The sequence below is a fragment of the Sphingomonas oligophenolica genome, from assembly GCF_039522915.1.
Lineage (GTDB): Bacteria > Pseudomonadota > Alphaproteobacteria > Sphingomonadales > Sphingomonadaceae > Sphingomonas > Sphingomonas oligophenolica.
The window spans coordinates 1-57,671 of record NZ_BAAAEH010000037.1 but is presented as its reverse complement, the minus strand read 5'-3'; the positions used below and the strand labels follow the sequence as shown (position 1 = coordinate 57,671).

The following is a 57,671-nucleotide window of genomic DNA, read 5'->3' as shown; positions in this document are numbered from 1 at the left end:
GCGCATTTCTCGTACTTGCCGACGCCGTAATCGTCCCAGTTCGTGCCTTCCATCAGCTCCTTGAAGCTCTGCACATAGCCTTCGCCGACCAGGTAACAGGGCTTCTGCCAGCCGAAGACGGTGCGCAGCGGCATCGACCAGGGCGTGCACTCATAGGTCTGGTTGCCGGCGAGGAAGTCGAGGAACAGGGGCGAGTTGGTGAAGGTCCATTTCTTGCCGCCATCGCCCTTCGAGAAGACATCGCGGAAGAACTGCTTGGTGCGGGTGCGGTTGAGGAAATGCTCCTGGTCGGCCGCGCGCTCATAGGCATAGCCGGGCGAGATGGTGATCTCGACGCCGCGCTTCTCCATCTCGTCGAAGAATGCGGCAAGCCGATCGGGTGAGGCGCCGTCGAACACGGTGCAATTGACCTGGACGCGGAAGCCCTTGGCCTTGGCCAGCTCGATCGCCTCGATCGCGACCTCATAGGTGCCGTCCTGATCAACCGCATGGTCGTGCATGCCCTTGTCGCCATCGAGATGGATCGACCAGGTGAAGAAGGGCGAGGGCTTGTAGTCGTCGATCTTCTTCTTGAGCAGCAGCGCGTTGGTGCACAGGATCACGAACTTCTTCTTCGCGATATAGCCCTGCACGATCTTCGGCATGTCGCGGTGGAGCAAAGGCTCGCCGCCCGCGATCGAGACGGCGGGGGCGCCGCAATCGTCGATTGCCTCCATGCACTGCTCGAAGCTCAGCCGCTGGTTGAGGATCGCATCGGGATAGTCGATCTTGCCGCAGCCCGGACAGGCGAGATTGCAGCGCAGCAGCGGCTCGAGCATCAGCACCAGCGGATAGCGGCCGCCCTTGATGTGCTGGCTCAGCGTGTAGGCGCCGATGCGGGCGATCTGGGAAAGGGGGAGAGTCATGGACTTGGTCCTAATTGGCGATCGCGGCCGCGCCGCGAGGCGGTACGTTTCTCAGCTCCGCCGGCAGGCTGAACTCGATATTTTCCTCCACCCCGTCAAGCTGCGATACCTCGATCGACCTGAGCCTGCCAAGCGCCGCGATCACATCCTCGACCAGTTCGTCGGGGGCCGAGGCGCCGGCGGTGATGCCAACCGTCGAGACGCCATCGAGCCAGGCCGGGTCAACCCCGCTGCCGTCGGCGACGAGATAGCTCGGCACGCCCATCTCGACGCCGATTTCGCGGAGCCGATTGGAATTGGAGCTGTTCTCGGCACCGACCACGATCAGCAGCTCGCTGACCCGGGCGAGATCGCGCACCGCGGTCTGGCGGTTCTGTGTGGCGTAGCAGATCTCGGAAACGTCGGGGCCCTGCACATCGCTGAAGCGGGCGCCCAGCGCCGCGATCACGCTGCGGGTATCGTCGACGCTGAGCGTGGTCTGGGTGACATAGGCGACCGGCGTATCGGTCGCGAGGGGAAGCGCCTCGACCTCGGCCGCGGTCGAGACGAGATGGATCGGCGCGTCGATCTGCCCCATCGTGCCGACCACCTCGGCATGGCCGGCATGACCGATCAGGATCAGCGTGCGGCCGGCCCTGGCATAGCGACGCCCCTGGACATGAACCTTGGTGACCAGCGGGCAGGTGGCGTCGAGCACCGGCAGGTCGCGGAGCCGGGCATCCTCCTGAACCGACCGCGCGACGCCGTGGGCGCTGAAGATGGTCGGCGAACCGGCCGGAATTTCGGACAGATCCTCGACGAAGATTGCGCCCTTGGCCTTGAGCTTGTCGACGACATGGCGGTTATGGACGATCTCGTGCCTGACGTAGACTGGCGCTCCATGCAGATCGAGCGCCCGCTCGACGATGTCGATAGCCCTGACCACGCCAGCGCAGAAACCGCGGGGTTTGGCCAATATTATGCGCAACACAGCATTATTCACGGCGGTCATCAACCTGTGCCCAGCCCCTGTTCCGGTTATGCAGCCGCCCCCACGGATCAGCGATATGGTTCGCCGCTTCAGTCCCAGATAGCGACGAATGCCGCGATGCAAAAGGCAGAAATTGAACCATTCGTCCTGCTAACGTTCAGCTTTGCCCGGGCAAGGGTGGATTTTGAGTCGTCGCGCCGATAGATGCGCGACGGGGCAGCAGTGGAGCCAGTTGAAATGCGCAGCATCATCCCCGCCCTATTCCCGGCGGCCCTTGTCGTCACCCTCGCCGCTCCGGCGGCGCCCGCCTTCGCCCAGGCGAACGATGCGGCGCGCGCGCCTGTCCAGGCGTTGAGCGACGGGCTGATCACCATCATGAAGGGCGGCAAGGCGATGGGCGTGCGCGGCCGGGCGTCGGCGATCGGGCCGGTCGTGGATCGCGTCTATGACGTGCCGCTGATGACCCGGCTGACCGTCGGCGCCGCCTGGACCACGATTGCACCGGCCGATCAGGCCGCGCTCGTCGCCGCCTTCCGGCGCATGGTCGTCGGGCAATATGCCGTCAACTTCGATTCCTATGCCGGTCAGAAGTTCATCGTCGATCCGAAGGTGGAGACCCGCGGAACCGATAGCCTCGTCCGGACCACGCTGGTGCAGCCCGGCCAGGAGTCGATTCCGATCGCCTATCGCCTGCGCAGCGGCGGCGGCGGGTGGCGGATCGTCGACGTTTTCTATCGCAATTCGATCAGCCAGCTCGCGACGCGCCGCTCGGATTTTTCGCGCGTGCTGGCGACCGGCGGCGCAAAGGCCCTGATCAGTCATCTCGACGCGCTCGCGACCAAGAGCGGCAATTGAGCCTCAGCCTGGTTCTGCCAACGGTCGCGTTGCTGGGCACGGCGCCGGAAAGGCCCGTGGCTATCACGATGCCTGCGCCGGTGGTGCAAACCCAGGCTTCTACGCCAAAACCCATCTCCGCTCCGGTACGGGAAGAGCCGCAGGTCGTTGCGCCGTCACCGCCTGCCGTGGAGCAGCCCGATACCGGGGTTGCCGCGCCTGCGATAACGCTGGCGCCGCTGACTGATCCGGCCGCGACACCGGTGGTCGCGGCAGAATCCGTTCCCGCCGCCCATGCGGGACATGCGCCGGGCGACCCGCTCGAAGGCTTCAATCGCGTCATGTTCGCTATCCACCAGAGGGTCGATCGGGCGGTGTTCCGGCCGGTCGCCCTGGGCTATCGCCATACGGTCCCGCGGCCGGTGCGATCGGGCCTGCGCAATTTCTTCCACAATCTCGGCGAGCCGCTCGTCTTCCTGAACGATCTGCTTCAGCTCAAGCCCGGGCGCGCAGCGCGAACGATGACGCGCTTCCTGATCAACTCGACGATCGGCATCGGTGGCCTGGTGGATGTGGCGAAGCAGCCGAATTTCGGCTTGCCCCATCATGCCAACGGCTTCGGCGACACGCTCGGCTATTATGGCGTCGGACCCGGGCCCTATATCTTCCTGCCGCTGGTCGGGCCGACCACGCTCCGGGATTTCATCGGCGGGCAGGGCGAAGGCTTCGTCATCCCGGCGGCGGTGGGCAACCCGTTCGACCGGTGGGAATATCAGATGCCCAAGGCAGTGATCACCGGCCTCGACATACGCGCTGAATCGGATGACGATTTCAAGGCGCTGCTCGAGAGCGCGGTCGATCCCTATGCCACGCTGCGTTCAGTCTATCTGCAGGACCGCGCGGGCGAAATCGAGGGCCTGCACAGTGGGCGCAGGAGGGCAAGCTCGGCGGCGAACCCGCTTGACGATCCATTGAGCGATCCGGCCGGTGCGAAGACGAGTCCACTCGACGATCCGCTGACTGATCCAGCGACAGCCCCGGCGCCCACAGGTGACAAGGGCACGACACCGACGGAGACGTCAACGCCCGTGCCGGCGCATCCGTAGAGCGCCGTACGGGAAATCCGGATCACCGGATTTCGGGAATTGGGCTCAGCTTGCTTATGCCTGGCCCTGAGTGGATCCGACCGCGCGCCCGGCCGCGACCCCGACTCCCGCTGTTCCCCGCTGTTCCTCGCGATTTTTTATTTTCGCCGCTGTTATGTTGGAGTTTCCGTTCAATTTCCACGTTTATTATCAACATCTTGCCGGGCACCCCGCTGTTATTCAGGAACAGCGGGATAACAGCGGGGGAACAGCGACGATAACAGCGACGATAACAGCGGCGGAACAGCGGGGAACAGCGGAGGAACAGCGGGCCGGTGGGAATGGCGGCCCGCCCGTTGAATAAACGGTCATGTCAAAGAGCAGGAGGAACCGAGACGGCATCCCGCCCGCTCGCGCATCTTCCACACCCTCCCCCGGGATTGAATCGAACCGAGCCGTTCCTGCCGGAGCAGGGTTCACGCACGCTCTAGGCGGCGAGCGGATCCTCGCTTTTGTCGGCCCGCGGCGGGCCGAGCAAGGCGGGCTCGAACACCAACGCGCAGACCAGCGTCCAGGCAAGCGAGATCATCAGGATCTTGCCCATGCTCGCCGTGCCGGGATGGTCCGACAGCCACAGGCTGCCGAACGCGGTACCCGTCGCCAGCGCGCTGAACAGAACGGCGCGCGCCAGGCTCGACTGGAGCAGGTCAGTCGCGCCGCCGCGCCACGCCATCACGAAATAGATGTGGAACGCGACGCCGACCCCGAACAGCAGGGGAAAGGCGATGATATTGGCGAAGTTGATCGGCTGGCCGATGATGACGCAGGTCGCGAGCGTCAGGAAGATCGACAGCACCACCGGCGCGAGCGTGAACGCCACTTCGCGCACATCGCGCAGTACGAGGAAAAGCAGCAGGCTGACGAGCAGGAAGGCGATCACGCCGGCCTGAACGAAGGCCCCGGCAACGGTCGAGGCCGCAGCCTGGGTCGCCACCGGCAGGCCTGAAATCGCCGGTGTCACCGTCGCCACTGCGGCCCGGAATCGCTTCATCACCTCATTGTCGTTGCCGTCGCCCTTCGGGAAGATCTGGAGCCGGGCTCGGCCATCAGGCGCCACCCAGTCCCGAAGCAGGTCAGGCGGCAGCGTCTCGCGCGTCACCGGCTCGGCCTGAAGCGTGGCGCGCACCTGATCGAGCATGACGGTCAGTGGCTGGGAGAGCATTGCATTCACCGCCGCGCGCTGCGCCGGTGTGGACCCGGCGAGATTGTCGAACGCGACGGCAAGCCGCCGGGCATCGGTTGCGCCCTTGCCTGTACTGGAGCCCGCGACGGTTTTCAGGCGGCCGGCAACCCCATGCAGCGAGGCCACCAATTCCGTGTCGCTCGGCGCGGGCGCCACATCGAGCGGATTGATCGTTACATCGAGGAGGAGCGACGCATCCTGGATGAGGGCGAGCTTCGCCGGTTGGTCGTCCGGTACAAAGGTATCGACCGTCGCGATCGAGCCTACTTCGGGCAGCGCGAGGAGCCGATCGACCAATGTACGTGCCGCATCGGGGCTCGCCGCGAGCGCATCGATCGTGTTCGGTGTGCGGTCCGGATCGCGGGTCAGGTCCGCCAGTGTCTGCATCGACGGCGCGTGCGGGTCGCGCAGATGAAGCGGGTTGAAGTCGAACACGACGAGCGGCAGCAGCGCGATGCTCACCGCCATCGATGCGCCGAACGCCCAGAGCACGTGTTTGCGGTTGGCTTCGAGGAAGCGGTCGGCGGGCTCGAACTCGGCAAAGCCGACCTCGCGTCGCGGCACGCCGGGCCGAAGCAGCAACACGAGCGCCGGCAACAGCGTGATGCTGAGCGCGAGCGCAATCACCATGCCGAGGCCGGCGATCACGCCGAGTTCGGCAATGCCGATATAAGCGGTCGGCAGGAAGGCGCCGAAGCCCAGGAACACCGCCCCCGCGGCCAGCAGCAACGGCGCGCCAAGCGCCGTCGCCGCCGCCTGCAGCGCCGCATAGGGCTCCATTCCCGCCATCCGTTCGGCATTGAATCGCACGCAGATCTGGATGCCGAAATCGACGCCGAGCCCGACGAACAGCGGGATGAAGGCGACCGAGATCAGGTTGAGCCGCCCGACCGCGAGAAGCCCGACCGCCGTGGTGACGACCAGCCCGATGACGATCGTGACGAGGATCGCCGCGACGAGCCGCACCGATCGGGTCGCGAACCAGAGCGTCACCAGCATGGCGGCGAACATCACCAGGCCAACCGTGCCGATATTCTCCCGCAGCGTCGCGAACTCCTCATCCGCGAGCGGCACCTCGCCGGTCAGCCGGACGGATACGCCATGCGCTGAATCGAGCTTGAGTGCGCCGGCTGCCGCGCGCACCGCGTCGCTCGCCGCTTCGCCGGGCATCAGCGCAGCATGATCAAGAACGGGCTGGGCAAGGATCAGCCGCCGTTTCGGTGGGCTGAGGGGCCCCGACTTGCTTCCGAACAGCTGCTGCCACGAGAAATAGGCCGGCTTGCCGGCGAGCGAGCCTTCGGTCGCCTCGGCGAGCGCGCGCACCGGCTTGTCGATCTGGTCGAGCGTCGCCGATTTTGCCTCGACTCCGTCGAGCATCGCCGAAATCGCGTTGTCGACGCCGCGCAGCGAGGGGTCGGCGGCGAGCGGGCCAAGCATCGGCTGTGCTTCGATCAGCGCCGCGGTCGCCTGGCGCACGTCCTCGCGCGACCCCAGCAAAAGGCCTTCGCGGGCGAAATAGTCGCCGCCATCGGGCCTGCGGACCAGCCGGAAATGCGTGTGGTCGGCTGCCATGCTGGCCGTCAGCTTCGTCGCCGCATCCTCGGCGAGCTCGGGGGTTGCGCCGTCGACCACCACCAGCATCACGTCGCTGAGCTGCGGGAAAGCGGCCTCCATCGCCCGTTCCTGCTTGCGCCAGTCGACGTCGGGCGAGATCAACGCCGCGGTGTCGGTGGTCATGTCGAAGCGCGCTGCGCTGAACACGAGCGCCAGCGCGGCAAGCACCAGGCACAGGCCGAGCGTCACCCAGGGCCTGCGAATGCTGGCGGAGACGATGTCCGGAACTGGCGAGCGCATGCCGGTGCTCAGCGCGCGGCCGGGCCCGAAGCCCCCATGAAATAACGGGTTTTCAGCCCGATCGTCTGCGCCTCGCCGTTGAAGCTGAACTTCGCATCGGCCCATTTCGGCGGCCCGAAGCTGATCCGCGCATCGTTGGAAAAACCAACCCCTTCCCTAGGGATGCCGAACAAGGCGCGATCGACCTTCTTGTTGCGGTTCTCGTCGTGAAAGATCTGTGCCGCATAATGGCCGGCGGGAAGATTGTGGATGACCACCGTCGTGATGCCGGCATGCGCGGGGGCATTGCCGACATAAGGGCAATCATCCTTGAGGAACTGGTTCTCCGGGCAGATATCGACATGGACGATCCCGGTCGAATTGCGGACATTGCCCACCTGGACGGTGAGCGTGCCCAGCGGAACCGGCGCGGCGGCGATGCCGAGACAACCGATCCCCAGGGCAATCGCTGCGCGCACGCGCCTCGATTGAATCATGCCCTGGCCTCCTCGACAAGGCTGCCGGAGTTGTGCCGGAGTGCCTTGAGGACGGTGTCGACGATGGCGTCGGCATCGAGGCCGGCTTCGGCATATTGCTTCTCGGGCTTGTCCTGGTCCTGGAACAGGTCGGGCAGGCGCATGGTCCTGAGCTTCAGCCCGGCATCGATGAGCCCGGTGTCGCTGGCGAGCGTCAGGACATGCGCGCCGAGCCCCCCGACCGAGGATTCCTCGATCGTGACCGCAACCTCATGTGTCGTCAGCAGCTTCCTGATCAGCGCCTCGTCGAGCGGCTTGGCGAACCGGAGATCGGCAACCGTGGTCGAAAGCCCGCGCGCATCGAGCGCATCGGCTGCCTTCAAGGCCTCGGCGAGGCGCGTGCCGAGCGACAGGATCGCAACCTTCTTGCCCTCCCGCACGATCCGGCCCTTGCCGATCTCGAGCCGCTCGGGCGTCGCGGGAAGCGCAACCCCGGTCCCGTTGCCGCGCGGATAGCGGACCGCGATCGGGCCCGTGTCGTGAAGCGCTGCGGTGTGGACCATGTGCACCAGCTCGGCCTCGTCGGCTGCCGCCATCACCACGAAGTTCGGGAGCGTCGCCAGATAGGTGACATCGAAGCTGCCGGCATGGGTCGCCCCGTCAGCCCCGACCAGCCCCGCCCGGTCGATCGCGAACCGCACCGGCAGGTTCTGGATCGCGACGTCATGCACGACCTGGTCATAGGCGCGCTGAAGGAAGGTCGAGTAGATCGCGCAGAACGGCCGCATGCCCTGGGCTGCAAGCCCGGCTGCGAACGTCACGGCATGCTGCTCGGCAATGCCCACATCGAAGAAGCGCTCCGGGTAAGCTTTGGCGAACGCGTCGAGCCCCGTCCCCGAGGGCATCGCCGCGGTGATCGCACAGATCGTCGGGTCGCTCGCCGCCTCGGCCACCAGCTGCGCGCCGAACACATTCTGATAGTGCGGCGGGCCCGGCGGCGCCTTGCTCTGCACCCCGGTGATCACGTCGAACTTCTGCACGCCGTGATATTTGTCCGCCGCCGCCTCAGCCGGCGCGTACCCCTTGCCCTTCTTGGTCACGACATGGACCAGGATCGGGCCTTCCTCGGCATCGCGCACATTCTCGAGCACCGGGATCAGCTGGTCGAGATTATGCCCGTCGATCGGCCCGACATAATAAAAGCCAAGCTCCTCGAACAAGGTGCCGCCCATCGCCATGCCGCGCGCGAACTCGTCGGTCTTACGCGCCGCCTGATGCAAGGGCCGCGGCAGCTTGCGCGCCATCCGCCGGGCAAGATCCCTGAGCCCCAGAAACTCCCGGCTCGACACGATCCGCGACAGATAGGCCGACAAGCCACCCACCGGCGGCGCGATCGACATGTCGTTGTCGTTCAGGATCACCACCAGCCGGTTGCCCGCGCCTTGCGCATTGTTCATCGCCTCATAGGCCATGCCCGCCGACATCGCCCCGTCGCCGATCACCGCGATCGCCTTGCCCGGCTTGCCCGCAATCTTGTTCGCGATCGCAAAGCCGAGCGCCGCCGAAATCGAGGTCGACGAATGCGCCGCCCCGAACGGGTCATATTCGCTCTCGCTCCGCTTGGTGAAACCCGACAGCCCACCCCCCGTCCGAAGCGTCCGGATCCGGTCCCGCCGCCCCGTCAATATCTTGTGCGGATAGCATTGGTGCCCGACGTCCCACACCAGACGGTCAGCCGGCGTGTCGAACACATAATGAATCGCCGTCGTCAGCTCCACCACGCCCAGCCCAGACCCGAGATGACCACCCGTCACCCCAACCGCCGCTATCGTCTCCGCACGCAACTCGTCAGCCAGCTGACGAAGCGACGACGCTGGAAGATTCCGCAAATCCGAAGGCGTCTGCACCGTGTCCAGCAACGGTGTCTTGAAATCGAGGTTCATAAACAGTGAATTCTCCTCGCGGCCTTCTAGCCGAAGCCGATCCAGACGCAACTCGACGCGCGCGCCTTGCGCGTCTCGTCGCGTTAAGGGCACACGATATTGGGACATATCGGCTTTTTGGTGTCAGCTATCCGGCCTTCAGCCGGCGGCTCGCCCCGCGAAACGGCGCTGCACCGCCCGGGCGCCGCCGACGAGCCGGGACATGACGAGCGCGTCGATCCCGGCATAGCCGAGCCCGAGATGATCGGGTCGTACCGCAACGGCGTCGCCAAGGTCGAGCTGGCCGCTGCGCAAGCCGATTCGCCCGATCCGTGCCCAGCGCCGCGCCGTCTCCCAGCGAATCAGGCGGCGGCTGTGCGGATCGGGCTTGCGGGTGGCGAGGAAATCGTCCTGCAGCCGCACCAGCGCCTCGCCGAGCCGCTTGAAGGTGTGGCGATCGGGCACTGGCTGCTGCCCCATCACATGGCGCACGATCAGGTCGGCGATCGCCATCGCCTCGTCGCCGAGCAGCGCCGCATTGGTCTCGGCCAGCACATCGGTGGCGCGCCCCGTCATCGAATCGATATGGCGCTGCGAGGCGCCGCCGGTGTGGCGGCGATAGATCACCAGCTCCTCGTCGAGCCGCGCAATCGCGCCGAATCGGGCGATCCGGTGATAGACGTCGAAATCCTCGGCGAAGACCATCTCGGGCCGGGTGAACGGATCGAGCTGCCGCGCCGCGTCGCCGCGCATCATCACCGAGGACCAGACCAGTGGATTCTCGATCCTGAGCAGCCATTCGATCAGCGCCGGCGTCGACACGGGGGCGAGCCTTCCCGGGTGCACGACGCCGTCCTCGAGGATCGACGCGGCGGTGCCGAGCAACACGGTTCCCGGATTGGCCTCGAGATGGGTGAACTGACGCAGGAAGCGATCGGGGCGGCACAGATCGTCATGGTCGAGCGCAGCGATATAGCGGCCCCGCGCCTCGGCCACGGCGCGGTTGCGGGCGGCGACGACGCCCTGATTGGTGCCCGATGAGATCAATCTGATGCGCGCATCGTCAAAGCCGCGGACGACTGCGCGCGTATCGTCAGTCGAGCAATCGTCGACGATGATCACCTCGAAATCGCCGAAGCTCTGCGCCTGCAGGCTGCGCAGCGTGTCGCCGATCAGCGCGGCGCCGTTATAGGCAGCCATGATGACGCTGATCGCGGGCGCGCTCATGCGCTGCGGTCCAGCGCCGGATCGGGGGCGATGAGCGGGAAACGGTGCATCTGGGCCTGCGCGTTGCGGATCGATTCAGCGCTTATCGCGATTCCGGCCTAAAAAGCCGTTACACGGAGCGCGTCCGCATTGCGTGACGCTGCCCCTCACGCCTATTCAGCGACGGCCAAGAAGGAGAAGCTGCATGGTCACTGAGTTCCTCCTCAACGGAAAGCCGGCCTCGTTCGACGGCGATCCCGAAACGCCGCTCCTCTGGGTGCTGCGCGATCATCTGCAGCTGACCGGCACCAAATATGGCTGCGGCATCGCGCAATGCGGCGCCTGCACCGTCCATCTCGACGGCAGGAACCGGCGCTCCTGCGTCACCCCGATCGGCACCATCGCCGGGCGCAAGGTCACCACGATCGAGGGCGCGACCGACGCGCGGGCCGAGGCAGTCAAGGCCGCCTGGGTCGCGATCGACGTGCCGCAATGCGGCTTCTGCCAGTCCGGCCAGATAATGTCGGCGATCGGCCTCCTCGCCGCCAGGCCGAAGCCGACCGACGAGGATATCGATCACGGCATGGCGGGCAATATCTGCCGCTGCGCCACCTATGTCCGGATCCGCCAGGCAATCAAGGACGCCGCCAAGGCGCTGGAGAAAAGCGCATGACCGTGATCGCCAGCCGCCGCGAGTTCCTCGCTTCCTCCGGGCTCGTCATCGGCCTCGTGCTGCCGATGGGCCGGGCGGCCGCCGCCACGGCGCCGGCCGAAGGCGCGCCCTTTGCGCCAAACGCCTTTGTCCGCATCGCCGCCGACGACAGCGTCACCGTGGTCATCAAGCATGTCGAGTTCGGCCAGGGCCCGGCGACCGGCCTGACCACGATCGTCGCCGACGAGCTCGATGCCGATTGGGGCCAGATGCGGATCGCCTTCGCGCCGGCCAATGATCCGCTCTACAGGAACCTGATGTTCGGCACGATGGGCACCGGCGGCTCGACCGCCATCGCCAATAGCTGGATGCAGTTGCGTACTGCCGGCGCGGCCGCGCGGACGATGCTCGTCCAGGCAGCAGCGAAGCGCTGGAACGTGCCCGTGGCCGAGGTGAAAGTGTCGAAGGGCGTCGTCAGCCATGGTAGCCACCAGGCGCGCTTCGGCGAGCTCGCGGCTGACGCCGCGTTGCTGCCGGTACCCGAAAAGCCGGTGCTGAAGACGCCCGACCAGTTCACCCTGATCGGCAGAGAAGTTCCCAAGATCGACAGCGTGCCCAAGTCCAACGGCAGTGCTGTCTTCACGATGGACGTGTCGCGGCCGAACATGGTCAACGCGGTCATCCTTCACCCGCCCGCCTTCGGCGGCACGGTGAAGGCGGTCGACAAGGCGGCAGCGCTGGCGGTGCCCGGCGTCGTCGCGGTCGAGGCGATTCCGCAGGGCGTCGTCGTCTATGGCAAGGACAGTTTCGCCGCGATGCGCGGCCGCTCGGCACTCGAGGTCGAATGGGATCTGAGCAAGGCCGAGACCCGCTCGGGCGAGGAACTGGTCAAGGCCTACAAGGCAGCCGCCGCCACTCCCGGCAGGCAGGCCGAGGCAAAGGGCGATGCCGCAGCCGCGCTGGCCGGCGCGGCGAAGACGATCGAGGCGACCTATGTCTTCCCGTTCCTCGCGCACGCGCCGATGGAGCCGATGGATGCGGTGATCGAGCTCGGCAAGGGCCCCGATAAGGGCAGGGCCGATGTCTGGATGGGCAGCCAGTTCCAGGTCGGCGACATGCGCGCGATGGCCAAGGCGCTCGGCATTCCGTTCGAGGGGATGACCCTTCACGAACAATATGCCGGCGGCTCGTTCGGCCGGCGGGCGACGCCCGACCAGGATTTCGCGACCGAGGCTGCGCTGGCCGCGAAGGCCTATTCCCAGGCGCCCGTCAAGTTCGTCTGGACCCGCGAGAACGACATCAGGGGCGGCCGCTATCGGCCGCTGGTCGTGCACCAGCTCAAGGGCGGTATCGACGCGAAGGGCGACATTGTCGGCTGGGACCAGGTGGTCGCCGCGCAATCCTTCTTCGCCAACACGCCGATGGCGGCGATGGGCATCAAGGACGGAATCGACGAGTCGATCGTCGAAGGCGCCGCCAAGAGCAGCTATGGCTGGCCGGCCTATCGGATCGGCTGCCACATCATGGAAAATGGCGTGCCCACGCTCTGGTGGCGCTCGGTCGGCAACACCCATACGGCTTATGCAGTCGAGACCTTCATGGACGAACTGCTCGCCCTCGGCGGCAAGGATGCGGTCAAGGGCAGGCTCGCGCTGATGAAGGAGGATCGCGCCAAGGGCATACTCAACCGCGTCGCCGAACTCGCCGATTGGGGCAGGAAGCCGGCCGACGGCCGCGCCTTCGGCGTCGCGATGCACAAGAGCTTCAACTCCTATGTCGCCCAGGTCGCCGAGGTCTCGAAAGGCGCCGACGGACTGCCCAGGGTCCACAAGATCTGGGTCGCGGTCGATTGCGGCGTCGCGGTCAACCCGAACGTCATCCGCGCGCAGATGGAAGGCGGGATCGGCTATGGCCTCGGCGCCGCCCTCTATAACGAGCTGACCCTCGGCAAGGGCGGCCGGGTCGAGCAGGGCAATTTCGACACCTATCGCTCGCTCAGGATCGGCGAGATGCCCGAGGTCGAGGTCGCGATCATCAAGTCGTCCGAGAATCCGACCGGCGTCGGCGAGCCTGGCCTGCCGCCGCTCGCGCCAGCGGTCGCCAATGCCTGGCGCGCGCTCACCGGCAAGGCGGTACGCCGACTGCCCTTCGCGCATGGAGACAATGCATGATCGCCCCCATGATCAGGCCGCGCATCGTCGCGCTGGCGGTCGCCCTGCTCGCCTTGCCGATCGCAGTGCTCGCGGCGAACGATCAGCCGGGGCTCAGGGCGCCCGCCGCCTTCGCCTCGATCGCTGACAGGGACGCCCGCTCGGTTGCGCTGTTCACCGAGATGGGCAAGGTGATCGAAAGCCCGCGTTGCCTCAATTGCCACCCGCGCGGCGACCATCCGCTTCAGGGCGATTCGATGCATCCCCACAGCCCGCCGGTGGTGCGCGGCGCCTATGGCTATGGCGCCCCCGGCATGGAGTGCGGCACCTGTCATGGCCGCGACAATGTCGACTTCGCCAATGGTACAGGCAGTATTCCGGGCAACCGCAAATGGCATATCGCACCGCTCTCGATGGCCTGGGAAGGCAGGACGCTCGGCGAGATCTGCGCCCAGATCAAGGATCCGGCGCGCAACGGCAACAAGTCGCTGGCCGATCTCGTCACCCATAACGAAACTGACGATCTGGTCGGCTGGGGCTGGCACCCCGGCAAGGGCCGGACGCCCGCACCGGGCACCCAGGCCCAGTTCGGCGCCTTGACCAGGGCGTGGGTGGAGAGCGGGGCGAAGTGTCCGGCATGAGCCGCCGCTTCGAGACGATCCTGCTCGAAACCGATGCCGACGGCATCGCGACCGTCACGCTCGACCGGCCCGACAAGCTCAACGCCTTCAACAGGCTGATGCTCGACGAGATGGTCGCCGCGTTCGACGCGACCGATGCCGATGATTCAGTGCGCGCCGTCATCGTCACCGGCAGCGGCCGCGCCTTTTGTGCCGGCGCCGATCTCTCGGCGAGCGGCGGCGCGACCTTCGACTATGCGGCGAGCGGCGGCTGGAACGGCGCCGAATCGCCGGTCCGCGCCGATGGCAGCGTCGATTTCTCCAACCCGGCGGTGCGCGACGGCGGCGGCATCCTGGCGCTCAGGATCTTCGCCTCGCACAAGCCGGTGATCGCTGCGATCAACGGCCCGGCGGTCGGCGTCGGCGTGACGATGACGCTGCCGATGGACTTCCGCCTGGCGAGCGACACGGCGCGCTTCGGATTCGTCTTCGCACGCCGGGGAATCGTGCCCGAGGCTGCGTCGAGCTGGTTCCTGCCGCGGCTCGTCGGCATCGAGCAGGCGCTGCTCTGGTGCTATTCGGCCCGCCTCTTCGATTCGGCCGAGGCGCTAAAGGGCGGTCTGGTCCGCAGCCTATATCCAGCCGATGATCTCCTGCCGGCGGCGCGGGCGCTCGCCCGCGAGCTGACGGCGGAGACTGCCCCGGTCTCGGTCTCGCTGATGCGCCGCATGCTATGGAACGGCCTGGTCGCATCGCACCCGATGGAGGCGCACCGGATCGAGAGCCGCGCGATCTGGGCGCGCGGGGCGAGCGACGATGCGCGCGAGGGTGTCGCCGCCTTCCTCGAGAAGCGGGGCGCGCGCTTTCCCGATCGGGTCTCCGAGGCATGGCCGGATTTCGCTGAGTGGTTCGACAATCCCGCGTACCGCTGAACGCCGGCACGCACTGGTAGCGCAAGACTCTTCGCTACCTAGACTACGCGAAACTTGACAGGGCCCGGGCAGCGCTTGATGGTAGCGCTATCAACGACGTAATGAGCGGAGTGGGATGGCGGACGGGAGCTTCAAGGCGGCGGCAGCGTTGCCCATGGATTGGCGTGAGGGTCGATTCCTCGGTAGAATCGCCGGTAAGCAGGGCCCGACGCCCGTGCTGATCGCCGGTGGTATTGTCCATGATATGGCAAAAGTTGCGCCGACGGTTTCGGCGCTGGTCGAGGACCGCGCCTTCGATGACAGCGCGGGACAGCCCCTTGGCGCTCTCGACGAGATTGGCCTCGGCGTTGGGGGCGATTCGCCCTTTCGCCTGCTCAGCCCGATCGACCTGCAATGCGTGAAGGCGGCCGGCGTCACCTTCGCTGTCTCGGCGCTCGAACGGGTGATCGAGGAAAAGGCGCGGGGCGATGCCGGTGCGGCGGCTGAGGTGCGCGGGCGGCTCGAAGGAATCATCGGCGGCAGCCTGCGCGCCGTCGTGCCCGGCTCTGACGAAGCGGCTGCGCTCAAGGCGACGCTGATCGAGGACGGCATGTGGTCGCAATATCTTGAGGTGGCGATCGGCCCCGATGCCGAGGTCTTCACCAAATCGCCTGTGCTCTCGACGATCGGCTGGGGCGGGGAGATCGGCGTTCGCTCCGATTCGACCTGGAACAATCCGGAGCCCGAAGTCGTCATCCTCGCCGATTCGGCCGGCACCGCAGTCGGCGCGACGCTCGGCAACGACGTCAATCTGCGTGATTTCGAGGGACGCTCGGCGCTGCTGCTCGGCAAGGCGAAGGACAATAATGCGTCCTGCGCGATCGGGCCGTTCGTTCGCCTGTTCGATGACGGCTTCACGATGGACGATGTCCGCGAGGCCGAGGTCGAGCTGCTGATCGAAGGGACTGACGGCTACCGTCTGACCGGCGCCAGCTCGATGAACCAGATCAGCCGGGACCCGGAGAATCTGCTCCGCCACACGATGAGCGAGCATCAATATCCCGACGGGTTCGTGCTGTTCCTCGGTACCCTGTTCGCGCCGACCCAGGATCGCGACGTTCCCGGCCACGGCTTCACCCACAAGGTGGGCGACAGGGTCAGCATCGCCGCGCCGCGGATCGGCCGGCTGGTCAACACAGTTACGACATCGAAGGCAGCGCCGCCCTGGCAGTTCGGGATCGGCGACCTGATGCGCAATCTCGCTGGGCGCGGGCTGCTCGCCCGGCCGTCATGATCGAAGATATTGATTTGGAGAGTGAATCGGTGTTGCAGGCAAAAGTCGCGAGCGTTGCGCGGGCAATCTATCCCAGCCTGGCGAACAAGCGCGTCATCATCACGGGTGGCGGCAGCGGCATTGGTGCCGGCCTAGTCGAGGCCTTTGTCGCTCAAGGCTCGAAAGTCGCCTTCGTCGATGTGATGGACGATGCCAGTCACGAGCTGGTCGAGCGCCTCACCCCCGATGCGGCCTACCCGCCGCTCTATGTGCATTGCGACCTGACGGACACCGCCTCGGTCCAGCAGACCATGGCCACGCTCGAGGACAGCCTCGGCGGCGTCGATATCCTGATCAACAATGCCGCCAATGACGATCGCCACACGATCGCTGAAGTCACGCCCGAATATTGGGACGAGCGGATGGCGGTGAACCTGCGCCACCAGTTCTTCGCGGCGCAAGCGGTGGTGCCCGCGATGAAGCGCGCCGGTCAGGGCGTGATCCTCAATTTCGGCTCGATCAGCTGGCATCTCGCGCTGCCTGATCTCATCCTCTACCAGACGGCGAAGGCGGCGATCGAGGGCATGACGCGCAGCATGGCGCGCGATCTCGGCCGGTCGAACATCCGGGTCAACACGATTGTCCCCGGCAATGTCGAGACGCCGCGCCAGATGAAATGGTACACGCCCGAAGGCGAGGCCGAGATCGTCGCCGCGCAGTGCCTCAACGGCCGCGTCCAGCCCGCCGATGTCGCGGCGCTCGTGCTCTTCCTCGCGTCGGACGATGCGCGGATGTGCACCGGTCATGATTATTTCGTCGACGCGGGCTGGCGCTGAGATGGCGGTGTCGTCGGTGCGGAAAGTCTGCAGCGTCGGCGCGACGCTGGGCGAGGGGCCGGTCTGGGTCGGTCGCGAGCAGGCGCTCTGGTTCGTCGACATCAAGCAGCAACGTCTCTACCGCTTCGATCCCGCCACCAACGGCCTGACCAGCTGGGATGCGCCCTCGCAGATCGGCTGGGTCCTGCCTGCCGCGGACGGCGGCTTCATCGTCGGCATGCAGCGCGGCATCGAGCGCTTCGATCCGGCGACCGGGGCATTCGCCACGATCGTGAAGCCCGAGCCGCATCTCCCCGGCAATCGCCTCAACGACGCTACCACCGACGCGCATGGTCGAATCTGGTTCGGCTCGATGGACGATGCCGAATCGGGCGTAACGGGCCATCTCTACGCGCTCGATTCCGGCGGGGTACGCCATGCCGGCCTCGATCCGGTCTCGATCACCAATGGCCCAAGCTTCTCGCCTGACGGGCGGACGCTCTATCACACCGATACGCTCGGCAAGGTGATCCACGCGGTTGCGGTCAATGACGACGGCACGCTCGGCGCCGCGCGCGCCTTCGCCACCATCGAGGAAGGCGCTGGCTGGCCCGACGGCTCGGTGGTCGACAGCGAAGGCTGCGTCTGGACCGGCCTGTACGGCGGCTGGGGCGTGCGCCGCTACGCGCCCGACGGCGCACTGCTCGAAACGGTCGCGCTGCCGACCGCGAACATCACCAAGCTCGCCTTTGGCGGGCCCGAGCTGAAGACTGCCTATGTGACGAGCGCCCGCAAGGGCCTCGACTCAGCGGCGCTCGAGGCGCAGCCTGAGGCAGGCGATTTGTTCGCCTTCGAGGTCGACGTGCCCGGGCTGCCGGTCACTGAAGTCGGGACACTGGAAAGCTAAGTCGCTACAAAAGAACGATAATGGAGAGGGGAACAGCAATGGCAAGTGCAGGCGCGGAACGCGCGAATATGGGCTTTATCAGCCTGATCGTCGCGGTGGCGACGATCGGCGGCTTCATGTTCGGCTATGACAGCGGTGTGATCAACGGCACCCAGGCGGGGCTGCGGGCAGCCTTCAATCTCGACGATTGGTGGCTTGGCGTCGCGGTCGCTGCACTCCTGCCCGGCTGTGCCGTCGGCGCTTTCCTTGCCGGCCGGCTGGCCGATCTGTTCGGCCGCCGCGCGGTGATGATGTCGGCGGCGCTGATCTTCATCGCCAGCGCCCTTGCCGCCGGCGCGGCCGACTCGGCAATGCTGTTCATCACGGCACGCTTCATTGCCGGCCTCGCGGTAGGCGCGGCCAGCGTCATCTCGCCTGTCTATATCAGCGAGGTCACCCCGGCGGCGATCCGCGGCCGGCTCTCGAGCGTTCAGCAGGTCATGATCATCGCCGGCCTGACCGGCGCCTTCCTCGCCAATTACTGGCTCGCGCACACGGCGGGCGCCTCCACCGAGATCTGGCACGGCCATCCGGCATGGCGCTGGATGTTCTGGGCGCAGGTCGTGCCCGCGGGCATCTATTTCCTGGCGCTGCTGCTGATTCCGGAAAGCCCGCGCTATCTGATGCTCAAGGACCGGGATGGCGAGGCCGGCACCGTGCTCACCAAGCTGTTCGGCGCGGCATATGCGACTGAAAAGGTCCGCGAGATCCGCGACAGCCTTGCCGCCGACCATCATCGCCCGCGCTTCAGCGACCTGATCGACAAATCGACCGGCAAGCTGCGCACCATCGTGTGGGCCGGAATCGGGCTTGCCGTGTTCCAGCAACTCGTCGGTATCAACATCGTCTTCTATTATGGCTCGGTGCTGTGGCAGGCGGTCGGCTTCAGCGAGAATGATTCGCTGCTGATCAACATCCTGTCGGGCAGCCTTTCGATCCTGGCCTGTGTGTTCACCATCTTCACGGTCGACAAGATCGGCCGGAAGCCGCTGTTGCTCGTGGGCTCGGCGGGCATGGCGGTGACGCTGGCCGTCATGGCGTGGTGCTTCTCGACCGCGAGCTTCGCCGGCGGCAGCCTGCATCTGTCCGATCAGGTCGGCTTGATCGCGCTCATCGCGGCCAATCTCTACGTCATCTTCTTCAACCTCAGCTGGGGCCCGATCATGTGGGTCATGCTCGGCGAGATGTTCCCGAACCAGATCCGCGGCTCGGGGCTGGCGGTATCGGGCTTCGCGCAATGGATCGCGAACTTCGCCATCTCGGTCAGCTTCCCCTGGCTGGCGTCGCATATCGGCCTGCCGATCACTTACGGCTTCTACGCCGCGAGCGCGCTCATCTCCTTCTTCTTCGTGAAGGCGATGATCAACGAGACGCGCGGCCGAGAGCTCGAGGACATGGTCGGCTGATGAGCCTCGCACTCGCGGGGGCGGGGTGGGAGCTCGATCTCCTTCCCGCCCTCGGGGGCGCGATCGGGGCGCTTCGCTACAGGCGCGAGGACATCCTCCGTCCCACCCCCGATGGCGCGACCGATCCGTTGCAAAGCGCCTGCTTCCCGCTTGTTCCCTATGCCAACCGGATCGCCGGCGGCCGTTTCGGCTTTGCCGGGCGGGACGTGCAGCTCCCGCTCAATTTCGGCGATCATCCCAACAGCCTGCACGGCATCGGCTGGCAGCGCCCCTGGAAAGTGGTCGAGGCCGGCGCCGGCAAGGCGGTGCTGGCGCTTGATCATGGCGGCGGCGATGGCTGGCCCTGGGCCTGGCATGCCGAACAGTTGTTCGAGCTGGGCGGGGAAGGGCTCAGCGCCACCCTGACGCTGACCAACAAGGCGCGCCAGCCGATGCCGGCCGGAATCGGCCTCCACCCCTATTTCGCGATTCAGCCCGGCACGACGCTGCGCCTGAATGTGGCCCGCGCCTGGCTCACCGACCAGAACCAGATCCCGAACGAGGCGGCCGGCGCCGACCATTTCGGCGACTGGGCAGCGGGCGCGCCGATCTGGGATGCCGGGTTCATCGACCACAGCTATGAGGGGTGGGACGGCCTCGCCACGCTCGAACGGGGCGATCATATCGTGCGCCTGTCGGCCGAGGGCGCGCGCGATCTGCATCTCTATCATCCCGAAGGGGAGAGCTTCTGCTGCCTGGAGCCGGTCAGCCACCTGCCGGATGCGTTCAACCGGGCGGATGGTGTGTTCGATGTCGTGCCCGCGGGGGGATCAGTGGCCTTGTCGATGCGGATCGCGGTTGAGGCGCCCGGGTGGTGAGGACCGCAGCGCTGCCGTGTCGAGGTCACCCGCGCTGTTCTTGCGAGAAACCTTCTTTTCTGAAAACAGCAGCCGTTCAACGCGGCGATGGGCGATGCCGCGGAAGGCCGGCCTGAATATAGGCAGTCACCGCCCAGATATCGTCCGCCGGCAGCGTCTCCTTGAAGGCGGGCATTGACGTGCCCAGCGGTTGGCCGCCCTCGGCGATGGTCCAGTACATGAAGCCATCGAACCGCGAAATCTTCATTTCGGAGAGCCAGGCGACGTCGAACGGGGCCGGCGACAATGTCCGACCCGTCGACCCATCGCCCTTGCCGGTGTGCCCATGGCATGAAAGGCAGCTGGCGGCATATACCGTCGCACCCCGGGCGAGGAGCGCGGGTGACACGGGTAGCGGGTTGCGCATCGCCCGATAGGGTTCCGGGACACCGGTCGTCGAGACGGCGCGATGCCGGGGAATCCGCTGGATCTCGGCCCATCGATGCAACCCCGGTGGCGGGTGAAACTGCATCGCCATGGCCGCGCCGGCCAAAAACGATACCGCCACCATGCCGCTGATGATCTGGAATGACCGTGATGCCATTGGCTTGATTGACGCCCTCGATTTCCCGGAACAACTCCACATGCAGGTAACATGCTTTCAGGGCCTGGCTATCGTAATCCGGTAACATACCTATTCCGGCTCGTACGGGCCTTCCGGCGGGGGGATCGCGCGCAATCATGATGGCGAGGACGCGTCGCGTGCGTGTCGGAAAAGGATTTTCCCGTCCTGGCGCGTTGCGTCGCCGGCATTCGCTTTTCGGCAAGAATTACGCGCTAAGGTGCATCGGCGCGCTGGAGGGTGCTGTAATTGATCGAGATCGAAGTCCAGAACGAGACGAACCAGACCCAGGTCGGGCTGCGCTTCGCCGCAGTCCCACGGATTGGTGAGGGCCTGCGGCTGCGCCAGCCAGACGGCTTCTGGGCGTCTTATGACGTAATCGACGTGTGGTACCAGAAGGCCGAGTTCGGCGAGATCTGGGTGCCTTATATCCACGTCCGCATGACGGAAGCGGACCAGGCCGTGGTCGCCGCGGCGAGCAAGGTCCTCAGCCAGAAGGAACCGCAGTCATTAAGGGTCTGATCAAGCGCCTGAGCCCGGAGGCCGTCGGCCGAAGCGCTCTCCTGTCCGCGGAAGCCGAGCAGCAGGTCGCGGCGGCGCCTGCGCCCGTGCCCGCCCCTGCCGCGCCGCCGCGCCAACTGCGCTGCCTGCTGGTCGACGATTCGCGCGTGATGCGCAAGGTCGCCAATCGAATCATCTCCGATCTCGGCTATCAGGTGATCGAGGCCGAGAATGGCGAGGAGGCGCTCGCCCGCTGCAAGGTGGCGATGCCCGACCTGATCCTGCTCGACTGGGAAATGCCGTTCATGACCGGGGTGGAGTTCGTCGCCGCGCTGCGCCGGATCGACGGCGGGGTGGTCCCGAAAGTGGTGTTCTGCACTTCCAAGTCGGAGACCACCGACATCTATCAGGGCATCGGTGCCGGCGCGGATGAATATGTCACCAAGCCGTTCGATCAGCAGACGCTGCTGGCCAAGCTGCAGCGGATCGGCGCGGCATAAGACCTTACCCCGAGAGCAGGGCACTTCCGGTATAAGCGCGTGCGGTGTCCCCGCGGCGGCTTCGGGCCGCTGACATAGGCTGCTGCGTGCCTGAAGCAATTCAACTGCCCGATGCCGATCGGCGATTCGACCGCCTGAGCCTGTGTCATTCCCATGTATGACGGGCGGGCCCCGGTCAGTCCTCGCCGCCGGCCCGCGCAAACGGCCCGATCATCGCGCCGATGAACCCGCCCGCATGTTTCGTGCTGAGCAGGGTCGCGTCGAGATCCTTCGCCAGCACATGCCACGCTCCGTCAGCGCCGGCGTAGAGAAAGTCGCACGCAGCGCCGCGCGTCACGATGCGCAGTCGAACCGTTGCGCCGGCAAAAGGCGCTGAGGCGATGACGACGCCGTCAGCCGGATCGCCACCGCCGTCACGCTTCTCGATCTCGATTACCGTTCCGCCAGCATTGCGCGCCAGCGAGAGGGCATAGAAATGCGCCGTGTCCTGCACCAGCGCGATTCCCGCCCGGTCGCCCGCCCGGGCCGGCGCGAAGCTCAGCCGGGTCTCGGCGCTTGCCCAATGATGCTGCAGCCGGCGCCCGAGAAACGAGACCTGGCCGGTGCCACCGATCGCGACCGGCCGCGCGTCGATCGCGAGCGCGCCTTGCGCCAGCCTGCGCCAGCCCGTGTCGGTCGCCCGCATCTGCACCCAATAGCGCGCAAGGCTGCCCCCCGCGAAGTCGTCGCGGACATGGAAGGCACCGTTCATCGGCGCCGCCGCCGCGGGCTGATGCGGCAGGTCGGGGCGGCGATGGACATAGGGGATGGCCGCGCCCGGCGCAGTCACCTCGGGCCAGCCATTCTGCCAGCGCACCGGCAGCAGGAAGGTCTCGCGGCCGATCGTGTAGAAATCGCCCTTGTACGGTCGCGTGCCGAGGAAGACGCTCCACCAGTCGCCCTTCGGCGTGGCGACGAAATCGGCATGGCCGGTCGAGGTGATCGGAAGCGGCCGCCCGGGATCGAGCGTGCGCTGGGTCAGGATCGGGTTGACCGGGCCGGGCTCATAGGGACCTGTTACCGACCGGCTGCGGAACGCCACTTCGCTATGGTTCTCGGCGGTCCCGCCCTCGGCCGCGATCAGATAATACCAGCCGTCCTTCCGGAAGAGATGCGGCCCCTCGATCCAGATCGGCTTGTCGGCCGGGTGTACCCCGCCATCGACGATCACGCGCCGCGCGCCGACGGGCTTCAGCGTAGCCGTGTCGAAGCGCTGGATCCAGATCGCGCGGTGGCCGTCATAAAGCGGCTTGCCCTCGGGTGGGCCGTTGTTGAGGATCCAGGCCGACCCGTCCGCGTCGAAGAACAGCGAGGGGTCGATCCCGTCGATCGCGTTCCAGTGCGGGTCGGACCATGGCCCCGCCGCGCTCTTCGCGGTCATCACGAAATTGCCGCCGCAATCGACACAGGTGCCGGCGAGATAGAAAGTCCCGGCACGATAGCCGATGTCGGGCGCGAAGATGCCGCGCGACAGGCTGATCTGCTTGAAATCGAATTGCCCGGGCCGGTCGATCGCATTGCCGATCTGGGTCCAGGAAACGAGGTCGCGGCTGTGGAACACCGGCAGGCCAGGGAAATAGCTGAAGCTGGAATTGACGAGATAATAGTCGCGGCCGACCCGGAGAATCGAGGGATCGGGATAGAAGCCCTGCAGGATCGGGTTGCGATACGCATCGGGCCCAGCCTTCACTGCGCGATCGACCGGATCCTCGCCGCGATAGTCGAACCAGGCGAAGCGTGCGACCGGCGCGACCGGCCCCGCGCCAAGGAGCGGCAGCGCCAGCAGCGCGGCAATCACGGCCCGGACGCGCATCAGTGGTTATGCCGCGGCGTCTTGGCCGAGATGCCGCGATATTTGATCGCCATCTCGAGCACCGCGCCATCTTCGAGCTGCCCGGTCTTCTCGCGGTACAGCTCTTCCCAGGGGGTATGGCTCTCGGGCATCGGCGGCGCGGGCTCTCCCTTGCGGCGCGCGATCTCGGCATCGTCGACCAGCGCGTTGCAGGTCCCCGCATTGAGATCGATCCGGATCACGTCACCGGTGTGCAGCCAGGCAAGCCCGCCGCCGACTGCGCTCTCGGGCGAGGCGTTGAGGATCGAGGGGCTGTCCGACGTCCCCGACTGCCGGCCGTCGCCAAGCGTCGGCAGCCAGGCGATACCGCGCTGGATGAGGGCGTCAGGCGGCTGCATGTTGACCACCTCGGCTGATCCCGGCCAGCCGATCGGTCCCGCGCCGCGAATGACGAGCACGCAATTTTCGTCGATGTTCAGTGCGGGATCGTTGATCCGGTGGTGATAATCGTCCGAGCCGTCGAACACGATCGCGCGCGCTTCGAAAATGCCTTCCTTGCCGGGGTGGCTCAGATAGCGCTGGCGGAATTCGTCCGAGATCACGCTCGTCTTCATGATCGCGAAGTCGAACAGATTGCCGGTGAGCGCGAGGAAGCCCGCCTTCTCCTTCAGGGGCGTGTCGAAGGCGCGAATCACCTCGCGGTCGCGCGCCTCGCGTCCGACGATATTCTCGCCGATCGTCTTGCCCGTGACGGTGAGGCATTCGGTGTCGAGCACCCCGCCTTCGGCCAGCTCGCAGAGAATCGCCGGCACCCCGCCCGCGCGGTGAAAGCGCTCGCCGAGAAAGCGTCCCGCCGGCTGCACATCGGCGAGCAGCGGCAGGTCATAGCCATGTTCGGTCCAGTCGGATGGATGAAGCTCGACTCCGGCATGCCGCGCCATCGCCATCAGATGCGGCTGCGCGTTGGAGGAGCCGCCGATCACCGTGATCGCGCGGATCGCATTGAGGAACGCCGCCCGCGTGAGGATCTTCGACGGGCGCAGATCCTCATAGGCCATGTCGACGATGCGGCGGCCGGTCTCGTACGCGATCTGGCCGCGCTCGCGGTACGGCGCGGGGATCGCCGCGCAGCCGGGTAGCGACAGGCCGAGCACCTCGGCGACTGCGTTCATCGTCGAGGCAGTGCCCATCGTGTTGCAATGGCCGGCGGACGGCGCGCTGTCGGTCGCGCGGCGCAGGAACTCCTCCTCGTCGATTTCACCCTTGGCGAGCTTGCGGCGGGAGCGCCAGATCACGGTGCCCGATCCGACCAGCTCGCCCTCGTGCCAGCCGTCCAGCATCGGCCCGCCCGAGAGAACGATCGCGGGGATATCGACGGTCGAGGCGGCCATGATGCCCGAAGGCGTCGTCTTGTCGCAGCCCGTCGTCAGCACCACGGCGTCGATCGGATAGCCGTACAGGATCTCGACCAGCCCGAGATAAGCGAGGTTGCGGTCGAGCGCCGCGGTCGGGCGCCGGCAATTCTCGAAAATAGGGTGAGTCGGGAATTCCATCGGAATGCCGCCCGCGTCGCGGATGCCTTCGCGGGTGCGCCGGGCGAGATCGACATGGATCCGGTTGCAGGGAGAAAGGTCGCTGCCGGTCTGGGCGATGCCGATGATTGGCCTGCCGCTGCGCAGCTCGGCTGCCGTAATGCCGTAATTCATGAAGCGCTCGAGATAGAGCGCAGTCATGTCCGACCGCTCCGGATCGGCAAACCAGTCACGCGACCGGAAGGCCTTTACGGGTTCACGCTGCACTGGTCTCTCCTGAAAAACTGTCGTTGGTACCGGTAACGTAAAGCGGCGGTCGCCACAATCGGGAGCGCCATCAGGACGGACGTGACGCCACCACGGGCGGTCGGCGACGCGGTGCCGCATCGGACTGGCGGCGCACCAGCGTGAAATCGAGCTGGATATGGCTCGGCTCTTCACGCTGCCCCGCACGACGGCCGCGTATCTCCTTTGCGAGCAGTTCGACGGCGGCCAACGACATGTCGGTGATCGGTTGGTGTATCGTTGTCAATTCCGGCCAAATGGTCGTGGCGAGGGCGGTGTCGTCGAACCCGCAGACGGTCAGGTCACCCGGCACGTCGAGCCCGTGGCGATGCGCGACCGCGACAGTGGCCGCCGCCATGTCGTCATTGCTGGCGAAGATCGCCGTGGGTGGATTTTCCACGACGAGGAGCTGCTCGGCGACGTCGAGGCCCGATCGGTAGGTGAAAAGCCCCTGGACGACCAATGCTTCGTCATAGGCCATGCCGACAGCGGCGATCGCGTCGCGATAGCCGGCGAGGCGGCGCGCGCTCGCGGTCTGGTCGGGATTGCCGATGATGAAGCCGATGCGCTGATGGCCGAGCGCGGCGATATGCCGCGTCATCTCGAAGGCGGCGCGGTGATCGTCGATGCTGACCGCGGAGAAGCCGGGGCTCGGGTCGCCGCTCGCGACCGTGACGGCGAGACCGTCCATCTCGCGCAGCACGGCAAGCAGGCCTTGCGAATCGCACAGCGGCGGCGGCAGCACGATTCCCTCGACGCCGCCGGCCAGCAGGCGCCGCGCCGCCGCGTCGGCATGTTCGCCGGCATCGCATTTTTCGACGACGAGCTGGACGTTGGCGCGGGTCGCGCAATCGAGACTGCCGACCAGGAATTCGCTGAGATAGGCGGCGCTCGGGTTGCTGTAGAGCAGGCCGATCCGGATCGGCTGGGCGCCGGCGAGGCTGCGCGCCGCCGGGTTGGGCGAATAGCTGAGCGCCGCGATGGCCGCGTTCACCAGTTCGCGGGTCGCCGGGCGGACACTGGTCTCGCCGTTCAGCACCCGCGATACCGTCATGGGGGAGACGCCGGCTTTGCTGGCCACGTCGCTGATCGTGGCGGTGGTTCGTTGCCGTCGGGACGGTCGGTGTTTCAAGCGTCGTGCTCCCCTCGCCCTATCGCTTTGCTGGTGCGATGCGGTGCACAAGATCGGCGGATTTTACAAGATGGGCGGCCGACCTGCGCCAGCCGCCCCAGGGGAGAAAAATCGGCATGGGCAGCGAGGGCGGCCCATGCCGTAGTGAGAAGGGCAGCGGGAAAGGGATACCCGCCATCCTCCGCATCAGAAGCGGCCGCGAAGGCCGGCGAAGAAGGGCGCGTTCGGGCGCTGAAAGCTGGAGCGCTGCTGCGCGTTGAAGATGGCCATCAGGTCAAGGCTGAGCTCAGGCAAGCCCGTCCCGGCTGTGCCAGACGGTCGCGGCCCGCAGTCGAAGGCCATCGACGACCTTGCGGTATCATTGCCATTCCATCCCTCCTGCAGACCTCTGTCGGGTCAATGCGCGCCGCCTCATCCTCGACGAATGGTAGCGATCACATTGATTGCTATGCTGATGTTTCCCGTCTGTCAATCCCGCCGATGCCAGGGTAGGGTTCTCTCATGGTAGCGGTTACTTCCCAGGCTCATAGGGGAAAGTCACGGCTTCATACTCGGCCAGGCTGCGCGCCGGCGGCGCCTCTCCGGCGGGGAGCGGGCGGCCGGACACGCTGGCGAAGTAAGCAAGGCACGCATCGCGCCACCACTGCGCCTCACGCTGCTGGATCGAGAGGAAAATATCGGTCTTGGCGTATCGCTCGGGATCGATGAGCGGCTGGATCGACCGCCATTTGCCATGCATGTCGGCAACCTGGGACACGCCGAGCGTATAATGGGCGGCGAGCTCCTCCCACAGGGTCCTGCCCGATGCCATGGGATAGTCCCAGCCGACATGGTGGAACCATAGCAGGTTGCGCTCGGGCGTCGTCTTCGGGTCGGCGAACATCGCCGCGACATGCGGCGCATATTGCGCGACGGCATTGCTTCCCGTTTTCGTCCGGTCGAAGCCGATGCCGGTCGCATCGGCCTTGTGATAATAGACCGGGTTCCATTCGGGCCGCGCGAGCTCATGCACCCAGGGCGCCGGTCCGTAGTGATGGCCGGTGCCCATCATATGAGCGAGGCCGAGCGGCTCCATATAATTCACCACTGCCTCGCGCGAGGTCGTCATCATGTCGACGACCGTCGAGGTTACCTGAGGATTCGGGCCAAAGGTCAGCTCTGACCATTCGCCCGCCACCGTCTTTGCCGAGGCGTCGGGGTTCCAGGCCATGCGGCCGAACACGAACCAGTTGGCCTGGTTGAAGGTGGAACCCGCCCAGTCCCGGTCGCTGCCGATATTGGCGACGCCCGCCATGCCGGTCAGCGCGTGATGGTCGAGCGAGCCGTCGATCACTTTCGCGACGGTCGATCCCTTGCCGTGCGCCCAGGTGTCGGCCTGGAGCGCCTCTTCGTAGAGCGGCCCGAGATAGACGAGGTGAGTCGCCATGCCGAGATATTCCTTGGTGATCTGGAACTCCATCATCAGCGGGGTCCCGGGCATCGCGCCGAACAGGGGGTGGAAGGGCTCGCGCGGCTGGAAATCGATCGCGCCGTTCTTCACCTGGACGATGACATTGTCGGCGAACCTGCCGTCCAGCGCCTTGAAGTCGTCATAGGCCTGTTTGGCGCGATCTTCGGGATTCTCCTGCGCATAGACGAAGGCGCGCCACATGATCACGCCGCCATGCGGCTTGACTGCGGCGGCGAGCATGTTTGCGCCGTCGGCATGGCTGCGGTGATAATCCTGCGGGCCCGGCTGCCCTTCCGAATTGGCCTTGACCAGGAACCCGCCGAAATCGGGGATGGCCGCATAGATCTCGTCGGCCTTCGCCTTCCACCACGTAGCGACGGCCGGATCGAGCGGATCGGCTGTCTTGAGATGCCCAAGCTCGATCGGCGCCGACCAGCGCGCCGACAGATAGACCTTGATGCCATAGGGCCTGAACACATCGGCAAGCGCCGCTGCCTTGACGATATAGGGCGCGGTCAGGCTGTCGGCCTTGGCGTTGACGTTGTTGAGGACGGCGCCGTTGATGCCGATCGAGGCGTTCGCACGGGCATAGTCGGTGTAGCGCGGGCTCTTGAAGTCGGGGAGCTTCCACCAGTCCCAGATCGATTGCCCGGCATAGCCGCGCTCGACGGTGCGATCGAGATTGTCCCAGTGATCGAGCAGACGCAACTTGAGCTTCGGCGCCGCGCTGATGTCGAGACCGTCGATCGGCAACCCGCGCTGGAGACGCTCGATCAGCGCGAAGCTGCCATAGAGCACCCCGACCCCGCTATTGGCCGCGATGACCGTCACGGCCTTGCCGTCGATCGTCGCGCTGCGGATCACATAACCTTCGCTGCCCAGCGAGCCGAGCGGGAGGTTCAGCGCCTTGATGCGGGGTTCGTCCGCCGTGCCGAGCAGGATCGCGCCGGGCACGACGCTCTGGCTGTAGTTCGGTACCTGGGCGCCGAGCATGCCGGCCAGCGCGCGCTCGATTTCCTCGCCTGCCTTGATGATCGACTGATCGTGGCGATCCACATCATAGACCAGGGCTGCTGCCTGGGCGCGGTCCCGCGCCTGGATCCCGGCGGGCAGCGGGCGATAGCGCAGCCACAGGTCATAGCCGTCCTCGGCATATGCGGGCATGGCGCCGGCCAGAAGCAACACGCTCGCGCACCACGCGATCAGCCGACCCATATATATCCCTCTCGAGCGAACCGCGGCGCTCGATTGGCGGCCATCGGCAATTGACAGACATTGCCCGACTTAGCATGGTAGCGCTATCAGAAAAAGGCGGTGGCGCGGCGGCCTGGCCGACGACTCCGTATCCACAGGAGGGGTCTCTTCATGCCGTCAACCGCCGCGTCGCTCTTTGTCCGCCGTTCGCTCATTCTCCTGCTCGCCTGTGCAGCGCCGGTAGCGCTGGGCGCGGCATCGCCGCCGCCGGCGGCGGTGGAAGCGCATCCGCTCTACAAGAATGCCAGCGCGCCGGTCGACGCGCGCGTCGAGGACCTGCTCAAGCGGATGACGCTCGAGGAGAAGGTCGCGCAACTGCTGACGGTCTGGCAGGAAAAGACCAAGATGCTCGACGCCAACAAGCGGATCGACATCGCCAAGGTCGCGGCGCTGTACCCGGATGGCCTTGGCGGCTTCTCGCGCCCCTCTGATGCTGACGGTCCCTCGTCGCCGCGCGTCGTCCCGCGTCGGGGCATCAAGAGCACGGTCGAGCTGGTCAATGATCTGCAGCGTTACGCGCTGACGAAGACCCGGCTCGGCATCCCGATCCTGTTCCACGAGGAAGGGCTGCACGGCTATGCCGCGGTCGGCGCGACCAGCTTCCCGATCCCGATCGGTCTCGCCTCGAGCTGGGATCCGGACATGATCCGCGCGATCAACGTCGTCGTGGCGCGCGAGATCGCGGCGCGGGGCGTCACGCTTGCGCTGTCGCCTGTGGTCGACATCGCCCGCGATCCGCGCTGGGGCCGCATCGAGGAAACCTTCGGCGAGGACCCCTATCTGGTCGGCGAGATGGGTGTCGCCGCGGTCGAGGGGCTCGAGGGCGCCGGCAAGCCTGAGAAGCTCGCGCCCGGCAAGGTCTTCGCGACGCTCAAGCATCTGACCGGCCACGGCCAGCCCGAAAGCGGCACCAATATCGGCCCGGCGCCGATCTCCGAGCGCGAGCTGCGCGAGAATTTCTTCCCGCCCTTCGAACAGGTGATCGAGCGCGCCGGCCCGGGCGCGGTGATGCCCTCCTATAACGAGATCGACGGCAGGCCGAGCCACGCCAACACCTGGTTGCTGCACGACGTGCTGCGCGGCGAATGGGGCTTCAAGGGCGCCATCACCAGCGACTATTACGCGATCGACCAGCTTCAGGACATTCACCACATCGCCGCCGACAAGGCCGCGGCGGCGCTGCTGGCGCTCAATGCCGGGGTCGACAGCGATCTGCCCGAGGGCGGCAGCTACAAGACGCTCACCGCCTCGGTCCGCGCCGGCAAGGTCCCCGAAGCCCTGATCGACGATGCCGTGCGGAAGATGCTCGAGATGAAGTTCCGCGCCGGGCTGTTCGAGCATCCCTATGCCGATGCCGCGGCAGCGGTGAAGATCACCAACAATGCCGAGGCCCGCGCGCTGGCGCGGACCGCAGCCGCGCGGTCGATGGTGCTGCTCAAGAATGACGGCGTGTTGCCGCTCTCGCTTCCCGCGGCGGGGGCTGCGAAGCCGACCATCGCGGTGATCGGTCCAAGCGCAGCGGTCGCCCGGCTCGGCGGCTATTATGGCGAGCCGCCGGTCACCGTCTCGATCCTCGACGGCATCAAGGCGAAGGTCGGCGCGCGCGCCAACATCGTCACTTCCGAAGGCGTCAAGATCACCGAGAATGACGATTGGTGGGCTGACACCGTCACCCTCGCCGATCCGGCCGAGAATGTGAAGCGGATCGCCGCCGCGGTCGAAGCGGCCAAGGGCGCCGACACGATCGTGCTGGCGATCGGCGATACCGAGCAGACCAGCCGCGAAGCCTGGGCCGACAGCCATCTCGGCGACCGGTCGAGCCTCGATCTGGTCGGCCAGCAACAGGATCTGTTCGATGCGCTGAAGGCGCTCGGCAAGCCGATCGTGGTGATGATGATCAACGGCCGGCCGCTCTCGATCAACAAGGTCGCGGCCGGCGCCAATGCGGTGATCGAAGGCTGGTATCTCGGCGAGCAGGGCGGCAACGCAGCCGCCGACGTGCTGTTCGGCGACGTCAATCCCGGCGGCAAGCTGCCGGTGACGATCCCGCGTTCGGTCGGGCAGTTGCCGATGTTCTACAATTACAAGCCTTCGGCGCACCGCGGCTATCTGTTCGGCGAGGCGACCCCGCTTTTCCCGTTCGGCTATGGCCTCAGCTACACCAGCTTCTCGGTTGGCGCGCCGCAGCTGTCGAGCCCGACGATCCGCCCCGACGGGCAGGTCGAGGTCAAGGTCGAAGTCCGCAATACGGGCAAACGCGCCGGCGACGAGGTCGTCCAGCTCTATGTCCATGATCTGGTGAGCTCGGTGACTCGGCCGGTCAAGGAATTGAAGGCGTTCAAGCGCGTGACGCTCCAGCCGGGCGAGGCAAGGACGTTGAGCTTCACGCTCGATCACCGCGCCTTCGAGCTGTGGAATGTCGACATGAAGCGAGTCGTCGAGCCGGGCCAGTTCGATATCATGGCCGGCCCGAACTCGGTCGATCTCAAGGCCGCGACGCTCACCGTCACCCAGTGAGCATCGTGGCGACACCGATTGGCCGGCGCCAGATGCTTGGCTGGCTTTCCTCGGCATCAGTGCTTGCGCTGACGCCGGGGCTCGCTTTCGCCAGGACGCCACGCGCTCTCTACCAGGATGCGCGCGCGCCGATCGCCGATCGGGTGAGGGACCTGCTCGGGCGGATGACGCTCGGGGAAAAGGTCGCGCAGATGATCGCGCTCTGGGCGACCAAGGCCGATGTGATGGACGGCCTGGCGTTCGATCCAACCAGGGCGAGCACTGCCTATCCCGACGGCATCGGCCAGATCTCGCGCCCGTCGGACAAGCGCGGCGGACCCGGGATCAGCGCCGCCGAGGGCGGCACCGCGGCGCGCTGGCGGACGCGGGCAGACAATATCGCCTTCAACAATGCCGCGCAGCATTGGGCGATGGAAAAGACCCGGCTCGGCATCCCGATCCTGTTTCATGAAGAAGCGCTGCACGGTTTCATGGCCACCGAGGCAACGAGCTTTCCCCAGGCGATCGCGCTGGCGGGCAGCTTCGACCCCGGCCTGGTGCGGCGCGTCAACAGCGTGATCGCGCGCGAGGCCCGCGCGCGGGGCGTGCCTTATGTATTGTCTCCGGTCGTCGATATTGCCCGCGATCCGCGCTGGGGGCGGATCGAGGAGACGTTCGGCGAAGACCCGTATCTGTGCGGCGAGATGGGCGTCGCCGCGGTCGAAGGCCTGCAGGGGGTCGGCAAGAACGAGCGGCTCGCGCCCGACAAGGTGTTCGCGACGCTCAAGCACATGACCGGCCATGGCCAGCCGCAATCGGGCACCAATGTCGGCCCGGCCGAAATTTCGGTGCGCGAGCTGCGCGAGAATTTCTTCCCGCCCTTCCGCGCCGTGGTCGAGCGCACCGCGATCGGCGCGGTGATGCCCTCCTACAACGAGATTGACGGCGTGCCGAGCCACGCCAATCGCTGGCTGCTGCACGACGTGCTGCGCGGCGAATGGGGTTTCAGCGGCATCGTGGCGAGCGATTATGGCGCTGTCGAGGAACTCGACCGGATCCATCATGTCGCGCCCGATCGCGACGCCGCGGCGCGGCTGGCGCTGGCCGCCGGGGTGGATTGCGAGCTGCCTGACGGCCTCGCCTATCGCGGGCTGGCCGAGCAGGTGCGCAGCGGAACGGTCAGCCAGGCAGCGATCGATACTGCGGTCGCACGCCTCCTGGCCTTCAAGTTCCGCGCCGGGCTGTTCGAAAATCCTTATGGCGACGCCAGGCTCGCCGCGACGATCACCGGCAATGCCGAGGCCCGGGCGCTCGCGCTTGAGGCGGCGCGCAAGAGTCTCTGCCTGCTCAGCAATGACGGCACTCTCCCGCTCAAGGCAGGCACGCAGAAAGTCGCGGTGATCGGCCCCAATGCCGCGATCGCCCGGCTCGGCGGCTATTCGAGCTTCCCGAAGCAGCGGGTGAGCCTCCTCGACGGAATCCGCGCAAAGATCGGCGACGCGGCCGTGGTCCATGCCCAGGGCGTGTTCATCACCACGACCGAGGACCTTACCGCCAACGAGGTGGTGCTCGCCGATCCCGAGAAGAACCGCGCGCTGATCGCCGAGGCGGTCGAGGCGGCGCGCGGCGCTGACGTGATCCTGCTCGCGATCGGCGACACCGAGCTGACCAGTCGTGAGGGCTTCGCGAAGAACCATCTCGGCGATCGCGCCGATCTCGATCTGCTCGGCGAACAGAATGCCCTGTTCGAGGCGCTCCATGCGCTCGGCAAGCCGGTGGTGGTCGTCGCGATCAACGGGCGGCCTGCGAGCTGGCCAACTGTGGCGGCAAAGGCCAACGCGATCCTCGAATGCTGGTATGCGGGGCAGGAGGGCGGCACCGCGATTGCCGAGGTGTTGTTCGGCGACGTCAATCCCGGCGCCAAGCTGCCGGTCACGGTGATCCGCGATGTCGGGCAGGTCCCGTTCTTCTACAACCACAAGCCGAGCGCCCGGCGCGGCTATCTGTTCGATGATGCAGCGCCGCTGTTCCCGTTCGGACACGGGCTGAGCTACACCAGCTTCGAGATCGGCGCGCCTTCGCTATCGGCCTCGCGCATCGCGACCGACGGCACCGTCACCGTCATGGTCGACGTCATCAACAGCGGCAAGCGCGCCGGCGACGAAGTCGTCCAGCTCTATATCCGCCACCTCGATGCCTCGGTCACCCAGCCGGTGATGGCCTTGAAGGCCTTCGAGCGCGTCACGCTCGCCGCCGGCGAAACGCGCACGCTGCGCTTCACGCTTGGGCCGGAGGCTTTCCGGATCTGGAATGTCGACATGAAGGAAGTCGTCGAGCCGGGCCGGGTCGAAATCATGGCCGGCAACAGTTCGGCCAGGGTACAATCGGCGATCGTCACGATCGCCTAGCTGGAAGCATCAATGCCCAAGATCACCAACGCCCGCGTCATCGTCACCTGCCCGGGGCGCAATTTCGTGACGCTGAAGATCGAGACCGACAAGGGCGTTTACGGCCTCGGCGACGCAACGCTCAACGGCCGCGAGCTGTCGGTTGCCTCCTATCTCCAGGACCATGTCGTGCCCTGCCTGATCGGCCGCGACGCGCACCGGATCGAGGATATCTGGCAATATCTCTACAAGGGCGCGTACTGGCGGCGCGGGCCGGTGACGATGTCGGCGATCGCCGCGGTCGACACGGCGCTCTGGGACATCAAGGGCAAGATCGCGGGGCTGCCGCTCTATCAGCTGCTCGGCGGCGCGAGCCGCGAGGGCGTGATGGTCTATGGTCATGCCAACGGCAAGACGGTCGACGAGACGATCGACAATGCGCTCCATTATCAATCCCAGGGCTACAAGGCGATCCGCCTGCAATCCGGCGTGCCCGGCCTGGCTTCGACTTATGGCGTGTCGAAGGACCGCTATTTCTACGAACCCGCCGATGCCGATCTGCCGACCGAGAATCTCTGGTCGAGCGAGAAATATCTCCGCTCGGTGCCCGAGCTGTTCGAAAAGGCGCGCGAGGCGCTCGGCTGGGACGTGCACCTTCTCCATGACATCCATCACCGCCTGACGCCGATCGAGGCCGGGCGGCTCGGCAAGGACCTCGAGCCCTTCCGCCCCTTCTGGCTCGAGGATGCGACCCCGGCCGAGAACCAGGCCAATTTCCGCCTGATCCGCCAGCACACGACGACGCCGCTCGCGGTCGGCGAGATCTTCAACTCGATCTGGGACTGCAAGCAGCTCATCGAGGAGCAACTGATCGACTATATCCGCGCGACCGTGGTCCATGCCGGCGGCATCACCCATTTGCGCCGGATCGCGAGCTTTGCCGACATGCACAATGTCCGCACCGGCTGTCACGGCGCGACCGATCTGTCGCCGGTCTGCATGGCGGCAGCGCTGCATTTCGACCTGTCGGTGCCGAATTTCGGGGTGCAGGAATATATGCGCCACACCGAGGAGACCGACGCCGTCTTCCCCCATGCCTATCGCTTCGAAGACGGCATGATGCACCCGGGCGACAAACCCGGCCTCGGTGTCGACATCGACGAGGCGCTGGCTGCGACCCATGAATATCGACGCGCCTATCTTCCGGTGAACCGCCTTGAAGACGGCACGATGACCAACTGGTGATGGCAAACGCAATGCCCGCTGCGCGCGCCGGGGCGCCACCCCTTCCCAAACCCACGGGCAAGGTCCGCTGGATCGTGTGCGGTCTGCTCTTCGCCGCCGTCGTCCTCAGCTATATCGACCGCCTCGTCCTGTCAGTCCTCAAGCCCGATCTCGCCGCGCAATATCACTGGACCGAGGGCGGCTATGCCGATCTCGCGGTCGCCTTCCAGCTCACCTACGGCGTCGCCTATGTCGTCTTCGGCCGGCTGGTCGACCGGGTCGGCGCGAAGATCGGCTATGCCGTCGCGGTCACCCTGTGGACGATCGGGCATGTCTCCCACATCTTCTTCACCACCACGACCGGCATGATGATCGCCCGGCTGACCCTGGCATTCGGCGAGGCGGGCACCTTCCCCTCGGCGCTCGCCGCCGCAAACGAATGGTTCCCGAAGCGCGAGCGGGCATTCGCGATCGGCATCTTCAACGCCGGCTCCAATATCGGCGCGATCGTCACCCCGCTGCTCGTGCCGATCATCACCATTGCGTTCGGCTGGCGCTGGGCCTTCATCCTGACTGGCCTGCTGACCGTCCTGTGGCTGATCGCCTGGCTCGGCTTCTATCGTCGCCCGTCCGAGCATCCGCGGGTCTCGCCGACCGAGCTGGCGTTCATCGAATCGGATCCGCCCCAGCCCGACCAGCTTCGCGTGAAGCGCTCGTTCGCCCAGGGCATGGTCGCGCTGTTCCGGGATTACCGCACGCTGTTCCGTCACCGTCAGACCTGGGCCTATATGGCCGGGCGTTTCCTGATCGACCCGGTCTGGTGGACCTTCCTGTTCTGGCTGCCCGATTTCTTCAACAAGCAATATCATGTGAAGATGCTCGAATTCGGCCCCGCCCTGGTCGCGGTCTATCTGCTCGCCGATATCGGTTCGGTTGCCGGCGGCTGGATCTCGTCGCGCCTGATCAGCCGGGGCCGGAGCATCAACCGCTCGCGCAAGACGGCGATGTTCGTGATGGCCCTGTGCGCGCTGCCGATCGCCTTCGCGACTCACGCGCCGAACATGTGGGTCGCGGCCGGGCTGATCGGCCTTGCCTGTGCCGGGCACCAGGGCTTCTCGGCCAATGTCTATACCATCCCGGGCGACCTGTTCCCGCGCTGGCGGGCCGGCTCGGTGATCGGTCTCGGCGGGTTGGCGGGCGCTCTCGGCGGCGCCATGATGGCGAAATATGCCGGCTATATCCTGGCGACGGTGGGCAGCTTCCAGCCGATCTTCATCCTTGCCGCCTGCTCTTATCTGCTCGCCCTGCTGGTCGTGCACCTGATCGTGCCGCGCTGGCAGCCCGCGACGCTTGCCCATGACGAAGGGTCCCAATGACGATTCTGACGCTCCATCCCGACCGCCTGTTTCCCGCCGAGCCGACGACTCGGGGCATTGCCCGCGCGCTCTATGCCGGCGTGAAGGATCTGCCGATCATTTCCCCGCACGGCCATACCGATCCGTCCTGGTTCGCTTATGACCAGCCCTTTGCCGATCCAGCGCAATTGCTGATCGTGCCCGATCATTATGTCTTCCGCATGCTCTACAGCCAGGGCGTGAAGCTGGAGACGCTCGGCATCCCGACCGAGGATGGCAGCGCGACCGCGACCGATGGCCGCGCGATCTGGCGGATCTTCGCGGAGAACTATCATCTGTTCCGCGGCACGCCGTCGCGGATGTGGCTCGACTGGGTGTTCGCCGAAGGCTTCGGCATCGACGTGCGGCTCGAAGCCGAGACCGCCGATCATTATTATGACCTGATCGACGCCGCGCTGAAGACGCCGGCCTTCCGCCCGCGCGCGCTGTTCGATCGCTTCGGGATCGAAGCGATCGCCACCACTGAAAGCCCGCTCGACCCGCTTGACCATCACCGCGCGATCCGCGCGAGCGGGTGGACGGGCCGGGTGATGACCGCCTATCGGCCCGATCCGGTGATGGACCCCGAGGCCGCCGGCTTTCTCGACAATATCGCGCGGTTCGGCGAGACGGCCGGCGAGGATGTGTCGACCTTCGCCGGCTATCTGCGCGCCCACCGCTTCCACCGCGCGCGCTTCCGCGAGGCGGGGGCGACCTCGACTGATCACGGCCATCCCAGCGCCTTCACCGCCGACCTGCCGCGCGCCGAGGCCGAGGCGCTGTACGAAACGGTCCGCTCGGGCAAGGCCAGCGCCGCCGAGGCCGAACTGTTCCGCGGCCAGATGCTGACCGAGATGGCGCGCATGTCGATCGAGGACGGCATGGTGATGCAGCTTCACCCCGGCGCGTTCCGCAGCCACAATCCATCGGTGCTGGCGCGCTTCGGTCGCGACAAGGGCGCTGACATCCCGATGCCGAGCGAGTTCGTCCGCAATCTGAAGCCGCTGCTCGATGCCTATGGCAATGATCCGCGGCTGACGCTGATTCTCTTCACCCTCGACGAGGACACCTATAGCCGCGAGCTTGCGCCGCTGGCCGGCCATTATCCCGCGCTCCGGCTCGGGCCGCCCTGGTGGTTCCATGATTCGCCCGAGGGCATGCGCCGCTTCCGCCAGCGCGCCACCGAGACGGCGGGCTTCTACAACACGGTCGGCTTCAACGACGACACTCGCGCCTTCCTGTCGATCCCGGCGCGACACGATGTCGCGCGGCGGATGGATTGCGGCTTCCTCGCCCAGCTCGTGGCCGAGCACCGGCTCGAGGAGGACGAAGCGCACGAGGTTGCGCGGGCGCTTGCCTATGATCTGGCCAAGGCGGCGTACAAGCTGTGATCGCGCGCTCTTCCTTTCCTCTTTCTTCCCGAGCGAAGGAACGCCTGATCGAATCGTCGCGGAACGCTGCTTTCCCCCTCTCCCGGCGGGATAGGGAAGGGGCCCGCCGCAAAGCGGCGGGAAGGGTGAGGGTGACCAGCCTGATCGTCTCTCACTCAACCTCACCCCGCGCTGCTGCGCAGCTTGCCCCTCTCCTGAGAGGAGAGGGGGAGAAGGGCGCCAGCGCTATAGGCGGATCCGGTAGGGCCTTCGCCGGGGAAGAAAAATGATGGACCGCCTGTCGACCTCAACGATCGGTTCGCTTCCCGAAAGCGTCACCGTCCCCTCCTACGACCGCGCCGCCGTCAAACCCGGCGTCGTCCATCTCGGCATCGGCGCCTTCCACCGCGCGCACCAGGCTGCAGTCTTCGAGGCGGCGCTCGAATCGGGCGACCTCCGCTGGGGCATCACCGGCGCATCGCTGCGTTCCGCCGGCGTGCGCGACGAGATGAACCCGCAGGACGGGCTCTACACCCTGGTCACCCGCGACGGATCGGGCGACAGCCTCAAGGTAATGGGCGTGGTACGCGAGGTGCTGGTCGCGCCGGAAAATCCGGAAAGACTGGTCGAGCGGCTGGCCGACCCCGACGTCCATATCGTCACGCTGACCGTGACCGAGAAAGGCTACAAGCTCGATCCGGCGACCGGCGCGCTGCTCGTCGACGACCCCGACGTTGCCCATGATTGCAGTGACCTGAGCGCCCCGAAGACCGCACCCGGCTTTCTCGTGGCGGCCCTTTCCGCGCGCCGCGACCTCGGCCTGCCGCCCTTCACCGCGATTTCGTGCGACAATCTGCCCCATAATGGCCGGCGCCTCGAGCAGGCGGTGCTCGCCATTGCCCGCGCCCACAGCGATGCGCTGGCGGCATGGATCGAGCAAAAAGGCGCCTTTCCGGAAACGATGGTCGATCGAATCGTCCCGGCGACCACCCCGGCCGACATCGCCGGGCTTGAGGAAAGGCTCGGCGTCACCGACCGGGCGATGGTCAAGGCCGAGCCCTTCCTGCAATGGGTGATCGAGGATCGCTTCTGCGGGCCGCGCCCGGATTTCGAAGCACTCGGCGTCCAGATCACCGCGTCGGTCGCGCCGTGGGAAGAAGCCAAGCTGCGCATGCTCAACGGCGCCCATTCAGGGATCGCCTATCTCGGCGGGCTTGCCGGAATCGACTTCGTGCATGAGGTCGTCGCGATCCCTGCCTTCGCCCGTTTCGTCGAGGCGCTGTGGGACGAGGCGGAGGCGACTCTCTCGCCGCCGCCAGGGCTCGATGTCGCTGGGTATCGGACCGCCCTGATGGCACGCTTCGCCAATCCGGCGCTCCAGCACCGCACCCGCCAGATCGCGATGGACGGCTCGCAGAAGCTGCCGCAGCGCCTGCTCGCACCGATCGCGGCGCGGCGGGCGAAGGGGCTCGACGTCGATGCGCTTGCGCTCGCGGTCGCCGCCTGGATGCGCTGGCAAGGCGGACGAGACGATGCCGGCAATGCCCATGTCGTCGACGATCCGCTCGCCGCGCTCACTGCCTCGCGGCTGCAGGGCCTCAGCGACCCGGAGGCACAGGTCGATGCGCTGCTGTCGATCGATGCGATCTTCCCGCCGGCGCTTGCCGCTGATGATGGGGTGCGCGGCGCCCTGGTCCGTCATCTGACATCGCTTGCCGCGCATGGCGCGGGCGCCACGGTGGAGGCGTTTTCAACATGAAGCTCAGCCGGCGCGACATGATCGGTGCGGGCGCTGCGGCGCTCCTTCTTCCGGGCGCGGCCTTGGCCGCATCGCCTGGCCTCGACGCCATCGCCCGGGGCCGCGGCCTCCGCTTCGGTTCGACGCTCGGTGTAAGGACGCGCTTTGCCGATCAGCGTTATCGCGCGCTGGCGGCCGCCCCGAAACGCTGATTTTCCGCCTGAGGAGAGCTGTCGATGATCCTGTACAAGCGCGTGATCGCCCTCACGGCCCTGTGCTGCATTGCTGTGGCCGGATCGGCCGCGCCCGCGCCCCGCGATACCTGGGTGCGGAGCTGGGCATCGTCGCAGCAGATCCCCGAGGATCGCAACACCCTGCCCGATGCCGACCTGACCGACGCCACGCTCCGCCAGATCGTCCGGGTCAGCGTCGGCGGGCCGCGCCTCAGGGTGATGGTTTCCAACGCCTTCGGTACGGCGCCCCTGCGAATCGACGCGGCGCATATCGCGCTGTCGGCGGCGCGCGATACCGCGCGGATCAAGCCGGCCAGCGACCATGCGCTGACCTTTGACGGCCAGGCCGGGGTGACGATCCCGGCGGGGGCGAGCTACCTGTCTGATCCGGTTGCCTTCCCGGTCCCCGCGCTCACCAGCCTGGCGGTGACGATCCATCTGCCCGACGCCCCCAAAGGCCAGACCAGCCACCCAGGTTCCCGCGCAACCTCCTGGTATGTCCATGGCAATCAGGTCGCGGCGCCTGACCTGGCCGATGCGAAGAAGGTCGAGCACTGGTTCGAGCTTGCCGGTGTCGAGGTTGCTGCCCCGGCAGGCGCGCGCGCCGTCGTGACGCTCGGCGATTCGATCACTGACGGCCACGGCGCCACCACCAATGGCGACGATCGCTGGCCTGACCGCCTCGCTGACCGGCTCCAGGCGTCGCCAGCGACGCGCAATGTCGCGGTGCTCAATCACGGCATCGGCGGCGGGCGGCTGCTGCTCGACGGGCTCGGCCCCAATGCGCTCGCCCGGTTCGATCGCGACGTGATCGCGCAGACCGGCGTGCGCTACCTGATCATCCTCGAAGGCGTGAACGATCTCGGCACCTTCACCCGCGAGGCGCTGCAAAGTGCGGACGCGCATGCCCGCCTCGTCGCCCGGATCATCGGCTCGTACCGGCAGATGGTCGCACGCGCGCGCGGCAGTGGGATCAAGGCGATCGGTGCGACGATCCTGCCTTATGGCGGATCGGAATATTATCACCCCGATGCAGCCAATGAGGCCGATCGCCAGGCGATCAACCGCTGGATTCGCACCCCCGGCAATTTCGATGCGGTGGTTGATTTCGACGCCGTCACGCGCGATCCGGCCAATCCGATGAGGATGAAAGCGATGTATGATTCGGGCGATCACCTTCATCCCTCGGCGGCGGGGTATCGCGCCATGGCGGATGCGATCCCGCTGGAGCTGTTCCGGTGAGGGGCGCGGTTGCTCTCGCGCTGATCGCTTTGCTCGCCGCGCCGGCCGCGGCGCGCGAGGCGAAGCCGGTGATCGTGCTCACGTTCGACGATCTGCCCGCGCACAGCGCGCTGCCGCCTGACACGACCCGGGTCGAGATCGCGCAAAAGGCGATCAAGGCGTTCAGGGACGCACGCGTCGGCAAAGTCTATGGCTTCGTCAACGGCAACCAGACCATCCCCGAGCCGGCCTCGGCGCCGGTGCTCGATCTGTGGCGGGCGGCCGGGCTTCCGCTCGGCAATCATGGCTGGTCGCATCTCAACCTCAACCAGGTCAGCGTCGCCGACTATCTCGCTGATATCGACCACACCGAGGCCCTGATCGCGCCGCTGATGAAGGGCGCCGACTTTCACTGGTTCCGCTATCCCTTCCTCGCCGAGGGGGATGATCCGGCGAAGCGCATGGAAGTCCGCAAGGCGCTTGCCGCGCGCGGCTATCGCATCGCTCAGGTCACGATGAGCTTTGGCGATTATATGTGGAACGAGCCCTATGCGCGCTGCGTCGCGGCGGGGGACAAGGCGGCGATTGCGACGCTCGAGACCAGCTATCTCAGGGCTGCCGCCGAGACCGCCGCCGCAACCCGCAAGGATGCCCGGGCGCTGTACGGCCATGACATTCCCTATGTGCTGTTGATGCATCTCGGCGCGCTCGACGCGCGCATGCTGCCCCGGCTGCTCGCGCAATATCGCAGCGAGGGGTTCGAGTTCGGCACGTTGGCTGAGGCGGAGTCCGATCCGGTCTTTGCGGCCGACGTGAATCCGTCGCTGCCGCCCGCTCCGCCGAAATGGCAGCAGATGCAGGCGAAGGGGCTCGCGCCCACGCCGGTCGAGAATGTTTCGAAAATGCTCGATTCCTTGTGCCGTCCCCCTTCGAACCCGGTGCCACAATAACTATCTTCACAGCCACGGTAGCGCTAACAGCGCCTCAGATTTTCAATTGCCGCGTTTTTTCGAGCCATGGTTCCGGCCAGGGCGAAAACGCTTCAGGGAGACCATGACCATGACGATCAACGGCGAATTGCTCATCGGCGCGCGCGCGGTGCGCGGAACATCGGGCGAGATTCGCGCGATCAACGCCGACAGCGGCGAAACGATGGAGCCGAGCTTCGGCGGCGCGACGCTCGAGGATCTCGACGCTGCCTGCGCGCTCGCCGATGCCGCCTTCGACACCTATCGCGAGACGTCGCCCGAGCTGCGCGCGACTTTCCTCGAGACGATCGCCGCCAACATCATGGCGATCGGCGACGAACTGGTCGAGCGCGCCATGGCCGAGACCGGCCTGCCGCGCGGCCGGATCGAGGGCGAGCGCGGGCGCACCTGCGGCCAGCTCAAATTGTTCGCCGGCGTCGTCCGCGCCGGCCGCTATCTCGATGTGCGGATCGATCCTGCGCAGCCCGATCGCCAGCCGGCGCCGCGGCCCGATCTGCGCCTGCGCAACATAGCGCTCGGCCCGGTCGCTGTGTTCGGCGCCTCCAACTTCCCGCTCGCCTTCTCGGTTGCCGGCGGTGACACGGCCTCTGCGCTTGCCGCCGGCTGCCCGGTCGTCGCCAAGGCGCACAGCGCGCATCCCGGCACCTCGGAGCTGGTCGGCCGCGCCGTCCAGAAGGCGGTCGCTGATTGCGGCCTGCCCGAGGGCGTCTTCTCGCTGCTGTTCGATTCGGGCCGCTCGATCGGCCAGGGGCTGGTCGCTGACCGACGGATCAAGGCAGCGGGCTTCACCGGTTCGCGCGGCGGCGGCACGGCGCTGATGAAGATCGCGCAGGACCGCCCGGAGCCGATCCCGGTCTATGCCGAGATGAGCTCGATCAACCCGGTCATCCTCTTCCCGGGCGCGCTCGTCGCCAAGGCCGAGGCGACCGCCAAGGCATTTGTCGGCTCGCTCACCCTGGGCGCAGGGCAGTTCTGCACCAATCCCGGCCTGGTGCTCGGTATCGAGGGCGACGACCTCGACACCTTTATCGGCACGGCGGCGGCGGCGCTCGGCGACATGCCGGCGGCGACGATGCTCACCCCGGGCATCGCCAAGGCCTATCGTACCGGCGTCGAGGCGATCGGCGCGCATGATGCCGTCGAGACAGTGGCGCGGGGCAAGCCGGGGCATAATTGCCAGGGCCAGGCCGGTCTGTTCGTGACCACCGCAGCTGATTTCCTCGCCCATCACGAGCTTCAGGACGAGATTTTCGGCGCTGCCTCCTTGGTCGTGCGCTGCCCCGATCTCGCGACAATTGCCGACGTGGTCGATCATCTCGAAGGCCAGCTCACCGCCGCTATCCATATCGTCGAGGGTGATTATCCCGAGGCGCGCAAGCTGATCCCGCATCTCGAACGCAAGGTCGGCCGGATCCTCGTCAACGGCTTTGGCACCGGGGTCGAGGTCGCCCATGCGATGGTCCATGGCGGGCCGTACCCGTCGACCGCGGACGGCCGCTCGACCTCGGTCGGCAGCCTCGCGATCAATCGCTTCCTGCGCCCGGTATCCTATCAGGATCTGCCTGACGATCTCCTCCCCGACGCGTTGAAGCAGGCCAATCCGCTCGGCATCGAGCGGCTCGTCGACGGCGAGCGCTGATATGCAACTGGTCGGCATTTCGGGGAGTCTTCGCCGGCATTCCTATAATGCCGGCCTGTTGCGAGCGGCGCAGGCGGCGATGCCGGCGGGGGCTGAGCTCGCGATCCATTCGATCCACGCGTTTCCGCTCTACAATGCCGATATCGAAGCCGAGGGCATCCCGGCGCCGGTCACTGTCGTCAAGGACGCGATCGCTGCCGCCGATGGCCTGCTGATGGTCACGCCCGAGTATAACAATGGCGTGCCCGGCGTGTTCAAGAACGCGATCGACTGGCTGTCGCGCCCGGGCTCGGACATCCAGCGCGTGTTCGGCGGCAAGCCGGTCGCGATGATCGGCGCGTCGCCGGGCAATTTCGGCACGATCCTCTCGCAAAATGCCTGGCTCCCGACGCTGCGGACGCTTGGTGCCGAGCTGTGGACCGGCGGCCGGCTGATGGTCTCGAAGGCCAGCGAGGCGTTCGATGCGGAGGGCAACCTCACTGACGAGGCGGTGCGGGCGAAGCTGGGGCATTTCCTCGAAGGGTTCGTCGCGTCGATCTGACCCGCGCGCTACCCTCGATTCAACATGACGACAGGCCCTGCCAGGGTGGGACCGGACGGAACGCTTCCCCCCGAGCGCTCCGTCCTGCTCTTTCTCAGCGTGAATCAGGTGAACGATCGGGGCTGGCTGATAGCTGGCTGTTACCTGGCTGTTACCTGGCTGTTATTGGATAACAGCCAGCCCGGTTGCAAACGCCTGACATCAGGCTGAAAATCCTGGTGCGGGCTCCAACATAACAGCCAGCAAAATAAATATTCGCGATTATCAGCCAGGATCAGCCAGCTTTTTGCGATTCCGGCGACGCGACTCGCGCCTCGACAGCGGTGACGCCAGTCACCGGATGCTCCGGCGGGCCGAGGGAAATGGGCCCGCCGTGACTCCTCTCATTCGTAACGCAGCGCGCGGATCGGGCTGGTGCGCGCGACCCGCCAGGCATGGGCCGATATCGTCACGATCGCGATCAGCATCGCAAGCAGCCCGGCCGACAGGAACGGCGCCGGCGTAAGGCTGATCCGGCTGTCGAAGCCGTTGAGCCAGCCGCGCATCACCCACCAGGCGATCGGCCAGGCGATCAGGTTGGCGATCAGCACCGGCCGGCTGAACTGCCAGACAAGCAGCCTGAGGATATCGCGGGTCCGCGCGCCGAGCACCTTGCGGATGCCGATCTCCTTCGTGCGCCGCTCGGCGGTGAAGGCGGCGAGCCCGAACAGGCCGAGGCATCCGATCACCACAGCGAGGATGGCGAACATCCCGAACAGTTCGGCCCGCGCTTCGTCGGCATTGTAGAGGTCGCGGACGACGTCATCGACGAACTTGGCCGAGAACGGGATATCGGGAACCTGATGCTTCCAGATCGTCTCGATCCGGTCATAGACTGCCTTGGGCGCGGCGCCCTGGAAACGCACCGCCATGTTGAAATAGCTGTTGGTCTGATAGAAATAGAAGATCGGCTGGAGCGGATCACGGGCCGAGCGAAAGCGGGCATCGCTGACGATGCCGATCACGCTCGCCGGCACCTGGCCATATTCGGGCTGCGTCAGGCCGATCATGATCATCTTGCCCATTGCGCTTTGCGGGTCGACGAAACCGAGCCGCCGCGCCGCGTCCTCGCTCAGGATGACGTTCACGCCGCGCTGGACCAGCGCACGTTCGGCCTCGGGGACGGTCGGCTGGGGGGTGGTCGCGTCGTCGCGGGGCTGGTTTTCCGAAAAGGTGCGGCCGGCAATCAGGCGCATGCCCATCGCCTTGAAGAAATCGGGGTCGGCGCCATAGGCGCCGAGCGCGACCGGATTGGAACTGCCGGGCAGGTTGGCGGTGGTGACCGAGTTGTTGCCGGGGTCAACCGAGATGGTCGAGCGCGCGACTGCGGTGACCCCCGGCACGCGCCGGATCTCCTCCATTAGCGAGCGCGCAACCCGCTCCACCTGCGGCCGGCTGATATTGCCGATCTGGATCAGCCCGTCGCGCCGGTAGCCGGCGTCGCTGGTTCGCGCATAGACGGTCTGGGCGTAGACGATCGCCGTGCAGATGATCAGCCCGATCGAGACAGCGAACTGGCCGACGACCAGGATGTTGCGCAGCCGCCCCGAGCCTTCGGCATCGGCGGCTGACTTGTTGGCCTTGAGCACGCGTGCGGGCTCGAAGCGCGACAGGACCAGCGCCGGATAGACGCCGCCGGCCAGGCCGACGACCAGGGTCAGGCCGATCACCGGCAGAATCAGCCCGTCGAGCGCGAAATAATGCAGCGCGATATCGGCTTTCAGGAAGGCATTGAGGGCGGGCAGGGTGAGCTCGACCAGCGCCAGCGCGACCAGCATCGCGATCCCGGCGAGCAGGATCGATTCGCCGATGAACTGGGTGATGAGCTGCCGCCGCGTCGCGCCGAGCACCTTGCGCAGCGCCACCTCGCGAGCGCGCTGCGTCGCGCGGGCGGTGGCCAGGTTGGTGAAGTTCACGCACGCCATGCCGAGGATCAGCAGCGCGATGATCGCGAAGGTGATGATCGTGCCGCGATCATTGCCCGCCCGCATCCCCGCCATCTGCGCCTCGCCGAGATGGATGTCGCGGATATTGGTCAGCTTCCAGTCCTGATTGTCGCCGGCATTGGTCTTGCGGGTGCCGTCATCCTCGTCGGGGATGTTGCGCTTCTCCCAGGCAGGGAGCGCAGCGTTGATCGCGTTCACATCCGTGCCGGGGCGGAGGCGGACGAAATAATAGCCGCCCTGGTTGTTCCAGCTGGTGAGCATGGCGGGAACCTTCGCGAAAAAGCTCTGCGGATCGAACCGCGCGACCATGTTCATCGCCAGCGACGTGTTCTTGGGCAGGTCGCGATAGACGCCGGTGACGCGGTAATCGGTCATCAGGTCGCCAGCGGCCAGGGTTACCGTCCTGCCGATCGGATTGCCGGTGCCGAACAGCTTCTTCGCCTCGGTTTCGTTGAGCGCAAGCGAATGCGGATCGTCGAGCGCATGAGCCGGATCGCCATAGATGAACGGCACCTGCAGAAGGGTGAAAAGCGGCCCGTCCGAGAACAGGCCGTTCTCGATCGTGGAGGGCTGGCCATCCTTGAGGACGACTGCATTGCTGCTCTTGACGTAGATCGCCTGTTCGACCTGCGGGAAATCCTTCTTGAGCGCGGCGCCTGCGGCGAAGCTCGTCACCTGCAGCTTCATCTCCTCGCCGCCTTCCTTGGTGGCGTGGTAGAAATCCTGCAGCTCGAAGGTGCGGTCGGCATCGGGCAGCCAGCCGTCATAGCTGAACTCGTAGCGGACGAAGCCGAGGATCAGCAGGCACGCGGCGATGCCGAGCGCAAGGCCGGCGATGTTGATCGCTGCATAGGCCCGGTTCTTGGCGAGAGCGCGGACGCCGACGGTCATGTAATTGCGCCACATAGCTGGTCTCCTCGGGATATACAGGCGTCAGGCGGCGCGGCGGTGCTGTTGCAGGATGCGGCCGTCGAGCATGTTGACGACCCGGCCGGCGTAATCGGCATGCGCCGGCGAGTGGGTGACCATCACGATCGTCGAGCCCTCGGCGTTGAGTTGCTGGAGCATGCGCATCACCTCCTCGCCATGGTTGGTGTCGAGGTTGCCGGTCGGCTCGTCGGCGAGGATCAGCTTCGGCTCGGCGACCAGCGCGCGGGCGACGGCCACGCGCTGCTGCTGACCGCCCGAAAGCTGGCTTGGCCGGTGGCGGGCGCGGTGCGCGATGCCGACCCGGTCCATCACCACATCGGTGCGGCGCTTGCGTTCGGCGGCGGGCACATTGTGATAGAGCAGGGCAAGCTCGACATTCTCGCGTACCGACAATTCGTCGACCAGATTGAAGCTCTGGAAGATGAAGCCGATATTCGCCTTGCGGAATTCGGCGAGCCGGTTCTCGCTCAGCCCGGCGACCTCGGTGCCGTTGAACACATAGGAGCCGTTCGACGGGCTATCGAGCATGCCCATCAGGTTGAGCAGGGTCGATTTGCCGCAGCCCGACGGGCCCATCACCGCGACGAACTCGCCGTCAGCGATATCGAGGTCGATCGCATCGAGCGCGGTCGTCTCGATCGTGTCGGTGCGGTAGACCCGCGAAAGCGCGCGCATCTCGAGCATGTTCATTCCTTTGCTGTGAGGTCGAGCCGGTCCTTGTCGGCGAAACCGGTATAGGGAGAGGTGATGACCCGCTCGCCGGGGTCGAGCCCTTCGAGCACTTCGATCGAATCCGGGTTGCGGCGCCCGAGCCTGACCATCCGCTTCACTGCGCTCTTGCCGTCGGGCGAGACGACGAACACCCAGTTGCCGCCGGTCTCGTTGTAGAAGGCGCCGGCCGGGATCAGCCGGGCAGGGGCGGGATCGCCAAGGGTGAGCTTGGCCTGGAGGGTCTGGCCGCGCTGGATATTGACTGGCTCGGCACCGGTGAATTGCAGGTCGACCTGGAACTGGCCGTTCTGGACCTGGGGATAGATCTTGGTGACCTTGGCCGCATAGAGCTTGCCGCCCCAGTCGACGCGCGCCTTCTGGCCGAGCTGGACCCGGCCGAGATAGAATTCGTCGACGCCCGCCATCAGCTTGTTGCGGCCGGGTGAGTCGATCTGGCCGATCCGCTCGCCGCGCTGGAGCGACTGGCCGATCTGGATCGAGAAGCCGGAAAGCTGGCCGGCGACCGGTGCGCGCAAATTGAGCGCATCGAGATTGGCGCGGGCGAGTTCGAGGCTCGACTGCATCGACGCAGCGGAGGCACGCTGCTGGGCGAGCTGGCTTGCCTGGAGCCGCTCGTCGGTCGCCTGGCTGCGGCGGACGACGGCGATGCGCTGCTGCTCATATTGATATTCGTCGCGGGTATCGTTGAACTGCTTGCCCGACACGAAGCCGCGCTGCGCGAGCGGCGCTTCGAGGTCGTACTGGCGCTTCGCCTTTGCGGCGGCGAGGCCGGCATCGAGCACCGCGCGCTCGTTGGAAAGCCGGGTCTGGGCCAGCGCCAGTTCCTGGCTGCGCATATTGTTGATCTGCTGCTCGACCTCGGTCTGGCGCGCGAGCGTCGAGAGCTGGAGCTCGGCATTCGAGAGCACCACGATCGGCTGGCCCTTGGCGAGCATCGTGCCATCCTCGGCGATCACCTTCTCGACCCGGCCACCTTCGATCGCATCGAGATAGACGGTGAGGAGGGGGGTGACGCGGGCGCGAAGCGGGATGAAATCCTCGAAGGTCCCGGTGCGGACCTGCGAGATCGTCAGCCGGTCGGCGGCGACGGTCTGCGATCCGGCGCGCGGCGCGAAAAACCAGAAAACGAGCAGGATGGCGACCAGGCCGGCGACGCCGAGCGCGATCTTCGTGCGTCGCGACAGGCGGCGCGTCTCCACGGTGCGGTCCATCCCGCTGCCGGTGACGGGGCGATCGCCCGTTTCCTCGCCTTTCATTGATACGACGCTCATCGGCATTCCCCTGATCGGGGTCGGCTCAGCAAGCCGCGTGCCAGTCCAGGCGCGGGGGCCATTCATCGACATGACGCCTCTGACTGTCCGGTTCCGGACACGTGCGTTCGGAACCGGACGCGGATTTGCCTCATGCGGCGAGACCGGGAACGAAGGCAGCTGCGTTCGCGAGCGGGGTCGTCGCGGCGATAGTCAGGCAGATCATCGCGGCAAAGGCGCCGATGACACTGACGAATTGAGTCTTCCAGGTGCGGTTCATGACATGGTTCCTTTCTGTGCCGGTTGGCAATGTCCGGTTCAGCATGGCGCATGCCAAATGGAGAAATCGGCGGATTTGCGGGGTGTTCGTCGAATCCTGCCAGACTGGCACGGAAATTGACTGTCCGATTCCGCACGCTGAATGTACGGGAGCGGTCAATGGGGAAAACGGCTGAGTTCGACCTGTGTGTCGTGGTTGACGACGATGAGGATATCCTCACCGCCGCGCGGCTGTTGCTGCGCAGCCAGTTCACTGAGATCGTCACGGCGCGCGCGCCCGACGAGGCGATTGCGGCGATCGCCGGGCGATCAGCCGACGTCGTTCTGCTCGACGCCAATTTCGCGCGCGGCGCGACCGATGCGGCTGAGGGCCTTGCCTGGCTCGACCGGCTGCTCGCGATTGACCCGGAGCTGATCGTGGTGATGATCACCGCGCATGCGGGGGTGAATGTCGCGGTCGAGGCAATGAAGCGCGGCGCGACCGATTTCGTCTCCAAGCCCTGGTCGAACGAACGGCTGGTGGCGACGGTCAGGACGGCCGCGTCGCTGCGCCGCTCGCGCCGCGCGGTCGCGGTCGAGAAAGCGCGGGTGGTTGCGATCACTGATCCGGCGCCGGGCGCCAATACGCCGCTGATCGGCAGGTCGGCCGCCATGGCCCGAGTGCATTCCCTGATCGCGCGCGCTGCACCGACCGAGGCGAATGTGCTGGTGCTTGGCGAAAATGGCACCGGGAAGGAGATCGTCGCGCGCGCGCTCCACGCCCAGTCGCTCCGTGCGCGCCAGCCGATGCTGACCGTCGATCTCGGCGCGATCGCGACCGAGCTGATCGATTCCGAGCTCTTCGGCCACGTGAAGGGTGCCTTTACTGATGCCCGGGCCGATCGCATTGGCCGGATCCAGGCGGCCGATGGCGGCACCCTGTTCCTCGACGAGATCGGCAATCTGCCGCTTCATCTCCAGCCCAAATTGCTGACCGTGCTCGAGCAGCGCCAGGTCACCCCGGTCGGTGCCAACCGTCCGATCCCGGTCGATATCCGGGTGATCGCGGCGACCAACATGACGCCCCAGACGATGCGCGACGATCGCCATTTCCGGCAGGACCTGTTGTTCCGGCTCAACACCGTCGAGATCGAGCTGCCGCCTTTGCGCGATCGCCGCGAGGATGTTGCTGCGCTGGTCGACCACTTTCTCGATCATTATGCGCGGCGCTACAACCGGCGAGCACCGGTGTTGAGCACGGGCGCCCGCGCGGCACTCAGCGCGCATGACTGGCCCGGCAATGTCCGCGCGTTGCGCCACGCCATCGAGCGCGCGGTGATCCTCGCCGGCGACGCGCCGCTCGAGGCTGAGGATTTTCCGCTCGGCACAGTGACGCCGCGGGTCGCGCCCGAGGCAGTGGTCGCGCCGGTCGCTACCGAATTCAATCTCGAACGTGTCGAGCGCCGGCTCGTCGAGGAAGCGCTGAAGAAGCACGGCTACAACATCTCGATGGCAGCGACCGAGCTCGGCCTGTCGCGGGCAGCGCTCTATCGGCGGATGGAGAAGCATGGGCTTTGACCGGCGCTTCACCCTGGTGCTGGCGGCCTGGATCGCAGCGCTGTTCGTGGCGCTCGTCGGCTTTATCTGGTCGCTGGAGACAGACGGGCTGGCCGCAGCGCGGATCCTTGCCGGGCTGATCGTCGGTGCCATGGGCGCAGGGTTGTGGCGGCACATCGACCGGACCAATCGCACTATTGCGCGCTTCATCGAGGCGCTCGGCCATGGCGATTTCGCCGCCCGGTTCGACGGGCACGGCGGCGCGGGCTTCGCTGCGCTGGGCGATGCGTTCAACGGCGCGATGCGCGGGCTCCAGGCGGAGCGCGACCGTTCGGCGCGCGAGCTGCGCTATCTCGAGGCGCTGGTCGACGACGTGCCGGTCGCTCTGCTGACGGTCGATGCGGCGCACGGCGTCGCCCCCGCCAACAAGGCCGCGCGACGCCTGTTCAACCGCCATGACGGCGTGCGGCCAGAGGATTTCGCCGTCTACGGCGCAACCCTCGCCGCGCGGCTCGGCGGCGAGGGCGAGGCGCATCAGGAAGTGCTGATCCTGCGCATGCCCGGCGGCCCGCAACGTGCAATCGTGCGCTCGGCTTCGCTCGAACGGCTTGGCCTGCATATCCGTGCGGTGACGGTCGAGCCGGTCCAGGGCGCGCTCGACACGATCGAGATGGCGGCGCAGACCGATCTGGTTCGCGTGCTGACCCATGAGATCCTCAATTCGCTCACCCCGGTCACCTCGCTTGCGGACACCGCAGCGACGCTGCTCGACGCCGAACCGCCCGACGTGCCGGATGCACGGATCGCAGTGACCACGCTGGCCCGCCGCGCCGAGGGGTTGCGCCACTTCATCGACAGCTATCGTGCCGTATCGCACGCGCCGGTGCTGCGGCGGCGTCGTTTCGCCGTGGCGCCGTTTGCGGACGAACTCGCGAAGCTGTTCGCAGCCGAATGGCCGGCGGTGCCGCTGACGCTCGAGGCCCAGCATGACCTTGCCCTCGATGCCGATCCCGACCTGCTCGCGCAGGTGTTGATCAATCTCCTGCGCAATGCCGCCCAGGCTGCGTTGCGCGGCACCTCGGACGCTTGGGTGCGGCTCGGCTTCACCAATGTGGGCGGGCATCTCTGGATCGAGGTCGAGGACAGCGGTGCGGGCGTTCCCGCCAATCTGCGCCGCGACATCTTCCTGCCTTTCTTCACCACGCGCGCTGAAGGCACCGGCGTAGGTCTCAACCTCGCGCGACAGGTGGTGGTCGCGCACGGTGGCTCGATCGACATTGTCGACGGCGATGCGGGCGGCGCCTTGTTCAGGATCATTCTGTAGCGCGGGTCGCCATTGCGGGTTCCTCGACGGGGCGGGCGGTCGGAATCGCTGCCGGCACCGATATTGCGGAAACTACATAGGATGAGCGCAACCGTGCGATAAGCAGTGTATGCGATCCTTCACTGGTCTCGAATCACGATCCAGAACCGTCTACGTGTTTCCCCGGAGCAGACGGATGAACCTGGTCCAATAGCCTTTTCGCGGGGAAGTTCTGCACATCGGGATCGGCTTCATGGCCTCACGGGAATTGCTCGTCTTGATCGCGCGGGACACCGGGTTGCGGAGCGCGCTGATCGCGCGGCTGTCGCTCGCCGGGGAAAGCGTCGTGACGCTCGACGGCGATCCGGGGGATCCGGTGCTCGACCGGATCGCGCCGCCGCCGAAAATTCTCATCGTCGATTCGGAATCGCTCGGCGATTCGCTTCAACTGCTGCTCGACAGTCGAAAATGGGTGCGCATCATCATCCTGGCTGACCGGGCGGAAGAGATCGTCCTGGATCGCGTGTGCGCGGTCGATCGCCGTGAAGCGCTCTCCGCCGTCGGGCATGCGTTGATGCGCCAGCGCCTCCTCGTTCAGGCGTGAGGAATCAACCCTGCTGCAAAGGCAATGCGAAGCGCCTCGGGCAGGCTTCGCACGCCAAGCTTGGCCATCAGGTTCGCCCGATAAATCTCGACGGTGCGCGGGCTGATATCGAGCTCATAGGCAATCACCTTGTTGGCTTTTCCTTCAATCAACCCCATCAATACGTCGCGCTCACGTGGAGAAAGCCCGCTGACCTTGGCCATGGCCTGCTCGGCCTGCGCGGTGGATGCGCCGGCCTCCGCTAGCCGTGAAAAAGCGGCCTCGATGACCTGGAGCAGCGTTTCGGCTTCATAGGGCTTTTCCAGGAAATCAAGGGCGCCGACCTTCATCGCCGCCACGGCCACCCCGACATTGCCCTTGCCGGTCAGGACGACTGACGCGAATTTCTTCGGATCGGTCCGACCGAGCGCCTCCAGGACGTCAATGCCGTTTGAACCCGGCATGTGAAAATCGAGCAGCAAGACACCCGGATCGAGCGCACCGGCATCGTCGAGAAATGCGTCGCCGCTGCGGAAACTCCGGATGGCGAGGTTCGATTGCACCGACAACAGGCTGTGAAGCGATGCCCGCACCGCGTCGTCGTCATCGACCAGATAGATATTACGCATCATGCGCCGATCTCCCCAAAAGTGGGCAAGGTGAAACGAAATACCGCTCCCCGGCCATGTCGATTCTCCGCAACAAGCGACCCGCCATGGGCCTCGACGATGCGCACCGAGATCGAAAGGCCCACTCCCATCGCAGTACCGCCCTTGCTCGTGGCGAAGCGCGAACAGAGATTTTTGCTCAACGCATCGGGCAGGCCCGGCCCGCTGTCGGTCACCGAAATCTCGACCATGTCGCCCTCGACCGGCCGCGAGGCGATGACGATCTCCCGCGTACTCCGCGGCTGGTCGCGCATCGCTTCGACGGCATTTCGGAGCAGATTGACGATCACCTGCTGCACCTGGATGCGATCGGCAAAGATCATGTCGGCCGCCGGGTCCAGACGATAGGAGAGCCTGACATCGTAGCGGGCGGTCCCGAACAGGACCAGTGCGACCGCTTCGCGCACCACGAGGCCAAGCGATTCGGGGCGCAACTCGCTGTCGCGTTTCGTGAGGAAGTCACGCAGCCGCCTGACGATCTGGCCCGAGCGTAATGTCTGCTCCTCGCCCATCCGCAACAGATCGGCGACCTGGGCGCCATTCTCGCCCCGCTCGATCAGCATCCGCGCAGCGGCGAGGAAATTGGCCGCCGCGCTGAGCGGCTGGTTCAATTCATGGGCAAGATCGGCGGCAAGTTCGCTCATTGCGCTCTGGCGGCCGATATGGGCGAGTTCGGCGTTGAGTTCGTTGAGCCGCTGCTCCGCCGCCAGTCGATCGGAAACGTCGCGGATCACGCCGGTAAAGATGCGCTCTTCGCCCAACCGCGCTTCGCCGACATTCATCTCGATCGGGAACAGAGATCCGTCAGCGCGGCGCGCTGTCAGTTCGCGCGTACTGCCGATCGCGTGTCGCTCGCCCGTCACCAGATAGCGAGCGATCGAGTCGTCATGCGCCGCCGCGACGGCATCCGGCATCAGCAGTTTGATATTGCAGCCGATCGCGGCGTCGCTGTCGATGCCGAACATCCTCTCCGCCGCCGCGCTGAAACTGCGGATCATCCCGGCTTCGTCGATGACGATGGTCGCGTCCGGCACGGTGTCGATGATCGACCTCAATTGCTGCGCGGCCTCGCGCTCCTTGCGTTCAGTGACGTCGATATTGGCGGCGATGACTGTGGTGAGGGTACCCGCTGAATCATAGAGGCATCGCGCTGATCCCTCGATTGTGCGCATCACGCCGTTTGCGCCGCGGAAGCGATACTGAAAGCTGATCCGCTTATCATGGTTGGCGGCTGCGCGGGCCACACTGGCCATGATTCCCTGTGTATCTGCCGGTTCGATCAGCGCCTCCCATTGCGCGAACGTGGCAAGGCTGCCGGGGGTGAGGCCAAGCCGCTGCTCCGATCCCGGCGACCATTCGAGCCGGCCGCTCGCAATATCCCAGTGCGATACACCGAGCTGTTGGGCCTCAGCGGCTATCGCCAGCCGCGCCTCGCTCTCCCGCAGCGCGGTTTCGGCACGCACCCGGTCCGAAATGTCGAGCATCTTGACCACAAGCAGTGGTTCGCGATCCGCCCGGTCAAGAACATGGGTCCGCTCGAGCACGCTGATCTCGGCCTGATCGCGTCGAGTTTCGACAAGCTCCCGCTCGGTCGAGCCTGACGGAGATGGCCGGTCACCGTCGCCGCCCTGCGCCCAACGTGAATGCAGCAGATCATCCTTCTTGCGACCGATCGCTTCTGCTGCGGACCAGCCGTAAAGCTGTTCGCAGCCACGCGACCAATGGGTGATCTCGCCGTCCGGCTTGGTCAGGGCGATCGCGGCAACATCGAGCGCGGTTGTGATTTCCCTGAGCGCGGCCTGCTGGTTCGCGAGGCGATCGACCGACACCCATATCAGCAAGCCGATGATCGTGACATTGGCGAGCGCCGCCAGCAGGTCGCTTTCCGGATAGACGATCGATTCCGGCGTCGCGCCCCAGCGTGCGATGACTGTCGGCAAGATCGGCAACGCGATGACCACCGGCAGGAGCAGCCAGACCACGGGCTTTCGCACTGGTCGGTTCGCCAGCAGCGCTATCCATCCGGCGCGGTGTCGCCACAGGAGGAACGCCATCGAGAGTGTGATGGTGGTCAGGCTGCCGGGAAGCGGCCCGATGAAAAACCGCAACGCCTTTTCATGACTAGGCGTGACAAGCAGCAACAAGGCAACCGAGGCCAAGCCGAAGCAGAACGCGGTCGAGGCGAACAAGGTCGCCAACTCGGTCGCCGCGTGGCTTCTGCGCGCGGCAGTGAGCAGCGCCAGCCCGAGCAGGCCAAGGGTCACGATCGAGTTTACCTCAGGGCGCCCCGGGTTTCCGGCGGGTAGCAGACTGACCTGATCGGCGAACAGAAGCGTGTCGATGCCGAGAGAGATGCGGACCAAGCCTTCGGCCAGAGCGCAGACGGCGATGAGCAAGGGAATAGCCAGAAGAAAAGGCGCCAATCGGGGCAGCAGGATCGTCGCACCAAATCCGATGACGAGGAAGAAATATGCCACCGCCGTCAACGGCCACATCGGGTATCCGCTAATGCCGAACGTTCTGAGCGCCGCTGTGTCGAACCACCATCCGGCAAAACACAAGATGCTGAACAGACCGGCCATTGCGATAAGGCCGAAAACGATTTTCTGTTCCGACCTTTGATCGTTCACGCTCGCCCGCCTGATGCTGCGCGCAATCTGCCCCGCTCTCCCAAGGGCAAAACGCGCGTTTCAAGAACGGACGATAACAGACTTGAAACAGAACGCCAAAAGATCATGGAGAGGAGGTAAAGGAGAGAATATAACCGGAATGAAGGTTTGACGGCTGGCCCGGCTATGGCCGTTTATAGAAATGCCTTTCGTGGGCCATTTCTGACATATGCTGGATCGAATCGAGAGTCGTTTGGATTCTATTAGATTCAGATTTTCAGTATTATTTCGTTTCGATGGGAAGGACGATGAAGATAATCACATAATTTCCAGTATAACGTGACGGCGGTTATGTATAGAAAATCGTAAATCAAGGAGGGGTCCGGCCATTTTTCGAGTCGGCGGAGCATCAGACCGTGCTTACTGAATTGATTTATATCAGTACTCCTCCAGACGACGCGAAATCCCCTGGGGACGGTCTTCCAGTTGGTCGTTTGCGGTTCCACCGATCGGATCATGTCGCGGCCGCATCGCCGGCATATGCTGAAGGCGAAGCCCTGATTGTGCTGCACGTACGGCGCAGCGGCGTGATTCAGCAGAGTGCAGAGAAGGGTCATGGCGTTCCTCGTCAACGATGCGAAGCTTGAGGTGGAAGGTTGCGAGCGCGATGAGGTCGGCGTCGGCACTTTCCAGCACGAGATCGAGATCCCAGATCTCAAAGCGCTGCCCGGTCGCAACCAGCATCGCTGAACTGCCAATCTGCCCGGATTGTCGCATCGGCGGCGCCAACGTGATCATGCCGTCCGGCGTGAGTACGATCTGCTCGACCAGCCCGAAGGCGCGGCGCAGGCGTGAATAATGCGCCTCGGGCTTTGCGCCCAGGAAGGATGTCCGGCGTGTCTCTAGATCCCATTGCTGCTGGGCTGCGAAGATTCGGTCATAGACGACGAGGCAAGGCGATTCTTCATGCATTCCGACCAGCAGCCTGCCGTCCGGGGATCGAGCCAGTGCGGTTTCGCGGAAGCTGCGCGGCAGGAGGATTTCGCCACCGCCTGTCACTTCACAAATGGCGCTTCCGATGAAGAGTTCGTCCATTTTCCCGAGTCCCCGATTGCCGATCGGTCATGGTTAAAGACTCGTGATGGTCAGGGCGTAGTGCGTAAAACTACAGTGTCGTGATGACCCTTATCGGGGATTCTGCGTAGTATGGACGCCTTCCTGGTCTCCTCGATATTCTGACTGAGCATCGGGAGCGCTATTCGCGCGGGCCCGGCTCAGATCGCACTCTGCACGTCCGGGCCCGAGAATCCCTTATACCAAGTCCCATTAGTCAGAACTCCTTAGCCCAGCCGCGCATGCCGATGGACATGATGC

The 57,671-nt window shown here is 65.9% G+C and carries 45 protein-coding genes (1 of these 45 running past the window's edge); 27 read left to right on the top strand and 18 right to left on the bottom strand.

The window, feature by feature from the left end:
- Positions 1-905 carry the 5' portion of an adenosyl-hopene transferase HpnH gene (gene hpnH, locus ABD050_RS18705; protein ID WP_343891008.1) on the bottom strand. Its footprint begins 241 nt before the window's first position, so the window shows 905 of its 1,146 coding nt (coding positions 1-905); the start codon lies at positions 903-905; the stop codon falls past the left edge of the window.
- Positions 906-915: 10 nt separating this feature from the next.
- A complete protein-coding gene (ispH, locus tag ABD050_RS18700) occupies positions 916-1,875 on the bottom strand; it encodes a 4-hydroxy-3-methylbut-2-enyl diphosphate reductase (protein ID WP_343891024.1) in 960 nt (319 codons plus the stop codon).
- A gap of 237 nt (positions 1,876-2,112) precedes the next feature.
- Here ispH and ABD050_RS18695 point away from each other — a divergent pair, with 237 nt between their 5' ends.
- Together ABD050_RS18695 and ABD050_RS18690 are read left to right on the top strand one after the other, a co-directional pair.
- Positions 2,113-2,730 (top strand): ABC transporter substrate-binding protein, encoded by a 618-nt coding sequence (locus tag ABD050_RS18695; RefSeq protein ID WP_343891007.1) that lies wholly within the window; start codon positions 2,113-2,115, stop codon positions 2,728-2,730.
- A 56-nt stretch (positions 2,731-2,786) separates the two neighbouring features.
- Positions 2,787-3,815, top strand: a complete 1,029-nt coding sequence (locus ABD050_RS18690; protein WP_343891006.1) for an MlaA family lipoprotein — start codon at positions 2,787-2,789, stop codon at positions 3,813-3,815.
- A 466-nt stretch (positions 3,816-4,281) separates the two neighbouring features.
- Here the strand turns inward: ABD050_RS18690 and hpnN are convergent, their stop codons facing one another.
- The 4 genes from hpnN to ABD050_RS18670 all read right to left on the bottom strand — a co-directional run bounded on the left by hpnN (position 4,282) and on the right by ABD050_RS18670 (position 10,495).
- Entirely contained in the window at positions 4,282-6,891 is a 2,610-nt protein-coding gene (hpnN, locus tag ABD050_RS18685) for a hopanoid transporter HpnN (protein ID WP_343891005.1), read from the bottom strand.
- A gap of 8 nt (positions 6,892-6,899) precedes the next feature.
- The gene (locus ABD050_RS18680; RefSeq protein WP_343891004.1) at positions 6,900-7,367 is read right to left on the bottom strand and encodes a DUF2141 domain-containing protein; all 468 of its coding nucleotides are present in this window, start codon (positions 7,365-7,367) and stop codon (positions 6,900-6,902) included.
- On the bottom strand, positions 7,364-9,289 hold the full coding sequence (gene dxs, locus ABD050_RS18675; protein ID WP_343891003.1) for a 1-deoxy-D-xylulose-5-phosphate synthase: 1,926 nt from the start codon (positions 9,287-9,289) through the stop codon (positions 7,364-7,366). Before dxs ends, ABD050_RS18680 begins: the two co-directional genes overlap by 4 nt.
- Before the next feature lie 138 nt (positions 9,290-9,427).
- Complete coding sequence (locus tag ABD050_RS18670; protein WP_343891002.1) at positions 9,428-10,495, bottom strand: glycosyltransferase family 2 protein; 1,068 nt, start codon at positions 10,493-10,495, stop codon at positions 9,428-9,430.
- 184 nt (positions 10,496-10,679) lie between these two features.
- Between ABD050_RS18670 and ABD050_RS18665 the strand changes: the two genes are divergently transcribed.
- The 9 genes from ABD050_RS18665 to ABD050_RS18625 all read left to right on the top strand — a co-directional run bounded on the left by ABD050_RS18665 (position 10,680) and on the right by ABD050_RS18625 (position 20,104).
- On the top strand, positions 10,680-11,147 hold the full coding sequence (locus ABD050_RS18665) for a (2Fe-2S)-binding protein (protein ID WP_343891001.1): 468 nt from the start codon (positions 10,680-10,682) through the stop codon (positions 11,145-11,147).
- Complete coding sequence (locus ABD050_RS18660; protein WP_343891000.1) at positions 11,144-13,297, top strand: xanthine dehydrogenase family protein molybdopterin-binding subunit; 2,154 nt, start codon at positions 11,144-11,146, stop codon at positions 13,295-13,297. Before ABD050_RS18665 ends, ABD050_RS18660 begins: the two co-directional genes overlap by 4 nt.
- Positions 13,294-13,917 (top strand): Isoquinoline 1-oxidoreductase subunit, encoded by a 624-nt coding sequence (locus ABD050_RS18655; RefSeq protein ID WP_343890999.1) that lies wholly within the window; start codon positions 13,294-13,296, stop codon positions 13,915-13,917. The genes ABD050_RS18660 and ABD050_RS18655 overlap by 4 nt, the downstream gene beginning before the upstream one ends.
- Positions 13,914-14,828 (top strand): crotonase/enoyl-CoA hydratase family protein, encoded by a 915-nt coding sequence (locus ABD050_RS18650; RefSeq protein ID WP_343890998.1) that lies wholly within the window; start codon positions 13,914-13,916, stop codon positions 14,826-14,828. Before ABD050_RS18655 ends, ABD050_RS18650 begins: the two co-directional genes overlap by 4 nt.
- 115 nt (positions 14,829-14,943) lie before the next feature.
- Positions 14,944-16,101: a fumarylacetoacetate hydrolase family protein gene (locus tag ABD050_RS18645; protein ID WP_343890997.1), complete on the top strand. Its 1,158-nt coding sequence runs from the start codon at positions 14,944-14,946 to the stop codon at positions 16,099-16,101.
- Entirely contained in the window at positions 16,098-16,916 is an 819-nt protein-coding gene (gene xylB / locus ABD050_RS18640; protein WP_343890996.1) for a D-xylose 1-dehydrogenase, read from the top strand. Before ABD050_RS18645 ends, xylB begins: the two co-directional genes overlap by 4 nt.
- Before the next feature lies 1 nt (position 16,917).
- Positions 16,918-17,802 (top strand): SMP-30/gluconolactonase/LRE family protein, encoded by an 885-nt coding sequence (locus tag ABD050_RS18635; protein ID WP_343890995.1) that lies wholly within the window; start codon positions 16,918-16,920, stop codon positions 17,800-17,802.
- 38 nt (positions 17,803-17,840) lie between these two features.
- Positions 17,841-19,247, top strand: a complete 1,407-nt coding sequence (locus tag ABD050_RS18630; RefSeq protein ID WP_343890994.1) for a sugar porter family MFS transporter — start codon at positions 17,841-17,843, stop codon at positions 19,245-19,247.
- The gene (locus ABD050_RS18625; protein WP_343890993.1) at positions 19,247-20,104 is read left to right on the top strand and encodes an aldose 1-epimerase; all 858 of its coding nucleotides are present in this window, start codon (positions 19,247-19,249) and stop codon (positions 20,102-20,104) included. The genes ABD050_RS18630 and ABD050_RS18625 overlap by 1 nt, the downstream gene beginning before the upstream one ends.
- A 76-nt stretch (positions 20,105-20,180) precedes the next feature.
- Here ABD050_RS18625 and ABD050_RS18620 read toward each other — a convergent pair whose 3' ends face one another.
- On the bottom strand, positions 20,181-20,687 hold the full coding sequence (locus tag ABD050_RS18620; RefSeq protein WP_343890992.1) for a c-type cytochrome: 507 nt from the start codon (positions 20,685-20,687) through the stop codon (positions 20,181-20,183).
- 267 nt (positions 20,688-20,954) lie between these two features.
- Here ABD050_RS18620 and ABD050_RS18615 point away from each other — a divergent pair, with 267 nt between their 5' ends.
- Together ABD050_RS18615 and ABD050_RS18610 are read left to right on the top strand one after the other, a co-directional pair.
- The gene (locus ABD050_RS18615) at positions 20,955-21,227 is read left to right on the top strand and encodes a hypothetical protein (protein ID WP_343890991.1); all 273 of its coding nucleotides are present in this window, start codon (positions 20,955-20,957) and stop codon (positions 21,225-21,227) included.
- Positions 21,228-21,313: 86 nt separating this feature from the next.
- Positions 21,314-21,706 (top strand): response regulator, encoded by a 393-nt coding sequence (locus ABD050_RS18610; protein WP_343890990.1) that lies wholly within the window; start codon positions 21,314-21,316, stop codon positions 21,704-21,706.
- 175 nt (positions 21,707-21,881) lie between these two features.
- On the opposite strand, the gene ABD050_RS18605 is transcribed toward ABD050_RS18610, so the two are convergent.
- The 4 genes from ABD050_RS18605 to ABD050_RS18590 form a co-directional block, all read right to left on the bottom strand.
- On the bottom strand, positions 21,882-23,558 hold the full coding sequence (locus ABD050_RS18605; RefSeq protein WP_343890989.1) for a glycoside hydrolase family 43 protein: 1,677 nt from the start codon (positions 23,556-23,558) through the stop codon (positions 21,882-21,884).
- Entirely contained in the window at positions 23,558-25,336 is a 1,779-nt protein-coding gene (locus ABD050_RS18600; RefSeq protein WP_425542485.1) for an IlvD/Edd family dehydratase, read from the bottom strand. The genes ABD050_RS18605 and ABD050_RS18600 overlap by 1 nt, the downstream gene beginning before the upstream one ends.
- A 70-nt stretch (positions 25,337-25,406) precedes the next feature.
- Positions 25,407-26,486, bottom strand: a complete 1,080-nt coding sequence (locus ABD050_RS18595; RefSeq protein ID WP_343890988.1) for a LacI family DNA-binding transcriptional regulator — start codon at positions 26,484-26,486, stop codon at positions 25,407-25,409.
- Between the two features lie 511 nt (positions 26,487-26,997).
- The gene (locus ABD050_RS18590) at positions 26,998-29,151 is read right to left on the bottom strand and encodes an alpha-glucuronidase family glycosyl hydrolase (RefSeq protein WP_343890987.1); all 2,154 of its coding nucleotides are present in this window, start codon (positions 29,149-29,151) and stop codon (positions 26,998-27,000) included.
- 150 nt (positions 29,152-29,301) lie between these two features.
- Here ABD050_RS18590 and ABD050_RS18585 point away from each other — a divergent pair, with 150 nt between their 5' ends.
- The 11 genes from ABD050_RS18585 (at position 29,302) to ABD050_RS18535 (ending at position 44,422) form a co-directional block, all read left to right on the top strand.
- Complete coding sequence (locus ABD050_RS18585; RefSeq protein ID WP_343890986.1) at positions 29,302-31,707, top strand: glycoside hydrolase family 3 N-terminal domain-containing protein; 2,406 nt, start codon at positions 29,302-29,304, stop codon at positions 31,705-31,707.
- Positions 31,708-31,739: 32 nt separating this feature from the next.
- Positions 31,740-34,094, top strand: coding sequence for a glycoside hydrolase family 3 N-terminal domain-containing protein (locus ABD050_RS18580; RefSeq protein WP_343891022.1), 2,355 nt, complete (start codon positions 31,740-31,742; stop codon positions 34,092-34,094).
- A gap of 12 nt (positions 34,095-34,106) precedes the next feature.
- A complete protein-coding gene (gene manD, locus ABD050_RS18575) occupies positions 34,107-35,318 on the top strand; it encodes a D-mannonate dehydratase ManD (protein ID WP_343890985.1) in 1,212 nt (403 codons plus the stop codon).
- Complete coding sequence (locus ABD050_RS18570; RefSeq protein WP_343890984.1) at positions 35,318-36,673, top strand: MFS transporter; 1,356 nt, start codon at positions 35,318-35,320, stop codon at positions 36,671-36,673. Before manD ends, ABD050_RS18570 begins: the two co-directional genes overlap by 1 nt.
- Positions 36,670-38,082, top strand: coding sequence for a glucuronate isomerase (uxaC, locus tag ABD050_RS18565; protein WP_343890983.1), 1,413 nt, complete (start codon positions 36,670-36,672; stop codon positions 38,080-38,082). The genes ABD050_RS18570 and uxaC overlap by 4 nt, the downstream gene beginning before the upstream one ends.
- Positions 38,083-38,350: 268 nt before the next feature.
- Positions 38,351-39,820: a mannitol dehydrogenase family protein gene (locus ABD050_RS18560; RefSeq protein WP_343891021.1), complete on the top strand. Its 1,470-nt coding sequence runs from the start codon at positions 38,351-38,353 to the stop codon at positions 39,818-39,820.
- Positions 39,817-40,011, top strand: coding sequence for a hypothetical protein (locus ABD050_RS18555; RefSeq protein ID WP_343890982.1), 195 nt, complete (start codon positions 39,817-39,819; stop codon positions 40,009-40,011). The genes ABD050_RS18560 and ABD050_RS18555 overlap by 4 nt, the downstream gene beginning before the upstream one ends.
- 24 nt (positions 40,012-40,035) lie before the next feature.
- Entirely contained in the window at positions 40,036-41,274 is a 1,239-nt protein-coding gene (locus ABD050_RS18550; RefSeq protein WP_343890981.1) for an SGNH/GDSL hydrolase family protein, read from the top strand.
- Positions 41,271-42,203, top strand: a complete 933-nt coding sequence (locus tag ABD050_RS18545) for a polysaccharide deacetylase family protein (RefSeq protein WP_343890980.1) — start codon at positions 41,271-41,273, stop codon at positions 42,201-42,203. The genes ABD050_RS18550 and ABD050_RS18545 overlap by 4 nt, the downstream gene beginning before the upstream one ends.
- A gap of 109 nt (positions 42,204-42,312) precedes the next feature.
- Entirely contained in the window at positions 42,313-43,881 is a 1,569-nt protein-coding gene (locus tag ABD050_RS18540; protein ID WP_343890979.1) for an aldehyde dehydrogenase (NADP(+)), read from the top strand.
- A gap of 1 nt (position 43,882) precedes the next feature.
- A complete protein-coding gene (locus tag ABD050_RS18535; protein WP_343890978.1) occupies positions 43,883-44,422 on the top strand; it encodes an NADPH-dependent FMN reductase in 540 nt (179 codons plus the stop codon).
- Between the two features lie 383 nt (positions 44,423-44,805).
- On the opposite strand, the gene ABD050_RS18530 is transcribed toward ABD050_RS18535, so the two are convergent.
- From ABD050_RS18530 to ABD050_RS18515, 4 genes are all read right to left on the bottom strand, one after another.
- Positions 44,806-47,313 (bottom strand): ABC transporter permease, encoded by a 2,508-nt coding sequence (locus ABD050_RS18530; protein WP_343890977.1) that lies wholly within the window; start codon positions 47,311-47,313, stop codon positions 44,806-44,808.
- A 27-nt stretch (positions 47,314-47,340) separates the two neighbouring features.
- Complete coding sequence (locus tag ABD050_RS18525) at positions 47,341-48,021, bottom strand: ABC transporter ATP-binding protein (protein WP_343890976.1); 681 nt, start codon at positions 48,019-48,021, stop codon at positions 47,341-47,343.
- A gap of 2 nt (positions 48,022-48,023) precedes the next feature.
- Entirely contained in the window at positions 48,024-49,340 is a 1,317-nt protein-coding gene (locus ABD050_RS18520; protein ID WP_343890975.1) for an efflux RND transporter periplasmic adaptor subunit, read from the bottom strand.
- 130 nt (positions 49,341-49,470) lie between these two features.
- Entirely contained in the window at positions 49,471-49,599 is a 129-nt protein-coding gene (locus ABD050_RS18515) for a hypothetical protein (RefSeq protein ID WP_343890974.1), read from the bottom strand.
- A gap of 158 nt (positions 49,600-49,757) precedes the next feature.
- Here ABD050_RS18515 and ABD050_RS18510 point away from each other — a divergent pair, with 158 nt between their 5' ends.
- From ABD050_RS18510 to ABD050_RS18500, 3 genes are all read left to right on the top strand, one after another.
- Positions 49,758-51,155, top strand: a complete 1,398-nt coding sequence (locus tag ABD050_RS18510) for a sigma-54-dependent transcriptional regulator (RefSeq protein WP_343890973.1) — start codon at positions 49,758-49,760, stop codon at positions 51,153-51,155.
- Complete coding sequence (locus tag ABD050_RS18505) at positions 51,145-52,458, top strand: sensor histidine kinase (RefSeq protein ID WP_343890972.1); 1,314 nt, start codon at positions 51,145-51,147, stop codon at positions 52,456-52,458. Before ABD050_RS18510 ends, ABD050_RS18505 begins: the two co-directional genes overlap by 11 nt.
- Before the next feature lie 232 nt (positions 52,459-52,690).
- Positions 52,691-53,041: a hypothetical protein gene (locus tag ABD050_RS18500; protein ID WP_343890971.1), complete on the top strand. Its 351-nt coding sequence runs from the start codon at positions 52,691-52,693 to the stop codon at positions 53,039-53,041.
- Here the strand turns inward: ABD050_RS18500 and ABD050_RS18495 are convergent.
- From ABD050_RS18495 to ABD050_RS18485, 3 genes are all read right to left on the bottom strand, one after another.
- The gene (locus ABD050_RS18495; RefSeq protein ID WP_343890970.1) at positions 53,032-53,652 is read right to left on the bottom strand and encodes a response regulator transcription factor; all 621 of its coding nucleotides are present in this window, start codon (positions 53,650-53,652) and stop codon (positions 53,032-53,034) included. The genes ABD050_RS18500 and ABD050_RS18495 overlap by 10 nt on opposite strands.
- Positions 53,649-56,183, bottom strand: coding sequence for a PAS domain S-box protein (locus ABD050_RS18490; protein WP_343890969.1), 2,535 nt, complete (start codon positions 56,181-56,183; stop codon positions 53,649-53,651). The genes ABD050_RS18495 and ABD050_RS18490 overlap by 4 nt, the downstream gene beginning before the upstream one ends.
- Before the next feature lie 552 nt (positions 56,184-56,735).
- Positions 56,736-57,392 carry a division/cell wall cluster transcriptional repressor MraZ gene (locus ABD050_RS18485; RefSeq protein WP_343890968.1) on the bottom strand — a complete coding sequence of 219 codons (657 nt, stop codon included), beginning with the start codon at positions 57,390-57,392 and terminating at the stop codon, positions 56,736-56,738.
- Positions 57,393-57,671 lie beyond the last annotated feature (279 nt).

What these genes read in the sequence shown, in the direction of transcription:
- ABD050_RS18665 (WP_343891001.1), top strand. Translation starts at nt 10,680, where the DNA reads ATGGTCACTGAGTTCCTCCTCAACGGAAAGCCGGCCTCGTTCGACGGC.
- ABD050_RS18495 (WP_343890970.1), bottom strand. Translation starts at nt 53,652, where the DNA reads ATGATGCGTAATATCTATCTGGTCGATGACGACGACGCGGTGCGGGCA.
- ABD050_RS18500 (WP_343890971.1), top strand. Translation starts at nt 52,691, where the DNA reads ATGGCCTCACGGGAATTGCTCGTCTTGATCGCGCGGGACACCGGGTTG.
- ABD050_RS18485 (WP_343890968.1), bottom strand. Translation starts at nt 57,392, where the DNA reads ATGGACGAACTCTTCATCGGAAGCGCCATTTGTGAAGTGACAGGCGGT.
- ABD050_RS18560 (WP_343891021.1), top strand. Translation starts at nt 38,351, where the DNA reads ATGGACCGCCTGTCGACCTCAACGATCGGTTCGCTTCCCGAAAGCGTC.
- ABD050_RS18670 (WP_343891002.1), bottom strand. Translation starts at nt 10,495, where the DNA reads ATGAGCGCGCCCGCGATCAGCGTCATCATGGCTGCCTATAACGGCGCC.
- ABD050_RS18510 (WP_343890973.1), top strand. Translation starts at nt 49,758, where the DNA reads ATGGGGAAAACGGCTGAGTTCGACCTGTGTGTCGTGGTTGACGACGAT.
- ABD050_RS18550 (WP_343890981.1), top strand. Translation starts at nt 40,036, where the DNA reads ATGATCCTGTACAAGCGCGTGATCGCCCTCACGGCCCTGTGCTGCATT.
- dxs (WP_343891003.1), bottom strand. Translation starts at nt 9,289, where the DNA reads ATGAACCTCGATTTCAAGACACCGTTGCTGGACACGGTGCAGACGCCT.
- ABD050_RS18530 (WP_343890977.1), bottom strand. Translation starts at nt 47,313, where the DNA reads ATGTGGCGCAATTACATGACCGTCGGCGTCCGCGCTCTCGCCAAGAAC.
- ABD050_RS18630 (WP_343890994.1), top strand. Translation starts at nt 17,841, where the DNA reads ATGGCAAGTGCAGGCGCGGAACGCGCGAATATGGGCTTTATCAGCCTG.
- ABD050_RS18580 (WP_343891022.1), top strand. Translation starts at nt 31,740, where the DNA reads ATGCTTGGCTGGCTTTCCTCGGCATCAGTGCTTGCGCTGACGCCGGGG.
- ABD050_RS18520 (WP_343890975.1), bottom strand. Translation starts at nt 49,340, where the DNA reads ATGAGCGTCGTATCAATGAAAGGCGAGGAAACGGGCGATCGCCCCGTC.
- manD (WP_343890985.1), top strand. Translation starts at nt 34,107, where the DNA reads ATGCCCAAGATCACCAACGCCCGCGTCATCGTCACCTGCCCGGGGCGC.
- ABD050_RS18585 (WP_343890986.1), top strand. Translation starts at nt 29,302, where the DNA reads ATGCCGTCAACCGCCGCGTCGCTCTTTGTCCGCCGTTCGCTCATTCTC.
- ABD050_RS18490 (WP_343890969.1), bottom strand. Translation starts at nt 56,183, where the DNA reads ATGTGGCCGTTGACGGCGGTGGCATATTTCTTCCTCGTCATCGGATTT.
- xylB (WP_343890996.1), top strand. Translation starts at nt 16,098, where the DNA reads ATGATCGAAGATATTGATTTGGAGAGTGAATCGGTGTTGCAGGCAAAA.
- ABD050_RS18695 (WP_343891007.1), top strand. Translation starts at nt 2,113, where the DNA reads ATGCGCAGCATCATCCCCGCCCTATTCCCGGCGGCCCTTGTCGTCACC.
- ABD050_RS18515 (WP_343890974.1), bottom strand. Translation starts at nt 49,599, where the DNA reads ATGAACCGCACCTGGAAGACTCAATTCGTCAGTGTCATCGGCGCCTTT.
- ABD050_RS18660 (WP_343891000.1), top strand. Translation starts at nt 11,144, where the DNA reads ATGACCGTGATCGCCAGCCGCCGCGAGTTCCTCGCTTCCTCCGGGCTC.
- ABD050_RS18635 (WP_343890995.1), top strand. Translation starts at nt 16,918, where the DNA reads ATGGCGGTGTCGTCGGTGCGGAAAGTCTGCAGCGTCGGCGCGACGCTG.
- uxaC (WP_343890983.1), top strand. Translation starts at nt 36,670, where the DNA reads ATGACGATTCTGACGCTCCATCCCGACCGCCTGTTTCCCGCCGAGCCG.
- ABD050_RS18540 (WP_343890979.1), top strand. Translation starts at nt 42,313, where the DNA reads ATGACGATCAACGGCGAATTGCTCATCGGCGCGCGCGCGGTGCGCGGA.
- ABD050_RS18645 (WP_343890997.1), top strand. Translation starts at nt 14,944, where the DNA reads ATGGCGGACGGGAGCTTCAAGGCGGCGGCAGCGTTGCCCATGGATTGG.
- ABD050_RS18650 (WP_343890998.1), top strand. Translation starts at nt 13,914, where the DNA reads ATGAGCCGCCGCTTCGAGACGATCCTGCTCGAAACCGATGCCGACGGC.
- ABD050_RS18525 (WP_343890976.1), bottom strand. Translation starts at nt 48,021, where the DNA reads ATGCTCGAGATGCGCGCGCTTTCGCGGGTCTACCGCACCGACACGATC.
- ABD050_RS18505 (WP_343890972.1), top strand. Translation starts at nt 51,145, where the DNA reads ATGGGCTTTGACCGGCGCTTCACCCTGGTGCTGGCGGCCTGGATCGCA.
- ABD050_RS18535 (WP_343890978.1), top strand. Translation starts at nt 43,883, where the DNA reads ATGCAACTGGTCGGCATTTCGGGGAGTCTTCGCCGGCATTCCTATAAT.
- ABD050_RS18605 (WP_343890989.1), bottom strand. Translation starts at nt 23,558, where the DNA reads ATGCGCGTCCGGGCCGTGATTGCCGCGCTGCTGGCGCTGCCGCTCCTT.
- ABD050_RS18625 (WP_343890993.1), top strand. Translation starts at nt 19,247, where the DNA reads ATGAGCCTCGCACTCGCGGGGGCGGGGTGGGAGCTCGATCTCCTTCCC.
- ABD050_RS18620 (WP_343890992.1), bottom strand. Translation starts at nt 20,687, where the DNA reads ATGGCATCACGGTCATTCCAGATCATCAGCGGCATGGTGGCGGTATCG.
- ABD050_RS18590 (WP_343890987.1), bottom strand. Translation starts at nt 29,151, where the DNA reads ATGGGTCGGCTGATCGCGTGGTGCGCGAGCGTGTTGCTTCTGGCCGGC.
- hpnN (WP_343891005.1), bottom strand. Translation starts at nt 6,891, where the DNA reads ATGCGCTCGCCAGTTCCGGACATCGTCTCCGCCAGCATTCGCAGGCCC.
- ABD050_RS18680 (WP_343891004.1), bottom strand. Translation starts at nt 7,367, where the DNA reads ATGATTCAATCGAGGCGCGTGCGCGCAGCGATTGCCCTGGGGATCGGT.
- ABD050_RS18570 (WP_343890984.1), top strand. Translation starts at nt 35,318, where the DNA reads ATGGCAAACGCAATGCCCGCTGCGCGCGCCGGGGCGCCACCCCTTCCC.
- ABD050_RS18655 (WP_343890999.1), top strand. Translation starts at nt 13,294, where the DNA reads ATGATCGCCCCCATGATCAGGCCGCGCATCGTCGCGCTGGCGGTCGCC.
- ABD050_RS18555 (WP_343890982.1), top strand. Translation starts at nt 39,817, where the DNA reads ATGAAGCTCAGCCGGCGCGACATGATCGGTGCGGGCGCTGCGGCGCTC.